This window comes from Xanthobacter sp. DMC47 (assembly GCF_056313845.1).
Map to the genome: position 1 here is coordinate 275,822 of NZ_JBQUZM010000005.1, position 55,924 is coordinate 331,745.

Consider the following 55,924-nt stretch of genomic DNA (forward strand, 5'->3'; position numbering starts at 1 on the left):
CATGTCGCTGCCGATGCGGCTCGGTCGGGGCCCCAGGTCATCGCCGCGGTGGAGGCCGCCCTGGCAGCTGGAACCGTCCCGGTGATGTTCCAGCCCAAATGCCGCGCGTCCGACCGCGCCTTCGCCGGGGCCGAGGCGCTGCTCGGGGACGACTGGCCCGGCCTCGGGCCCATCGTCCCGTCCGCGGTGATCGAGGTCCTTGGCACGACGCCCGATCTCCTGCGACGGCTCACCGTCCACGTGATCGAACGCGCGGCGCGAGGCGCTGCGACCTGGCAGGCCGCGGGCCTTCAGGGGCCGGTCGGCGTCAACATGCCCGTGGACATGCTGGCCGAACCCCACGCCTTTCCGATCCTCGACGGCGCGGTTGCCGCGGCCGGCGCCTCACCCTGCGATGTCATCCTCGAACTGACCGAGGATGCCGTCTACGATTCCTCCAGCGATGCGTTGATGGCGCTGGCGCAGGCGCGCATGGCGGGCTTCGGCGTCGCCCTCGATGACGTGGGGCAGCGCCAGAGCGGCCTGCTCCAGCTGGCGCGGCTGCCCATCACCGAGCTGAAGATCGATCGTGCGCTCGTGATCCGGTCCCGCGGCACGCAGAAGTCGCGCAGCATCCTCGAAGCGGTCATCCGGCTCGGCCACCAGCTGGGGTTGACGGTGGTCGCCGAGGGCATCGAGACAGAGGACGATTTGTCTCGCGTCAAGGCGATGGGTGTCGATCTGGTCCAAGGTTTCTTGATATCGCACAAGCTCGCCCTTGCCGAACTTGTCGCGATGTTCAAGGAATGGGAAAAACCGGACCCCGTACCCAAGAATGCGCAATGACCGCCCCAGCGAAGGACGAGGCGAGACCGCGACGGCTGAGCCGCAGGTCCTGCTGGTCGATGACGACCCGGACGTGCTGGAAGAGTTGCGCGACGGCCTCTCGATGCTCGGGATTCCCTCGCTCACCGCCACCACGGCCGTGGAAGCCCTGGACCTCGTGCAGCGCAACGATCCCCTCAGGGTGATCGTGACCGACCTGCAGATGCCGCGCATCGACGGCATCGAACTGCTCCAGAAGCTCTCGGTGCGGCGGCGCAAGCATCCCATGGCCGCCATCGTCATCACCGGCCATGCGTCCCTCGATCGCGCAGTGGGCGCGCTGCGCCTCCAGGCGGTGGACTTCCTGCAGAAGCCGCTCCTCGCCGAAGAGGTCGCCCATGCCATCCATCGCGCGCTGGCGCTGGTGGAGGATGAGGCGCTGGCCGCCAACGCCGAGGACGACCCGCCCGGCCATATCGCCCGGCCCAATTATCTGAAGGCCCTCGTCGCCGCTCGGGCGGACCGCGACGCCATTTTCCAGGCCGGCCTGTTTTCCGATCCGGCGTGGGAGATGATGCTCGACCTCGCCGTGGCCGAGGCGAGCGCCCGGCCCATCTCCGTCACCAGCCTGTGCATCGCCTCCGGCGCGCCCACCACCACGGCGCTGCGCCGCATCGACGATCTGGAAGAGGCCGGCCTCGTGAAGCGCGTGCCCGACGGCCGCGACCGGCGGCGCATCCTGGTGGTGCTGACCGATGAGGGCCGCGCCCGCATGGAGGCCTTCGTGCAGCGCCAGGCCGACCGCTTCGGCATCAAGCTCGACTGATATGGCCGCCATGGACCGGAAAGACGCTGACGCCGGACCGACGGGCGCGAACCGGGTCAGGCGACGGCGCAACGGCGGTAGTGGTCCCGGCCGCATGCCTTCGCCTGGTAGAGGGCCATATCCGCCGACGCGAACACGCCCCCAAGGTCCCTGCCCCGCGCGGTGGCCCCACCGATGCTCGCAGTGACGGCAATGCCGGAGGGGTGCGGGATACTGGCGTGGCGCAACGCCTTCAACAGTGAAGCGGCCAGCGCGTCGCAGCCGGCTTCGTCGGTCTCGGGCAGGATCAGCGCGAATTCTTCGCCGCCATAGCGTGCGACCATGTCCAGCGGCCGGCGCGGTTGCTGCGCCAGCACACCACCGACCGCCGCCAGCACCGCATCCCCGGCCTGATGCCCCCACACGTCATTCACCACCTTGAAGCGGTCGATGTCGACCACAAGCAGCGACAGCGGGCTGCAAAGGCGCTCCGCGCGGCGGACTGCGCGGTCCAAAGCCTCATCGAAACTGCGGCGGTTGGGAAGGCCGGTGAGCGCATCCACTTGCGACTTGCGCGCAAGATCCAGGTTGAGGCGCAAAAGTTCCACCTCATCCGCCGCAACGGCCGCCAGATCGAGCAGCGGTCCGAGGTCGACCGCCGCCACGTCCCTCGCCCCCCGCGCCATCACGCACAGCGACCCGATGACCAGATCAGGTGCGACCCGCAGCGGTACGCAGGCGCAGAAGCTCATATCCTCCTGGGGCACGACGGAATGGCCGGCAGGGCGCGCGGACGTCATGTCGCCGACCACCAGGGGTGCGCCACTTGCCACGACCGCGTTGCAGATCATTTCACGCTGCGCCCTGCTGAGCCTCACGTGGCTGGGCGTGAGCGAATTCTGGCACTGATGGCGCTCGTCCACGAGGCTGAGAATCGCCACGTCGGCCTCATAAAGCCGACACGCCAACCGAGTCAGCCGGTCGAAGCGCTCCTCAAGGTCACAATCCGGAACGCAGCTCGCCAGATGACCGCTCGCCGAAAGGACAGAACAGGAGATCTGCGTCTTGAACGTCCCGATAGGGAAGCTACGGGAAGAGAATATCTCGCCGGATAGAGCCGAAAGATCTCGATCTGAGACAGCTGGACGCTCATCGACGACAACGTACATCTCTGCCTCCATCATGTCACAGTTGGAGCTTGCCGTCGGCGTCAGTTATTTACCGATGTATTGTCGGCCCAGCGGCACGCAACCTTTATGTCGTGAAAGAGGTGTGGGCAATCTGAAGAGGAACTGGATTGAAAACGATTTGATTGCCAAATCGGAGTGACCTGCCCATCGCAGCCCTTGCAGACGGCAAGGTCCGGGCCTGCCGGCCCGTCGCGTGCGCAGCCTTGCGGCCTCAACGGATTGGATTTTTGGAGATATCCTTGCGGGCTCGCCGCGCGCGCGATCCATAAAACGCAAGAACCTGATCGCAGATCGCGCTCCAACTGCCAGAACGCGTTATCCGATCCGATGGCGATGCGCTCAGATCAGTGCGGCTCTAGAACGGACCGGGAGACACCATTTCTGGCTCCCCCGGTCCGCCACCCCGTGCCGGTCAGGGCTTGGCACGGGATATGGAAGGCTTCGCAACACCGGACGTGTAACCCGTAAGGCTGCGAGCCAAGTTGTGCGCCGTAACGCGAGTTGTGTAGCATGCACAACCTCGCGACTGCAGAACAATCCATTCCAATTTGGCGGCGATTATGAAGCCAACGCCGCCCAATAGCGAGGCTTGATCGCAGCAGGCCGCACAATCCTCCGCTCCCTACCACCGGGAAATGGGCAGAACCCGCGACTATAGCCGTCATGACCGGAATCAACTTACGGCTTGATGCTACCTTCATCGGCTTCATGGCTATGGGCCCGCACCCGAAAGTGGTGCGGCAGCTTCTCGTCATCGGTGGGATGGCCACATCAACCGTCACCCCGCCAACCCGCCCTCCATCGAAGACAAAGGCTCCGGCAGACATGCAGGCGAGCTGGTGCGCGACATGCGGCAGCAGCCGCGTCGAGCCGTTCAGCACGCCGATGGTCATGGGTACAATCGACGGTGTTCGAGAACCTCGGCGCCGAAGCCGCGGTTGACCGAGCCCTACCGACGTTCACGCCCGTCCGCCGGCGGCACCACGACGGTAGAGGTCGCGGCCGCCGGCCTTCGCCGCATAGAGCGCGGCATCGGCCGCCGCGAACAGGCCGGCCAGCCCATCGCCCCGCGCGGTGGCACCGCCGATGCTCGCCGTGAGGCGGCCGCCGGAGGGATGGGGAATGTTCTCCGCCCTGAGGGCCGCCAGCAGCGCCTCGGCCACCACGTCGCAGCCCGCCTCATCGGTATCCGGTAGAACCACCGCGAACTCCTCGCCGCCGTAGCGCGCGGCCAGATCCTGAGCCCGGCCGGGCAGCCGCGACAGCACGCCGCCGATGGCGGCCAGCACCGCATCCCCCGCCTGATGGCCCCACAGGTCGTTCACCACCTTGAAGTGATCGATGTCGATCACCAGCAGCGACAGCGGGGAGGCGATGCGCTGCGCCCGCCGCACCGCCCGCTCCATCGCCTCATCGAAGCTGCGCCGGTTGGGTAGGCCGGTGAGCGCATCCACCTGCGACTGGCGCGCGAGGTCGAGATTGAGGCGCAGCAATTCCACCTCGTCCGCCGCGACCGCCGCGAGATCAAGCAGCGGGCCGATGTCGAACGCCGCCCGGTCCCTTGGCTCGCGCGCCATCACGCACAGCGAGCCGATGACCAGCTCCGGCGCCACCACCAGCGGCGCCCCCGCATAAAAGCGCAGGGCCAGCTGCGGCACGATGGGATGGCCGGCGAGGCGCGAATCGCTCCGCATGTCACCGATCACCAGCGGCGCGCCGCTCTCCACGATCACGTTGCAGATGGTCTCGCGCCGGGGCACGCTCTCGGGAACGAGATCCGACGTGCGCGATTTCTGCCACTGGTGCGTCGCGTCGATGAAGCCGAGGAAGGCGACCTCCGCCCCGTAGAGCCGGCGCGCCAGCCGGGTGAGACGGTCGAATCGCTCGTCGGGCGCGGAATCCATGAGACCACACGTCGCAAGGACGCTGAGGCGCTCGGCCTCGTTGGCTGGGGCGGCGGGGGGCGTCCACACGGGCGGAACCTCGATCGATGGCGCTGGGCGGGCGGAACCGGTCGGCGGCGAAGGTGGGGATGACTTTCCGGCAGGCTGGCAGGCCGGCAATCGGGCCGCAACCGGCGTACGGGCGGCACGGCGGCAGCATCACAACCGGAGCGGGCACCACGATTGCAGCGCTGAAGATTGCTTCGTGCCCGGGGGATGGCCGGAAGATGACGTTCCAGGGAGGGAGGTGAATCGCGGCCGGGCGCCGGCGGAAGCGGGGACGACCTGGTGGTCCGTCAGGGACCCGGGGCCGACGCCGCGGCCGCGGCTGACCGATTCGAACCGAATCGCGCCTGAACCAACGGATTCTGGTGGTGAACCGCACCCGGCAACCTGGGTGGAATCACCCGGCGAAGTCGATTCGGTGGTTCATGCCGGGTGGAAATTTGGTGGAGCCAGGCGGAATCGAACCGCCGACCTCTTGAATGCCATTCAAGCGCTCTCCCAACTGAGCTATGGCCCCACCGGGCCGCGGGCTGCGCACTTTCCGCTCGAACACCAAGGTAGAAAAACCTCGGCAGGAGAGCCAGTTAGCGCGCCGGGAAGTCCCGCGGCGGGGTGCCCGGCGACTCACGTCCGCCGAGCGAGAGCGGCCTTAAAGCACAGGCCGCGTCGGGTATCAAGCCTCTTCGTCGTCTTCGAGGCCCTCACCGATCAGATCGGAGACGTCGTCCCCATCATCTTCGTCTTCTTCGAGGAACGTGTCGTCGTCACCGGCCTCGATGTCGTCATCCACATCCACGTCGTCGCCGACCGCCACCTTGGAGGGGGCCGCAGCTTCCTCGTCGGCTTCCTCGAGGCTGATGACCTCGGCCTCGGCCTCCTCGCCGTCCGCCTCTTCGACAGCGGCAGCGCGCGGCTCGGCGCGGCTGGCACCGCGGGCAGCGGGTTCAAAATAGGACCTCGGATAGGATTCCCCCGTGAACGGCGACACGATGGGGTCCTTGTTGAGGTCGTAAAACTTGCGCCCCGTAACCGGACAGATGCGCTTGGTGCCGAGTTCGGGCTTCGCCACGGCAAAGTTCCTCGGAGCTGTATAAGGAGCGTGCTCCATTGGCGTTTCGCCCGCCCCCTGTCAAGGGCAGATCATCATGGCCTCGCAACAGCGTGACGCCGCAAGCGACGGCGTGCTAGACGACGGCCGGCACAGAACATGCGGCGATCGCCCCGGCCGAGGCCGGCGGCAGACCGCCCGAGCGAGGCAGGAATGGCCCATCCCGAACCCGCAACCGCAGGCGCTCCCGAAGCTCACGGCCACGGCACGGGCGAGGCCCGCCCCGCCACCGGGCGTCGCTCTCCCGCCCTCTCCGGCCGGGTGCGGGTGCCGGGCGACAAGTCCGTCTCGCACCGCGCGCTGATCTTCGGCCTGTTCGCGGAAGGCACGACCCACATCACCGGCCTGCTCGAAGGCGAGGACGTGCTGAATACCGCCAAGGCCTGCGCCGCGCTGGGAGCCTGCGTCACCCGCACCGGCGAAGGCGCCTGGGAAGTGACGGGCACCGGCGGCCGGGGCCTTGCCTCCCCCGCCGCCCCACTCGATTTCGGCAATTCCGGCACCGGCGTTCGGCTCATGATGGGCGCCGTAGCCGGCCAGCACGTCATCGCCGGCTTCGACGGGGATGCGAGCCTGCGCCGCAGGCCCATGAAGCGCGTGCTCGACCCGCTCGGTGAGATGGGGGTCGAGGTGGTGTCCTCGGCCGAGGGCGGCCGCCTGCCGCTCACCCTGAAAGGCAGCAGCGCGACCAAGCCCATCAGCTACGAGACCCCGGTTCCCTCCGCGCAGGTGAAGTCCGCCGTGCTGCTGGCCGCCCTCGGCGCCGAGGGCGAGACGGTGGTGATCGAGCGCGAGGCCACCCGCGACCATACCGAGCGGATGCTGGCGCATTTCGGCGCGGACATCACCGTGGAGCCCCACGGCGCCCATGGCCGCCGCATCACGCTGAAGGGCCGGCCCCACCTCGTCGCCGCGCCGGTGGACGTGCCGGCGGATCCCTCCTCCGCCGCCTTCCCGCTGGTGGCGGCGCTGATCGTGCCCGGATCGGACATCATCCTCACCGACGTGATGATGAACCCGCTGCGCACCGGCCTCATCACCACCCTCCTCGAAATGGGCGCGGACATCACCATCGTTGCCGAGCGCACCGAGGGCGGCGAGCGGGTGGCGGACCTCCGGGTGCGGCACTCCCGCCTGAAGGGCGTGGAAGTGCCGCCGGAGCGGGCGCCGGCCATGATCGACGAATATCCCATCCTCGCCGTCGCCGCGGCTTTTGCCGAGGGCACCACGGCCATGCGCGGCCTCTCCGAGCTGCGCGTGAAGGAAAGCGACCGCCTTGCCGCCGTCGCGGCCGGCCTTGCCGCCTGCGGCATCGCCCATGAGGTGAAGGGCGACGACCTCCTCGTCACCGGCGCCACGACGGTCAAGGGGGGCGGTCCGGTGGAGACCCACATGGATCACCGCATCGCCATGTCCTTCCTGGTATTGGGGCTGGCCAGCGACGAGGGGGTGAGCGTGGACGACGTGGGCTTCATCGCCACCTCCTTCCCCACCTTCATGCCCATGATGCGCGGCCTCGGCGCCGTCATCGACTGACGGGGCGGCCATGGTCATCGCCATCGACGGGCCGGCCGCGTCCGGCAAGGGCACGCTGGCCCGGCGGCTCGCAGCGCATTACGGACTCCCGCATCTCGACACCGGCCTGCTCTACCGGGCGGTCGGGGCACGCTGCCTCGCGGACGGCCGCCTCGGCGATGAAGAGGCATCGGTGCAGGCCGCCCTCAAACTCGACGTGTCGGCACTGGACCCGGACGCGCTGCGCACGGCGGAGCTGGGCGAGGCCGCCTCCGTGGTGGCCGCACGGCCGGGCGTCCGGGCTGCGCTTCTGGACCTGCAACGCCGCTTCGCCGGCCAGACGGGCGGTGCGGTGCTGGACGGGCGCGACATCGGCACCGTCATTTGCCCGGACGCGGCGGCCAAACTGTTCGTCACCGCGCGGCCCGAGGTGCGGGCGGACCGGCGCTTCCGGGAATTGATCGGGCGGGGCGAAGAGATCGCCTATGACGCCGTGCTGGCCGACATACTGAAGCGCGACGAGCGCGATTCGGGCCGCTCCAGCGCACCCCTCCTCAAGGCCGACGACGCCGTACTGCTCGACACCTCCGACCTCGGCATCGAAGCCGCCTTCGCGGCGGCGCTTGCCATCGTCGAGGCGCGCCGGGCCTAGGCGGCGACGCGGAGCTGCGGGCGGATGCGGAGGGCGAACGCCTCCAGATCCCCCATGCGCTTGTCGAAGGCAGGCGCCAACGGCTTCAGGACCAGCGACCGCGGCGCCAGCTGACGCTCCAGCGCCGCCACCTGCTCCACCACGTCCCCTTCGGTGCCGATCAGCGAATCCGCAATCATCCGGTCGAGATCGAACCACGGCGCCCAGTCGGGACGTATCTTTTCCGTGGTCGCTTTCATGCGCTCGACGAACGGCGCGAGGAAGGCGCGCGCCTCCTCCTGCGCCCGCGGCCGGCTGTCGGCCAAATGGAGGAAGCGCAGCAGGGTGAGGCACCGTCCCGCCTCGGGGGCGACCGCGCGATACTGCCGGACGCTTTCCGCGGTGCCCGCGAAGGGAAAGGGCGGCGCCGCCATGATGCCGTAGCCGCGCCGGGCGGCGAGGGCGACCGTTTCTGGCGTCGCCGAAGCAATATGGATGGGCACCGGCGCCTGAACGGGACGCGGCACCAGTTCCAGATCGCTCACCTTGAAGAAGGCGCCCTCCCGGGTCACCGATTCGCCTGCGAGCAGGGCGGCGACGAGATCGAGCGCCTCCAGCATCCGGCCGCGGCTCTCCGCCTGCGCCACGCCGAAATGCATCTCGTGCAGGGGAAAGGGCCCCCCGCGGGCGACCCCGAGTTCCAGCCGTCCGCCGGAGAGGACGTCCACGGTGGCCGCGTCCTCCGCCACGCTCACGGGATGGTGCAGGGGCAGCAGCACGGCCGCCGTGCCGAGCCGGATGCGAGTGGTTCGGCCGGCGAGATACGCGAGGATGGCGAGGCAGGAGGGGCTCGCCGCCTGCGGATTGAAATGATGCTCGGCGATCCACGCTTCCTCGAAGCCGAGATCCTCCACCCGCTGCACAAGCGTGGTCTGCTCCGCATAGGCGGAGGCATAGTCCTGCCGGGGGTTTTCATAGGTGCAGAAGAGGCCCAGTCGCATGGCAATCCCCGGAGCGGAATGAGAGGGCGCCCGGCAGTGGCCGGCACCCGCGCGAGAAATAACGCTATATTAGTTTGAATATAGCTTTGGCGCCATGGCCCGGCCCCACCGATCCGCGCTGCGGCGTTTCGCCCTTCCCTCTCCGGCGGGGGCGCCCTATTCAGGACGCCGAACATCCGGAGCGCCCCATGGCCAGCTACGTCTTCCAGCCCCAGCCCCATCCGCATCTGCCCATCGTGGGCAGCGACGCGGTCTTCCCGGTGCACCGCATTTATTGCGTCGGCCGCAACTTCGCCGACCACGCGGTTGAGATGGGCCACGATCCCAACAAGGAGCCGCCGTTCTTCTTCCAGAAGAATCCGGACACGCTCGTGCGCTCGGGCTCGACCATCTCCTATCCCAAGCTCACCAAGGACCTGCACCACGAGGTGGAACTGGTGGTGGCGCTGAAGGAAGGCGGTGAGGACATCCCGGTGGAGCGCGCGCTCGACCATGTGTTCGGCTACGGCGTCGGCCTCGACCTGACGCGACGCGACCTCCAGGGCGAGGCGAAGAAGCTCGGCCGTCCGTGGGAAACCGGCAAGGCCTTCGAGGAGTCCGCTCCCTGCTCGGCCATCCTTCCGGTGGCGACCGCCGGGCACCCCGGCGCCGGCCGCATCTTCCTGAAGATCAACGACCGGATGAAGCAGGAAGGCAACCTCAACCAGATGATCTGGAAGGTGCCGGAGATGATCGCCACCCTCTCCACCCTGTTCCGCCTCGCCCCCGGCGACCTCATCTTCGCCGGCACTCCGGCGGGCGTCGGCCCCGTGCACAAGGGTGACGTGCTGGAGGGCGGCATCGAGGGCGTCGGCGAGATCCGCCTGACGGTGGACTGACCCCCTTCAGGCGGCCCTGAGCGCGAGCACCGCGTTCAGGCCGCCGAAGGCGAAGGCATTCACGAGGGCGATTTCCGCCGAGGCCGCCCGCGGCGCGTTGGGCACGCAGTCCACGTCGCACTCGGGATCGTGCTCGCGGAAATTCAGCGTGGGCGGCAGGAAGCCGTTGCGCATGCCGAGGAGCGCCGCCGTCACGCCAAGCGCCCCCGAGGCGCCGAAGCAGTGCCCGGTCATGGATTTGAGCGAGGAGACCGGCACCTTGGCGAGCCGGTCGCCCAGTACCGCGCGCAGCGAGGTCGTCTCGGTCTTGTCGTTCAGCACCGTTCCGGTGCCGTGGGCGGCAACATAGTCCACTGCGCCCGCATCGAGCCCGGCATCGTCCAGCGCCGAGGAAATGGCGCGGGCGGTGCTCGAGGCGTCCGGCGCGGTCAGGTCCGCGCCGTCGGCCGTCATGCCGAAGCCGAGCACTTCGCCGAGGATGGTGGCGCCGCGAGCCTTGGCCCGCTCCATCTCCTCCAGCACCAGCACCGCCGCGCCTTCGCCCAGCACCAGCCCGCTGCGGTCCTTGGAGAAGGGCCTGCAGGTGTCGGAAGCGAGCACGCGCAGCGCCTCCCAGCTCTTCACCATGCCCAGCGTCAGCGGGGCCTCGCAGCCGCCGGTGACGGCCATGTCCAGCATCCCGCCGCGGATCATCTGGAAGGCGAGGCCGATGGCGTGGGAGGCGGAGGAGCAGGCCGAGGCGGTGCTGAAGCTTGGCCCGGTGATGTGATAGGCCATGGAAATCTGGCTGGCCGCCGACGAGGGCATGACGCGCGGCACCGTGAAGGGCAGCGGGCGCGTGCCATCCCGCAGGATGCGCACATAGCCCTCTTCCAGAGTCTGGCAGCCCACCGCCGCGCCGAAGATGACGCCGGCCTTCTGCGGCGATACGCCCTCGGTGGCGCCGGCCGCTTCGGTCATCGCCTCGGCTGCCGCCAGGAGGGCGAACTGGCCGGACCGGTCCACCGTGGAAATCTGTCGCGGGGTGAAGTGCGCCTCGGCCGAATAGCCCGGCACCTCCCCCACCACCCGGGTCTTCACCTGCTCCTGCGGCACCAGCGTCAGCGGGCCGATACCGCCGCGCCCCTCCTGCAGGGCTGCGAGATGGGCGGGTATGCCGAGGCCGAGGGCGGAAACGGCACCGATGCCGGTGATGGCGACCCTGCGGCTCATCGCGCCGGCTGCGCCGTGGAAACCTTGGCGGCTCTGGCGTCGATGAGCTGCTCGACGGCTTCTAGCAAGGCGAAGACCTTCACGTCATTGCTTTCGAGCACACCCTGGGACGGCACCTCGATACCGAAGCGCTCCTCGATCTTGAAGATCAGCTCCACCATATCAAGCGACCCGATCCCGAGGTCCGCGACGCTGGTCTCGGCGTCGACGATGGCCGGATCGATGGATGCCTCTTCTGCGATGACCGCGAGGATTTCGGCCCTGCGTCCGCTGAATTCCGCCACGCAACTTCTCCGTACCCGGTCCACGGCGGCGGCGCCGCCGTCACCCCCTCCGGGAGGGGCTAAAATGCACAGCAGCACCGGGGCTGTCCACCTGTCGCGGCGTCCGGTGCCGGAACCCGCCCCCGCGCCGGGCCGTTGAGCGGGACACGCCCGCCGGTTGCGGGCGGCGAGGAGGCGCCATGACGCTCGAACCGCGACTCATTTCCGAGGCCGACGCCGGCCGCCTCGGCGTCATGCCGGGCTGGTGGGCGGTCGCCCCGGACGGCACGCCCGCGGCCGGCCCCTATCCGACCCGGGAGGCCGCCATCGTCGGCATCGGCAAGCGCGGGGCGGACCAACCCACGGGCAGGGCCGGCGAGAGCGCCCCGCCCCCGGAGGAATGAATGGGACAGGGACTGAGACGTGCCATCGGCCCCCGCGCGGTGCATCTGTGCGTGGATATGCAGCAACTGTTCGCCCCCGGCGGGCCGTGGCCGACGCCCTGGGCGCCGCGTATCCTTCCGTTCATCGTGGAGCTGGCGGCCCGGGCGCCCGAGCGCACGTTGTTCTCCCGCTTCATTCCGCCCCACGCCCCAGAGGCATTGCCGGGAACGTGGCGCCACCTCTACGGCAAGTGGCGCGAGGTGACGCGGCAGGAACTGGCGCCGGAGCTTCTGGAACTGGTACCAGAGCTGAGGCGGTTCACCCCGCCCGGGCGGCTGGTCGACAAGACGCGCTACTCCGCCTTTTCTTCCCCGACTCTTCTGCCGACGCTGGCCCATCTCGGTGCAGACACGCTGGTGCTGTCGGGCGCGGAGACGGATGTCTGCATCCTCGCCACCCTGTTCGATGCGGTGGACTACGGCTACCGCGTGGTGGTGGCGCGGGATGCCGTCTGCTCCTCGTCCGATGCCGGTCACGATGCGGTGCTGGCCATGCTGTCGCAGCGCCTCTCGATGCAGGTGGAAGTGGCTGACACGGAAGAGATTCTCTCCGCCTGGCACGCCGCAGACGCGGCCTAGGAGGAACCCCGGTGCCCCGACCCGGTTGTCCCTCTTTGCCTCAGAAGCTCACGGGAGCACCACGATGGATCATGCCGCCACGCCCCCGCTGCCGGCGCAGCAGCAGCCCATGCCGGGCCTCACCGAAGCCATGGACCCGCGCCCGGACCACGGCGAGACCAGCTATGTGGGCTCCGGAAAACTGAAAGGCCTCAAGGCTTTGGTGACCGGCGGCGACAGCGGGATCGGCCGCGCCGTGTGCCTCGCCTTCGCCCGTGAGGGGGCGGATATCTGCATCGCCTATCTGGAGGAGGACGAGGACGCAGAGGAGACTCGGCGGTTGGTCGAGGAGGCCGGACAGACGGCAATTCTGGCCGCCGGCGACATTTCAGACCCTGCTTTCTGCCGGCGGCTGGTGGATGATGCGGCGGAGGCGCTGGGCGGGCTCGACATCCTTGTGAACAACGCCGCCCACCAGGCAACGTTCGAGCGGGTGGAAGATATTCCGGATGCGGAATGGGCCCTCACCTTCGCAATCAACATTCATGCCATGTTCTATCTGAGCAAAGCCGCGCTCAGGCACATGAAGAATGGCGGCTCAATCATCAACACTGCCTCCATCAACTCGGACAACCCCAATCCAACCTTGCTTGCCTATGCCACGACCAAGGGCGCGATCCATAATTTCACGGCAGGACTTGCCCAATCGCTCGCCCCACGGGGCATCCGTGTCAATGCGGTGGCACCGGGGCCGATCTGGACGCCGCTGATCCCCTCCACCATGCCGGAGGAGGCCGTGAAAAACTTTGGAAAATCAGTGCCCATGGGCCGGCCGGGGCAGCCGGCGGAGCTGGCGACGGCCTATGTGATGCTGGCCGATCCGCGCTCCAGCTACGTCTCCGGCGCGACCATCGCCGTCACCGGGGGAAAGCCCTTCCTGTGACCTGACACCCCGGCTGACACCCCGATATCGGTGGGTTGCACCGGGTTGCCGGGAGGGAAATCGGTGGAGTTCGGCACCCCGTCCGTGCCGAACTCCGTCCCGACCGCATCTAATTACCTTTTAATCCCCAGCTTCAGTCCGTAGGATACGAGTGCCGCCTCGTGCCCGGAATCGGCCCTCAGGCCGATATGGCCGTCCGGCCGGACCACCAGCAGGGTGACGTCCTCGATTCCCAGCCGCGCGGCATCGTCGGGGGAGAGGCTGGCGACACCCGGCCCGCCGTCGCTCGCCACCGCCGCCGCGAAGCTGGCGCCATAGAGGGGGGCGGCGGCGCGCTCCACCAGAGCCCGGTAGAGGGCAGCGACCTTTTCGCCCCGCGCCCGCGCGCCGCCGAGCAGCAGGAGGGTGTGGCCGGTGCGGTTGACGAGATCATCCAGCATCAGCGCCTCGCCGTCCGCCGTGCCCATGGGGATGCGGTCGGGCAGGCGCTGGCCGGCTGCCAGACCCGCACCCGCCTGCCCCACCACGATGGGGGAGGCGCCATAGTCCACGTCCAGCTCGGCCTCGGCCACCGCCTCGTGGTGGCGCTTTTCCGGATCGGCGAACACTTCCGTGATGAAGGCGTTGCGCGCCTGCCGATCGGCGGCGTCCTTGAGCATCTGGGCGCTGTCGGCCTCATCGCCCGAGGCGGTGATACGCTGGGCGATGGGCCGGCGCTCGGCCTCATAGCTGTCGAGCAGGGTGTCGGCGCAATGGCCCTGCGCCACCAGAGCGAGCTTCCAGGCGAGATTGAAAGCGTCCTGGATGCCGCTGTTCATGCCATGGCCCTGAATGGGACTGCAGGTGTGGGCGGCATCGCCGGCGAGCAGGAGGCGGCCCGAGCGGTATTTCTGCGCCACCCGCGTATAGCACTGGAAGCGGACGGGATTGGCCACATCAGCGAAACGCGTGCCCGGAAGGTAGCGCGCAAGGGTGGCCGTTGCGTCCGCGACCAGATCGCTGTCCGGCCCGCTCGGCCGCACATAGGCGCGCCAGCGCTGGCCCGGCAGGGCGGTGAGGATGAGGGGGATGTCGTCCAGATAGGCGTAGTTCGCCTCGAACGGGTGGGGAAAATCGGGGATCGTGGCGTCGAACACCGCCCACGGTTCCTCGATGGGATGGCCGTCCTGGCCGATGCCGGCGAGGGTGCGCACGGCGCTGCGGTGGCCATCGCAGCCCACCACCCAGCGGGCACGCACGACCTTGGTCTCGCCGCCGTTCTCCAGCATGGCCACGACCCCGTCGCCGTGCGGCTCGAGGTCCACCAGCTTCGTGCCCCGCGTCACCCCGCCGCCGAGACGGCCGAGATAGTCGGTGAGGATCTGCTCCGTCACCTCCTCGGAGATGCCGATGTTGTAGGCGTAGCGGCTGCCGGCGAGGGTGAGGTCGATCTCGCCCAGCACCGCGCCGTCGGCATGGATGCGCGCGATGCGCTGCTTCACCCCTGCATCGAGGAGCGGGCCGGCGATGCCGAGGTGGTCGAACACCTCGATGGAGCGGGGATGCACCACGGTGGCCCGGTCCCACGCCAGGGGCGCGTCGTGGGCATCGATGATGAGGCTGTCGACGCCCCGGCGCCGCAGCTCGGCGCCCAGCAGCAGCCCGGTAGGGCCGGCCCCCACCACCAGGACGGTCACATCAGGAACCACGGCGTTCTCCCCTTTTCCGGCAATGGAGCACGGCCAAGCTGAAACGCCAACTGGGCCTGCCGCCCCCCATCGCCTGCCTTGCTGGCGAAGACTCACGCCGCGTCTCCCGCCGCCTTCTCTGCCGTCGTCCTCCGGCTTGACCGGAGGACCCATCCCGGCGCCCTTCCCGGCGCCGGGATATCGGGACAAAGGGTGCCACGGGTCCTCCGGTCAATCCGGAGGACGACGGTGGGCCTCAGCCGAGCGCGATCTCGTCGAACAGATCGCGCCACGTCGGGTTGTCTTTCTCTACGAGGTCGATCTTCCACTGGCGGAGCCATGTCTTGAGACGCTTCTCGCGGTGGATGGCTGCCGTCGCCGTCTCGTGCATCTCGAACCAGACGAGACGCTTGACCCCATAGCGGGCCGTGAAGCCGCCGCCTTCACCCAGCCGGTGCTCGAAAACCCGGCGCGTGAGATCGTTGGTGACACCGAGATACAGCGTCCACCGCGGCTGGCTCGCCAGCAGATAGACGAAATAGCGCCGCTCCATCGCGTCCCCCCGGTTTGCTGCATCCGGCCGCCTTCACTTTTCTCTGCCGTCGTCCTCCGGCTTGACCGGAGGACCCATCCCGCCACCCTCCCCGGCGCCGGAATACCCGGACAAAGGGTGCCATGGGTCCTCCGGTCAAGCCGGAGGACGACGGTGGGTCTCAGCCGAGCGCGATCGGGAAACCCCGCCCGCCTTGCGCGCGCCGCCCGGCTCTAGGATAAGGCGTCATGACCGAGAGCCCTTCCCCCGCCGAAGCCGATCCCTATCTCGAGCCCGGCCGCCTGCTGTTCGCGGGCGACTGGCAGTTCATCGCGGCGGCGCCCACCGTCGATGTGCTGCCGCCCATGCAGGGCATGGAGATCGCGCTGGCCGGCCGCTCCAATGTGGGCAAGTCGTCCCTCGTCAATGCGCTGACGGGCCGCAAGGCTCTGGCGCGCACCTCGGTGACGCCGGGGCGCACGCAGGAATTGATCTTTTTCCGGGTGGGGCCGGAGCTGTGTCTGGTGGACATGCCCGGCTACGGCTTCGCCAAGGCGCCGAAGGAGAAGGTCGACGCCTGGACGCGCACCATCAAGGACTATCTGCGCGGCCGGGTGAACCTCGCCCGCGTGTTCGTGCTGATCGACTCCCGCCACGGCATCAAGCCGGTGGACGAGGAGATTCTCGACCTCCTCGACAAGGCGGCCGTCTCCTACGCCATCATCCTCACCAAGGTGGATCAGGTGAAGCCGACCGCTTTGCCCTCGGTCATCGCCGGGGTGGAGGAGAAGATCCGCCGGCGGCCGGCGGCCTACCCGAAGATCTTCCCCACCTCCAGCAACACCGGCCAGGGCTTCCCCGAGCTGCGCGCGGCGGTGGCGCAGCTTCTCGCCGAGCAGGGCTAAAGCCCGCGCGGCGATTGAGCGTGAACGCACCCAAGCCCGCGCGGCGATTGAGCGAAGACCGCTTGCACTCCGCGCGGCGCGTGAGCGTGGCCCGTCCGCCCTCGGTTGAAGACCGAGGGCGACAGCATCAGGCCAGCAAATCGGCGACCGTCAGCGCGATCACCAGCGTCGCCTTGTCGAGGTCGGACAGGAGCAGGTTCTCGTCCGCGCGGTGGCCGTTCGCCTCCTCGATGGTGTGCGGGCCGGCCCCGTAGAGCACCACGGGCACGCCGGCCTCGGCGTAGAGCCGCGCGTCGGTGTAGAGCGGCACGCCGGTGGTCTTCACCTCCTCGCCGGTGACGGCGGAAGCATTGCGGCAGATGATGCCGGCGAGGTGCATGGCCTTGTCGTCCGGCACCAGCGGACGGGCGATGAGGATGCGCCGCACCTCCGCCTTCGCCTTCGAGCCCTCCAGCGCCTTGGCGATCACGCCCCGCACCTCGGCCTCCACCTTTTCCGGGTTCTCGCCGGGGACGATGCGGCGGTCGAGGCGGAAGGTGACGCGGTCGGGCACCACATTGGTGTTGATGCCACCCGAGATGAGGCCCACCGTGAGCTGCGGCGAGCCGATGCCCGGCACGTCAGAGACCTTCGCCTGCAGCGAGTCCCGATAGGCGTAGAGCGCGGTGAGGATGTGGGTCGCGCCCTCCAGCGCATCGATGCCGGTGAAGGGCAGCGCGGCGTGGGCCGACTTGCCGATCACCTCCACCTCCAGGTGCAGGCAGCCGTTGTGGGCCACCACGACGCCGTAGGAGAAGCCGGCCGAGACGGCATAGTCCGGCTTGGTGAGGCCGGTTTCCAAGATCCAGCCCGGACCGACCTCGCCGCCGATCTCCTCGTCATAGGTGAAGTGCAATTCCACCGTGCCCTTCAAGGGCAGGCCGGAGCTCTTCAGCGCGTCGAGGGCGAAGGCGTAGGTGGCGAAGTCGGACTTGGAGACGGCGACGCCGCGGCCATACATGCGCCCATCCACCACCTCGGCGCCGTAAGGGTTCTTGGTCCAGCCCTCGCCGGGGGGCACCACGTCGCCATGGGCGTTGAGCGCCACCACCGGGCCGTCCCCGAAGCGATGGCGGATGATGAGGTTGGTGGCCGTGACCATGCCCGCCGCCTTCACCCGGTCGGCCGGCACCGCGTGGCGCTCCACCGTGTAGCCGAGGGCTTCCAGCAGCTCGGCGGCGCGCGCCGCGTGGGGGGCGCAGTCGCCGGGGGGATTGTCGGAAGGCACCTTCACCAGCTCCGCCAGGAACTGGCGCTGGGCTTCCGCGCGCGCGGCGATCAGGCTGCGGAGGGTGTCGGCGTCGGCGGTGGACATGACGTCTTCCTTGTTCTGGGGCGGGCGAGGGCCCACCGGTTCTATCGTTCTACGGCCGAGGAGGGGTCCGGCCTATTTGCCGGAGGCCCAGGCCTTCAGCATGGCCCGGTCCTCGTCGGAGAGCTCGGTGATGTTGTTGGGCGGCATGGCATGGGTGAGGCCGGCCTGGACGAGGATGAGGCTGCGGTTCTTGTGGATCGCCTCCGCCGTGTCGAGCAGCACGCCGCGCGGGGCGATGGTGAAGCCCTCATACACCGGCTCGGCGGCGTGGCACATGGCGCAGCGGCCCATGACGATGTTCTGCACGTCCACCGGCACGTCCACCGCCGGCCCGCTCTTCGCATAAGCCGGGGTGACCAGCGGCGGCAGGCCCAGCGCCATGCGGCCGGCGGCGGTGGTGGTGGCCGAGATGAAGACCGCGAGGATCAGGCACAGGGCCGCCACCAGCCAGCACCACGCCTTGTCGCCGCGCCCGGCGTGCCGCTCGTTGTAGAAATAGCGGATCACCGTGCCCGCCACGAGCGCCAGCGCCACGATGACGAAGGCGTAGGGTGTGGAATAGGTGAGCGGGTAATGGTTGGAGATCATCAGGAAGACGACGGGCAAAGTGAAATAGTTGTTGTGCCCGGAGCGGAGCTTGGCGGTCTTGCCGTAATAGGGGTTCGGCACCTCGCCCGCCTTCAGCGCCGCCACCACCTTGTGCTGGTTGGGGATGATGACGAAGAAGACGTTGCCGCTCATGATGGTCGCCATCAACGCGCCGGTATGGATGAAGGCGGCGCGGGGCGAGAACACCTGCTGGTAGAGGAACGCCGCCAGAACCACGCCGGCGAACACGATGATGCCCACCACCATCGGCTTGTCGCCGAGTTTTGAGCGGCAGAGCTGGTCATAGGCGATCCACCCCGCCGCGAGGCCGCCGAGACCGATGACGAGGGCGGTGATGGGCTTCAAATTCATCACCGCCGGATCGATCAGGAAGATCGAGGACTGGTAGTAATAGACCCAGATGAGCAGGAAGAAGCCGGTGATCCAGGTGGCGTAGGACTGCCACTTGTGCCAGCCCAGCTCCTCGGGCAGGAAATCCGGCGCCACCAGATACTTCTTCACCTGGTAGAAGCCGCCGCCGTGCACCTCCCACGCCTCGCCGCCCTTGCCGGGGGGAATGTCGGCGCACGCCTTCAGGCTGGCGTCGAGGTGCATGAAGTAGAAGGACGAGCCGATCCACGCCATGCCGGCGATGATGTGCGTCCAGCGCAGCAGCAGGCTGCCGTACTCGTGGAGGATGGGTTCCATTGCCGTTTCAGATCCCGTGGCTGGAAGAGGATGGGGCGCTCGCGCCCGTCACGTCCGCCGGGCGGGACCATTGGCCCCGGCCCGCGGCGTAGGTATCGTTCGTGTGGCGTCGGTGGAGAGGTGACGAAGCGTGCTGGAGAACATGAAGGCCTTCGTCGCCTCGGTGGAGAGCGAGAGCTTCTCGGAGGCCGGGCGCCGCCTGCACCTGTCGGCCAACGTGGTCAGCCACCGCATCCAGATGCTGGAGAAGCACCTCGGCTGCCGGCTGTTCAACCGCACCACCCGCCGCATGAGCCTGACCGAGCAGGGGCGCGTCTATTACGAGGCCATCACCGAGGCGTTGCGTCTCATCGAGGCGGCGGAGAGCAATGTCTCGGAACTGGGCGCCCTGCCGCGCGGCGCGCTGCGCGTCACCGCCCCGCTCCATCTCGGCCGGCGGCTGGTGGCGCAGGTGGCGGCGCGCTACCAGGAGGCCCATCCCGAAATCGACGTGCGCTTGCGCCTGTCGGAACATACCCTCGACCTCATCGCCGAATCCATCGACGTGGCGCTGCGCCTCGCCACCTTCGAGGATTCCAGCATGATCATGCGCAAGGTCACGCAGGTCGAGCGCATTTTGTGCGCTGCACCCAGCTATCTCGAACGGGCCGGCGTGCCGCGGCGGCCGCAGGATCTGCTCACCCATCAATGCCTCCTTCTGCGGTTCGCGAGCCTTCGGGAATTGCGCTGGATGCTCACCGACGAGGGACGGGACCTCGCCGTTCCCGTCACCGGCCATCTGGAGGCCGACGACGGCGACGTGCTGACGGTGTGGGCCGTCGAGGGCCGCGGCATCGTGGTGAAGCCGCGGTTCGAGGTGGCGGAGGCCCTCGCGGACGGCCGCCTCGTGCCGCTGCTGGAGAAGAACCCGCCCAAGCCGGCGACGCTGGCGGTGCTCTACCCCGCCCGCCAACTGGTGCCGCTGAAGGTGAAGGCCTTCGCCGACATGCTGGTGGACGAGGGCCGGCGCTATATCGCCCGCGAGCTGGCCAAGATCGGGGAGCGGCTGCCGGCCTGAGCCGGTCCCGCGTCCGGGTAGTCCTTCCCCCAAGCCCGCGCGGCGCCTGAGCGAAGCAACGTACCCCCCGCGCGGCACGCCGGGCTCCGGCGGAAGCCGGAAACCGTCTTTGACCGGCTCAACTCGGGAACACCCGAGTTGAGTGCGTGGCCCACTCGACATCGGTCGCAGACCGATGTCGATGGCATCATCAATGCGCCTCGGCCTGCTTGGCGGCGGCGACGATCTCCTCCGTGGAGCCCTTCTTCACGCCGTTGAAGAAGACGTTGAGCACCACGGCGACGATGGCGCAGAGCAGGATGCCGCTCTCCAGGAGTGGGTGCAGCTCATGCGGCAGCGCCTTGAAGAAGTTGGGCGACACCAGCGGGATCATGCCGAAGCCCACCGAGATGGCCACGATGAAGAGGTTGTTGCGGTTGGTCTTGAAATCGACGCCGGTGAGGATGCGCGCGCCGGTGGCTGCCACCATGCCGAACATCACGAGACCCGCGCCGCCCAGCACCACCTGGGGCACCGCCTCCACCAGCGCGGCCATCTTCGGCAAAAGGCCGAGGCCGAGCATGATGATGCCGCCCGTCACCGTCACCCAGCGCGAGCGCACGCCGGTGACGCCGACGAGGCCCACGTTCTGCGAGAAGGAGGTGTAGGGAAAGGTGTTGAAGATGCCGCCCAGCAGCGTGCCGACGCCATCGGCGCGCAGGCCCCGGGCCAGCGCCTTCTCGTCCACCGGCTTGCCGGTCATGTCGGACAGGGCGAGGAACATGCCGAGGGATTCGATCATCACCACGATCATCACGATGCACATGGTGATGATGGGCACCAGGTGGAACGTGGGCATGCCGAAGTGGAACGGCAGGATGACGTCGAACCACGGGGCCGCCGCCACCTTCTCGAAATGCATGATGCCGAGCGCGGAGGCGAGCACGGCGCCGGCGACGATGCCCAGCAGCACCGCCACATTGGCGACGAAGCCCTTGCCGAAGCGGATGAGGGCAAGGATTACCAGCAGCACGAAGAAGGCGATGCCGAGCCCCTGCAACTGCCCGTAATTGGGGTTGGCGATCTGCACCACCTTGCCGTCGATGGTCTGGGTGAGGAAGGGAATGCCGCCGCCCGCCCAGTTGATGCCCACCCGCATGAGCGAGATGCCGATCACCATGATGATGGTGCCCGTCACCACCGGCGGGAACAGCGGCAGCAGCCGCGAGATGAAGGGGGCGACGATGATGCCGAAGATGCCGGCCGCGATCACCGAGCCATAGATGCCGAGGATGCCGATGGACGGGTCGTTCGCCATGGAGAGCATGGGGCCGACGGACGCGAAGGTGACGCCCATCATCACCGGCAGGCGGATGCCGACGCCGAGGAAGCCGAGGCATTGCGCGAGGGTCGCGAGGCCGCAGGCGAACAGGTCGGCGGAGATCAGGAACGCCACCTGCTCCGGCGGCAGCTTCAGCGCCCGGCCGATGATGAGCGGCACGGCCACCGCGCCCGCATACATGACGAGCACATGCTGGAGGCCGAGCACCGCAAGTTTCGGTGCCGGCAAAACTTCATCTACGGGATGAACGGCTTCAGACATCAGGTTCCCCCAACGGAAAGTCGGTTGAAAACGGAAGGGCGTTCTTCAAATTTTTTGGCGACGGCAACGCTCCGGCGCGGCAACCGAACGGGCATTGCCCAACTCATCGGCATGCCTCATTGGAGATCAATTCCTGCGCCGGGGAAATACGTTTGGTAATCGGAATATCTTCCGATTTTTTTGGAAAATGGATCGATCCGGCGCAGGTTATGCTGCCGCGCAGCGGAGCGTTCGCCCGGCCGCCGGCCCTGCCCCCGCAAGGCCTCGACGGGCATGACGCCAGAGATTCAGGAAAGACGAGGAAGCGATGGGGCGGCTGTCCACTCATGTGCTCGATACGGTGTCCGGTGGCCCGGCCGCCGATGTGGCGGTGGAACTCTATCGGCTGGCGGCGGACGGCGGGCGCAGCCTCGTCACCACCCGCCGCACCAATGCGGACGGACGCACCGACACGCCCCTGCTGGCGGGGGACGACTTCATCCCCGGCACCTATGAGCTGGTGTTCCACATCGGCGCCCACTTCCGCGCCACGGGCGCACCGGTGGCCGACCCGCCCTTCCTCGATGTGGTGCCCCTGCGCGTGACCCTGATCGAAGGCCACTATCACGTGCCGCTGCTGTGCTCCCCGTGGAGCTATTCCACCTATCGGGGGTCCTGAGCCCATGCCTGCCCCCTTCACCGGCCGCGACAATTCCGGCATCCCCACCGATCCCGTCACCGGCAAGCCCTATCCGCGCGATCTCGTGGGCTACGGCCGCACTCCGCCCCACCCCCACTGGCCGGGAGATGCGCGCATCGCGGTGCAGTTCGTGGTGAATTACGAGGAGGGCGGCGAGAATTCGGTGCTCCATGGCGACAACGCCTCGGAGGCCTTCCTGTCCGAGATCATCGGCGCCGTGCCCTGGCCCCGCCAGCGGCACATGAACATGGAATCCATCTACGAGTTCGGCGCCCGCGTCGGCATCTGGCGGCTGCTGCGGCTGTTCGGCGAACGCAACATGCCGGCGACCGTCTATGGCGTCGCCACTGCGCTCGCCCGCAATCCCGATGCCGTCGCGGCCATGCAGGAGGCCGGCTGGGAGCTGGCGAGCCACGGCTACAAGTGGATCGAATACAAGGACTTCACCCGCGACGCCGAGCGCGAGCACATCGAGGAGGCCGTGCGCCTGCACACGCAAGTGACGGGCGCCCGGCCGCTCGGCTTCTACCAGGGCCGCTCCGCCGAGCACACGGTGCCGCTGCTGATGGAGGAAGGCGGCTTCCTCTATGTGGCCGACAGCTATGCCGACGAACTGCCCTACTGGATCTACGGGCCGCGCGGGCCGCAGCTCGTGGTGCCCTACACGCTGGACGCCAACGACATGCGCTTCTCCGTGGCGGCGGGCTTTTCCAACGGCACGGAATTCTTCGACTATCTGAAGGACAGCTTCGACCTGCTCTATGCCGAGGGCGCCACCGCTCCGCGCATGATGTCCATCGGCCTCCATCCGCGCCTCGCCGGGCGGCCCGGCCGGGCTCAGGCGCTGGCCCGCTTCCTCGACTACATCGCCGGGCACGAGAAGGTGTGGGTGGCGCGCCGCCTCGACATCGCCCGCCACTGGATCGCCCATCACCCGCCGGCCGGCGGCTACCGACCCACCTACATGCCGCGCGGCCTGTTCGTGGAGCGGTTCGGCGGCGTGTACGAGCATTCGCCCTGGATCGCGGAAGGCGCCTATGATCGGGGGCTGACGGTGGCCGCCGACACGGCCGAGGGCCTCAACGCCGCCTTCGCCGCCGTGCTGCGCGCCGCGCCCCTCAAACAGCAGATGGGTGTCATCCACGCCCATCCCGACCTTGCCGGCAAGCTCGCGGAGGCGAAGCTCCTCACCGCCGATTCCGCCGCCGAGCAGGCCTCCGCCGGCCTCGATCAGCTCACGGCGGAGGAGAAGGCGCGCTTCACCGCGCTGAACGACGCCTACAAGGCAAAGTTCGGCTTCGTCTTCATCATGGCCATCCGCGGCCGCAGCAAGGCGGACATCCTCGCCGGCTTCGAGCGCCGCCTCGCCCACCACCGGGACACAGAGGTCGCCGAGGCGCTGGCGCAGATCGAGCGCATCGCGCTGCTGCGCCTCTCCCAGATGCTGCCGGCCGCCTCCTGAACAAGGTTCCTTCCGTGCCCCGATCTGCCCCCGGTTCCGCCCCGCTCCCCTCCCCCCTTGACGGCGAGATCATCGTCTCCCGTCTGAAGGAACTCGCCGCCTGCACCGACGTGCCCGGCGAGATGACCCGCCTGACGCTGACCCCCGCCCACAAAAGGGCCGCCGCGCAGGTGTCGTTCTGGATGCGGGAGGCGGGGCTGGCGCAGGTCCACATGGATGCCACCGGCTCCATCGTCGGCCGCTACGCCGCCGACCGGGCGAACGCCAAGACCCTCATCCTCGGCTCGCACATCGACACCGTGCGCAATGCCGGCATCTATGACGGCAATCTCGGCGTGCTGGTCGCCATCGCCGCTGTGGAGCGACTGAAGCAGCAGGGCCTGCGCCTGCCCTTCGCCATCGAGGTGGCCGCCTTCGCCGACGAGGAGGGCGTGCGCTTCCTATCCACCCTCACCTCCTCCAAGGCCATGGCCGGCCTCTTCGATCCCAAGAGCCTGGAAGACGTGGACGCGCAGGGCATCTCCCGCATGGAGGCGCTGCGCTCGTTCGGCGCGCCGGTGGATCGCGTCGCCGACTGCCGGCGCGATCCCGCCGAGACGCTGGGCTATGTGGAAGTGCACATCGAGCAGGGGCCGGTGCTGGAGGCGGCGGGCGCGCCGCTCGGCATCGTCACCGGCATCGCCGGGGCCTCGCGCGGGCATGTGCGCATTCGGGGCGAGGCCGGCCATTCCGGCACCCTGCCCATGGCCATGCGCCACGACGCCCTCACCGCCGCCGCCGAGATGATCCTCGCCGTCGAGGCGCGCGGCCGCGCCGATGGCAGGGAGCTGGTCGCCACGGTCGGCACCCTCCTCATCGCCGGCAGCGCGGTGAACGTGGTGCCCGGCGAGGTGCAATTCTCCCTCGACGTGCGCGCCCTCTCCGACGAATTGCGCACCGGCGCCGTGGCCGACATCCGCGCCGCCGTCGCCGACATCGCCGCCCGGCGTGGGGTGAAAGCCAGCGTGGACATTGGCCACGAGGTGCCAGCCGCCCCCTGCGCCGGCCCGCTCAAGGAGCGCATGGCCAGGGTGGTGGAGGGCCTTCAGCTGCCCGTGATGCGCCTGCCCTCGGGTGCCGGCCACGACGCCATGGTGTTTCGCGGCGTGATGCCCATGGCCATGCTGTTCGTCCGTTCCGAGAACGGCAGCCACAACCCCCGGGAATACGCCGCCCCCGCCGACATCGGCCTCGCGGCGGAAGCGCTCTATGCGTTTCTGCTGAAGACGGCCGAGGAGATGTGAGGGCGCCACTCGGCCGGCGCTCTCCGCGAGGCAGATAAACCGGCGAGGCAAGTGACAGCCGGGAGATGGGTGCTCCGGTCAAGCCGGAGCACGACGGCGAATAGCCCTCACCCGTCCGCCCGGCCGAGAACCTCCTCGGCGGTGAATTTGTAGGTGCGGCCGCAGAATTCGCAGGTCACGGTTACCTTGCCGTCGTCCTGGATCATCTCGCGCCGCTCCTCCGGCCCGAAGGAGGCGAGGACGCCGGAGACCTTCTCCCGCGAGCACGAGCAGCGCGCCGCGATGGGCAACGGGTCGAACACCCGCACCCCGCGCTCGTGGAACAGGCGGTAGAGCAGCTGCTCGGAGGAGAGATCGCGGTCGATCAGCTCCACGTCCTCCAGCGTGCCGACGAGGGAGCGGGCCTCAACCCACGCATCGTCCTCGTCCACCTTGTGCGCTTCCACCCCCTCCGGCGCGTCGCCGGGGGAGAGATCGGCCATGCGGGCGCGGGAGGCGTCCTGCGGCAGGAACTGGGCGAGCAGGCCGCCGGCCCGCCACGAGGAATCCGCGCCGCCCGCCTTCATCTCCTCGCCTACGGCGAGGCGCACGCGGGTGGGGATCTGCTCGGACTGGTGGAAATATTCGTGCGCCGCCGCCTCCAGCCCCGAGCCATCGAGGGCGACCACGCCCTGATAGCGGTTGGTGCTGATGCCCTGGTCGATGGTCATGGCGAGATGCCCGCGCCCCAGCAGCGCCGCCGGGGAGGTCTCGTTGCGCCGCTCGGCTTCGGCCAAGGCGTCGGCATCGTAGCGGGCATAGGCGCGGATCTTGTCCGGGCTCACGAAGTCGGCCACCACCATGTCCACCGGCCCGTCGGTCTGGGTCTGGAGGATGAAGCGGCCTTCGAACTTCAGCGAGGAGCCGAGCAGCACGGCGAGCGTCACCGCCTCACCCACCACCCGCTTCACGGCGGGGGGATAGGCGTGGTGCGCCAGCAGTGCGTCGAGGGTGGGACCGAGGCGCACGGTGCGGCCGCGGATGTCGAGGGCATCCACCTGGAAGGCGGTGACGATATCGTCCTGCGCGGCTTCGGATGCGGCGCGGGTGGCGGTGCGGGTGCGCTCGCCCTTCATGAAAGGTCTCCGGACATGCCGGACCCGCGTGCCCGCGCTCAATGCACAGCCAATGGGTCCCAAAGGTCTGGTCCCACACATATTCACGAGCCGGGCCGTTTCAACCCGGCTCGCGATGCCGTCTGGAAGAGGCTCAGCCGCCCACCGCGTCGAAGCACCAGGCGAGCACGCCCTTCTGGGCGTGCAGGCGGTTCTCCGCCTCGTCGAACACCACGGACTGCGGGCCGTCCATCACCACGTCCGTCACCTCCTCCCCGCGATGGGCGGGCAGGCAGTGCATGAAGATGGCGTCCTTGTCCGCCCGCGCCATCAGGGCCGAATTGACCTGATAGGGCTTGAGGATGTTGTGGCGGCGCTCGGCCTCCTTGTCGCCCATGGAGACCCAGGTGTCGGTGATGACGCAATCCACGCCCTCCACCGCCTCTTCCGGGTCGCGCATGAACTTCACCTTGGCCTTGGTGCGCTTCACGAAGTCCTTCAGCGCCTGGCGCGGCGACAATTCCTTGGGCGTCGCCACCTTCAGGGTGAAGTCGAAGCGCTGGGCGGCATGAACCCACGAGGCCAGCACGTTGTTGGCGTCGCCCGTCCAGGCCACCGAGCGGCCGGTGATGGGGCCGCGATGCTCCTCGAAGGTCATCACGTCCGCCATCACCTGGCAGGGATGGGAGATGCGGGTGAGGCCGTTGATGACCGGCACGGTGGCGTACTTCGCCAGCTCGGTCAGGTCGTCATGGTCCAGGATGCGGATCATGATCGCGTCGACGAAGCGCGAGAGCACGCGGGCCGTGTCGGCGATGGTCTCGCCGCGGCCGAGCTGCATCTCCTGGCCGGTGAGCATGATGGTCTCGCCGCCCAGCTGGCGCATGGCGAGGTCGAACGACACGCGCGTGCGGGTGGACGGCTTGTCGAACACCATGGCCAGCGACTTGCCGGCGAGCGGCTTTTCCACCGGCTCCCCCGCCTTCCGGCGGGCCTTCAGGTCCTTGGAGAAGTCCAGAACCCGGCGCAGCTCCTCGGCCGGGATCTCGGACAGGTCGAGAAAGTGACGCACCCCATTCCCCTTCATTCGGCCGCTCCCTTCACCGGATCCGAGGCGAGACGCGCCTCGATGCGCCGGCAGGCGGCTTCGATCTTGTCGGCTGCAATGCCCACCTCTTCCTCGCTCACATTGAGCGGCGGCAGCAGGCGGATGACGTTCTCGGCGGCGCCGGGCACCAGCATGCCCTCCTCGCGCAGCGCCGCGATCAGCTCGGGCGCCGGCACGGCGGCCTTGATGCCGAGCAGCAGGCCCTGCCCGCGCAGTTCGGCGATGACGGCGGGATGGCTGTCGCGCAGTTCGGCGAGGCGCTGCTGGAAGCGGCCGGCGACACGGTTCACGCGATCGAGGAAGCCATCCTCCAGCACCACGTCAAGCACCGCATTGCCCACCGCCATGGCCAGCGGATTGCCGCCATAGGTGGAGCCGTGGGTGCCCACCGTCATGCCCTTGGCCGCCTCTTCGGTGGCAAGGCATGCCCCCATGGGAAAGCCGCCGCCGATGCCCTTGGCCACCGACATGATGTCTGGAGTGATGCCGGTCCATTCGTGGGCGAACAGGCGGCCAGTACGACCGACGCCGCTCTGCACCTCGTCCAGCACCAAGAGCAGGCCGTTCTCGTCGCACAGCTCGCGCAGGCCCTGCAGGAAACCGGCGGGCGGCACGCGCACGCCGCCCTCCCCCTGCACCGGCTCCACCAGGATGGCGGCGGTTTCGGAGGTCACGGCGGCGCGGGCGGCGTCGAGATCGCCGAACGGCACCTGGTCGAAGCCCGGCAGGTCCGGGCCGAAGCCTTCGAGATACTTCGGATTGCCGCCGGCGGCGATGGTCGCCAGCGTGCGGCCGTGGAAGGCACCCTCGAAGGTGATGATGCGGTTCTTCTCCGGATGGCCGCTCACATATTGATAGCGGCGCGCCATCTTGATGGCGCACTCCAGCGCTTCCGCACCGGAATTGGTGAAGAACATGGTGTCCGCGAAGGTCGCCGCCTTCAGCCGGTCGGCCAGCTTCTCGGCGCCGGGAATGCGGAACAGGTTGGACACGTGCCACAGCTTCGTCGCCTGCTCGGAGAGCGCGGCGGCGAGAGTGGGATTGGCGTGGCCCAGCACGTTCACGGCGATGCCAGCGGTGAAGTCGAGGAAACGTCGCCCGTCCGTCGTGACGAGCCAGCAGCCCTCTCCCCTCTCGAACTGGAGGTCGATGCGTGCGTAGGTCGGCAGAACGGCGGTGATCACTTCATTCCTCCTGCAGCTTCCTGCTGGGCTTCCTTGAGGTTGCACGGGTTCACGAACACTGTGCGACAGCCCGGCTATGGCAGAGCGGCGCGCACAAACTAAAAAAGGCCGCCCATGCGGGGGGCGGCCCGACCTCCGGATTCTAATGAACATGTGCGCGAGGTCAACCGATGGTGGGCCGCAGAGAGAATCGCGCCCGCGACCGCCGGACGCACAAGGGTAAACGAAGCCTTAAGGAGCTGGGGAAAACGCCTCGGCACCCCTTGCCGACTCTGTTGCGAGGACCGGCCATATTGTAGGTTCTGGATCGTCAGCCACGAGATGTCGTGCGCAGGGCATCAGGAACCCTCTTCCAGGAACCGTCATCCGGGTCCATCCGGGCGCTTTGGCGCGTTCGGGAACAGGGAGGGAGTCCGCCTTGCGAAGTCACGGCCCGGGACGCGCTCGAACGGCGTGTTTTCAGATGGCGGGATGCGGCGCCGAGCGTTTCCGGCGCCCGCGGCGTTCTTGAAATGCTGCCGGTTGAAATGCGGCGAGTAGATGCGGCGAATGGAGAAGAGCGATGAGCTGGAATGACGAGCGCGTCGAACTCTTGAAGAAGCTCTGGAGCGAAGGCCTCTCCGCGAGCCAGATCGCGACCGAGCTTGGCGAGGTGACGCGCAATGCCGTCATCGGCAAGGTGCATCGCCTCGGTCTGTCCGGCCGGGCGAAGGCCGCCCCCGCCCCGGCGCGCCCCCGCGCCGGCGGAACGGCGCCGGCCAAGGCGGGTCCCATGGGCGGCCCGATGGGCACGCCCGCCGGGCGCCCCGACAACCAGGCGCGGCCCCAGCGGCCGACCACCATCGGCAACACCGCCCTCGCGGCCGATCTGGACGAGGCACCGGAAGAGGCACCGGCGCCCGCCCCCGTCATGAGCGACAACGTGGTGCCCATGACCCAGGGCTGCACCATCATGCAGCTCACCGAGAGCACTTGCCGCTGGCCGCTGGGCGAGCCCGGCACCGAGAGCTTCCACTTCTGCGGCGGCAAGGCCAATCCGGGCATGCCCTATTGCCAGACCCACGCCCGCATCGCCTACCAGCCGGTGCAGGACCGCCGCCGCGACCGCCGCCTCGCCTATCTCTGAGGCGGGACGCGATCAGCAAAAAAGGGCCGGTCTCCGGATGGAGGCCGGCCCTTCCTGTTTCAGGGGGGTGTCACCCACCGGCTCGTCCGGGGGGTCCACGCTTCCGCCGTCTCGCTTCAGGTATGGATGCGCCGGCCTCTCGGCCCGGTGGATGCCCCGGACAAGCCGGGGCATGACGGCTCTGGACGACGGGTTCCGATGTGATCGTGCGTCCATCACGCCATTGAAAAAGGGCCGGTCTCCGAGCGGAGACCGGCCCTTTTTGTTTCAGGCTGCGGAAACGTTCAGTCGTCCAGCCCCAGAGACGGCGCCGCGCGGCGTTCCAGCACATCGCGGATGGCGGCGACCATCTCGCTTTCCTTCACCGCGAACTGGGCGGGGCGGGCGGCGCGGTATTCCGCATTGTCGGCGATGCCGGCGGCGATCTTCGCGCCTTCCACCAGATCCTTGATCTGGACCTCGCCGGCGTCCTTCTCGTTGGAGCCCTGGATGATGACGGCCGGGGCGCCGCGGCGGTCGGCGTATTTCATCTGCGCCTTCATCCCGGCGCCGCCGAGATACATCTCGGCGCGGATGCCGTTGGAGCGCAGCTCGGACACCATCTTCATGTAGTCGGCGATGCGCGCCGGCTCCTTGTCCATGGCCAGCACGACAACGGGGCCGACCTCGGCGTCCGCGTCCATCTTGCCGAGGAAGGCGAGGGCCGCGAGCAGGCGGGAAACACCGATGGAGAAGCCGGTGGCCGGCACCTTCTCGCCCCGGAAGCGGGCGACGAGGCCGTCATATCGCCCGCCGCCGGCCACCGAGCCGAAGCGCACGGGGCGGCCGGTCTCGTCGGTGATCTCGAAGGTGAGTTCAGCCTCGTAGACGGGGCCGGTGTAATATTCGAGGCCGCGCACCACGCTGGGGTCGATCTTCACCCGGTCCTGATAGCCGCCGGCGGCGAGCAGGGTGCGGATGTCGTTCAGCTCCGCCATGCCCTCCTGGAAGGCGGCATTGCCGGCGAGGGCAGCGGCGAGCCCGACGTCGTCCAGCTCCACCTCGACGCCCACATCGGTGGCGCGCACGCCCTTGCCGGTGAGCATGGCGAGCACCACGGACGCCTGACGCTCATCGAGGCCCGCGCCCTTGGTGAAGTCGCCGCTCTCGTCCTTGCGGCCGGGACCGAGCAGGAGGGCGACGCCCTCGGTGCCGAACTTGTCGAACTTGTCGATGGCGCGTAGCACGGTGAGGCGGCGGCCGGCATTTTCGTCGCCGCCGAGGCCGATGGCCTCCATCACGCCGTCGAGCACCTTGCGGTTGTTCACCTTCACCACATAGGCGCCGCGCGGGATGCCCACTGCCTCCAGCGTGTCGGCGGCCATCATGCAGATCTCGGCATCGGCCGCGACGGAGGGCGCGCCCACCGTATCGGCATCGAACTGCATGAACTGGCGGAAGCGGCCGGGGCCGGGCTTCTCGTTGCGAAAGACGTAGCCGGCCCGGTAGGAGCGGTAGGGCTTGGGCAGCTGCTCGAAATGCTCGGCCACGTAGCGCGCCAGCGGCGCGGTGAGGTCGTAGCGCAGCGACAGCCACTGCTCGTCGTCGTCCTGGAAGGAGAAGACGCCCTCGTTGGGCCGGTCGAGGTCAGGCAGGAACTTGCCGAGCGCGTCCGTATATTCGATGGCCGGGGTCTCCAGCGCCTCGAAACCGTAGAGCGCGTAGACGGCGCGGATCTTCTCCAGCATGGCGCGGGTGGCGGAAAGCTCCGCGCCGGTGCGGTCGACGAGGCCGCGCGGGAGCCGCGCCTTCGGCTTGAATTCTTTGGCCATGATGCTTCGATGCTTCGGGACGTGGCGTCCCGCCCGGTAATGCAAGGTTCGGGGCGTCTTAGAGGACGGGACCGGTGACGGCAAGGTCGCGGACCCGGACCGGCCGGGCACCCGGCAAAAACATGCCGTAAAGGCACCTGTGCCATGACAGCGCCGTCTTCCGCGCGCATGATGGCAAACGGGTAGCGGCATCCGCCGGCTTCACCCTCATCCCAGACCTGCCGTCCTGCTGCGCCCTGGGGCGCGGGGCGGCGTCCATTGCCCCATGGAGGACACGCTTGCCCCACGACACGCCGCTCATTGCGACCCTCGTCGGGGCCTTCGTCCTCGCCTTCGTGCTCGGTGCCATCGCCCAGCGGCTCAAGCTGTCGCCGCTGGTGGGCTATCTCCTCGCCGGCGTGCTGGCCGGCCCCTTCACCCCCGGCTTCGTGGCCGACGAGCATCTGGCGCTGGAGCTGGCCGAGATCGGCGTGATCCTGCTCATGTTCGGCGTCGGCCTGCACTTTTCCCTGTCCGACCTCCTGTCGGTGAAGGCCATCGCCATTCCCGGCGCGGTGGTGCAGATCGCGGTGGCCACCCTCATGGGCATGGGCCTCGCCTGGGCGCTGGGCTGGGGCCTCGGGGCAGGCATCGTCTTCGGCATCGCCTTGTCGGTCGCTTCCACCGTCGTGCTTTTGCGCGCCCTGCAGGAGCGGCGCATGGTGGAGAGCGAGCAGGGGCGCATCGCGGTGGGCTGGCTCATCGTCGAGGACCTCGCCATGGTCCTCGCGCTGGTGCTCCTGCCGGCGCTGTCCGGCGCGCTCGGCGGACGGACGGTCACCACCGGCACCATCGACTGGCTGGGCCTCGGCGGCGACGTGTGGACGACACTCGCCGTCACGCTGGTGAAGGTCGCCGGCTTCGTGGTGCTGATGCTGGTGGTGGGCCGCCGCGTCATCCCCTGGGTGATGCACTGGGTGGCCCACATCGGCTCGCGCGAGCTGTTCCGCCTGGCGGTGCTGGCCATCGCGCTGGGCGTCGCGTTCGGCTCGGCCAAGCTGTTCGGCGTCTCGTTCGCGCTCGGCGCCTTCTTCGCCGGCATGGTGCTGAGCGAGAGCCCCCTCTCCCACCGCGCCGCCGAGGAGACGCTGCCCCTGCGCGACGCCTTCGCCGTGCTGTTCTTCGTCTCGGTGGGCATGCTGGTGGACCCCTCCATCGTGGTGAAAAGCCCGGTGCCCCTGCTGGTGACGGTGCTGATCGTGCTGTTCGGCAAGTCGCTCGCCGCCTTCCTCATCGTGCGGGCGTTCGGCTACGGCAATTCCACCGCCTTCACCATCTCCGCCTCGCTGGCGCAGATCGGCGAATTCTCCTTCATCCTCGTGGCGCTGGGGGTGGACCTGCAATTGCTGCCGGCAGAGGGACGCGACCTGATCCTCGCGGCGGCGATCATCTCCATCCTCGCCAACCCCTTCTTCTTCCTGGTGCTGGACCGCTACCGCGCCCGCCACGCGCCGCTGCGGCCGGAAAAAGCCGCTGCGCCTGCCCCCGCCCCCAAGCCCGTCCCGGCGCTGCCGGAGACCGCGCTCGCCAACCACACCGTGCTGGTCGGCTACGGCCGGGTGGGCCGCCTCGTCGCCGACGGGCTGAAGGCGGCCGGCACGCCCTTCCTCGTCATCGAGGACCAGGGCGACCGGCTGGAGGAGCTGAAGCGCCAGGGCCTTGAGGCGGTGAACGCCAACGCCGCCTCGGCCCCGGCCATCGCGGCGGCCAACGTCGCCGGCGCCCGGCGCATCATCCTCGCCATCCCGGACGGCTTCGAGGCCAGCAACGTTCTGAAGAAGGCGCGCCAGCTCAATCCCGGCATCGAGATCGTCGCCCGCGCCCATTCCGATGCGGAGGTGGAGCACCTGCGCCAGAGCGGGGCCGACTTCATCATCATGGGCGAGCGGGAGGTGGCGCGCGGCATGCTGGCGCATGTGCTGGAGACCTCCCAGAACGACATCGCCGCCGCGGCCGCCGCGGAGCAGGCGGTGGAAGGCGGAAACCGGGCCGTGCCTGCGGTTGCCATCGGCGCGGCACCCTCGGCCGAAGCTGCGCCGGGCCTTGCGGAGCCGGCTGCTGCGGCGCAAAAAGAGACGCTGTAGCTCGACCTTTATTGCGAATAAGTTGCAATTGCAGGAAGGGTGCGGTAGTTTTTGCGAATTGATCGCAACAAAGGCGGCCGCACCCGTCACGACCGCCGGACCGGAGCATTCCCGTGCCCGACGCTTTCGTCCTGTCCCGCCGACATTTTCCGGCGCTTGTCCTCGCCGCCGCGGCGGGGCTGCTCGCCCCCCTCCCGGCCCGCGCGGCCGCGCCGTTCAAGGTGGTCACCACCTTCACCGTCATCGCCGACATGGCGAAGAACGTGGCGGGCGACGCCGCGCAGGTGGAGAGCATCACCAAGCCGGGCGCCGAGATCCACAATTACCAGCCCACCCCCGGCGACCTCATCAAGGCGCAGGGCGCGAACCTGATCCTGTGGAACGGGCTGAACCTCGAACTCTGGTTCGAGAAATTCTTCTCCCGCCTCAAGAACGTGCCGAGCGTGGTGGTGTCGAAGGGCGTCGAGCCCATGGGCATCACGGAAGGCCCCTACAGCGGAAAGCCCAACCCGCACGCCTGGATGTCGCCCTCCGCCGCGCTGATCTACGTGGACAACATCCGCGACGCGCTGGTGAAGTATGATCCGGCCAACGCCGCGACCTACACGGCCAATGCCGCCGCCTACAAGGCGAAGATCACCGCCGCCATCGACCCCATCCGCGCCGAGTTGGACAAGGTGCCGGCCGAGCAGCGCTGGCTCGTCACCAGCGAGGGCGCCTTCTCCTACCTCGCCCGCGACTTCGGGCTGAAGGCGCTCTATCTCTGGCCCATCAACGCCGACCAGCAGGGCACCCCCCAGCAGGTGCGCCGCGTGGTGGACCTGATGAAGAAGGACCACATCCCCGTCATCTTCTCCGAAAGCACCATCTCCGCCGAACCGGCGAAGCAGGTGGCGCGGGAGACCGGCGCACGCTACGGCGGCGTGCTCTATGTGGATTCCCTCTCCGACCCCTCCGGCCCGGTGCCCACCTATCTCGATCTCCTGAAGGTGACGAGCGGCACCATCGCCGCCGGCCTCACCGGGAAGGCGGCACCATGAACGCGCCCCTCTCCCGCCAGAGCCTCGCGGAAGCCGGCGCCGGCATCCTCGTCGAGCACGTCACCGTCACCTATCGCAACGGCCACACGGCTTTGCGCGATGCGAGCTTCGCCATTCCCACCGGCACCATCACCGCGCTGGTGGGGGTGAACGGCTCGGGCAAGTCCACCTTGTTCAAGACCATCATGGGCTTCCTCAAGGCGGCGCGGGGCGAGGTGCGCATCCTCGGGATGAGCGTTCCCGAGGCGCTGAAGCGCAACGTGGTCGCCTATGTGCCGCAGGCCGAGGAGGTGGACTGGACCTTCCCCGTCCTCGTCGAGGACGTGGTGATGATGGGCCGCTACGGCCACATGAATTTCCTGCGCATGCCCGGCGCCGCCGACCGCGCGGCGGTGGAGGCGGCGCTCTCCCGCGTCAACATGCTGGACTTCCGCAAACGGCAGATCGGCGAGCTCTCCGGCGGGCAGCGCAAGCGCGTCTTCCTCGCCCGCGCATTGGCGCAGGACGCCCGCGTGATCCTGCTGGACGAGCCCTTCACCGGCGTCGACGTGAAGACCGAGGACGCCATCATCGCCCTGCTGCGCGCCCTGCGCGACGAGGGGCGGGTGATGCTGGTCTCCACCCACAATCTCGGCTCCGTGCCGGAATTCTGCGACCGCACCGTGCTGGTGAAGGGCACCGTGCTCGCCTACGGCCTCACCTCGGAAGTGTTCACGCAGGCCAACCTCGAAAAGGCGTTCGGTGGCGTGCTGCGCCATTTCGTGCTGGACGAGAGCCACGCGACGACGCCCGGGACGCTTGGCGTGCTTACCGACGACGAGCGCCCCCTCGTCCTCTACAAGGACCGCCCCGCCCAGAGCGGCACCGCGGGATCATCCGAGGGGATCGGGTGATGGGGGGGGAACAAGCCGCCTTCGCGAGGGCGACCGTCATCCCCCGGCTTGTCCGGGGGATCCACCGGGCAGCACCAAGGGTGCCCGAAAACCGCGTGCGGTCCAGCGGATGGGTGGATCCCCCGGAACCCGGCTGTTGCCGGGTTCCGCCCCTGCAAACGGAAGTCGGCAACAGCCGACTTCCGGACAAGCCGGGGGATGACAGCTCCGGGGAAAGGCGCGTCTGACCATGACCCCCACCCTCTCCCTCCTCCTCGAACCCTTCACCTATTCCTACATGGTCAACGCCATGTGGGTGTCCGCGCTCGTCGGCGCCGTCTGCGCCTTCCTCTCGGCCTTCCTCATGCTCAAGGGCTGGTCGCTGATCGGCGATGCGCTCTCCCATTCCATCGTGCCGGGCGTCGCGGGCGCCTACATGCTGGGGCTGCCCTTCTCGGTGGGCGCCTTCTTCGCGGGCGCGCTGGCGGCGGGGGCGATGCTGTTCTTGCAGGAGCGGACCAAGCTGAAGGAGGATGCGGTCATCGGCCTCATCTTCACCTCCTTCTTCGGGCTCGGCCTGTTCATGGTCTCGCTGTCGCCGACCTCGGTGAACGTGCAGACCATCGTGCTCGGCAACATCCTCGCCATCTCGCCCGGCGACACCTTGCAGCTCGCCATCATCGGCTTCGTCTCGCTCGCGCTGCTGCTCGTGTTCTGGAAGGACCTGATGGTGACCTTCTTCGACGAGAGCCACGCCCGCTCCATCGGCCTGAAACCCACCGCGCTCAAAGTGATGTTCTTCACCTTGCTCGCCGCCTCGACCGTCGCGGCCCTCCAGACGGTGGGCGCCTTCCTCGTCATCGCCATGGTGGTGACGCCGGGCGCCACCGCCTATCTCCTCACCGACCGCTTCCCCCGCCTCATCACCCTGTCGGTGGCCATCGGCGCGACGACCTGCTTCGTCGGCGCCTATGCCTCCTATTTCCTGGATGGGGCAACCGGCGGCATCATCGTGGTGCTGCAGACGCTGATCTTCCTTCTGGCCTTCGTCTTCGCCCCCAAGCACGGCGTGCTGGCGGCGCGGCGGCAGGCGGCTGAGGCGCTGAAGGAGGGCGCGGCATGAGCCTTCTCGCGCCCTTCCAGTTCGATTTCATGCAGACCGCCCTCGTCATCGCCGCGCTGGTGGCGGTGCCCATGGCGCTGCTCTCCTGCTTCCTGGTGCTGAAGGGCTGGTCGCTGATGGGGGATGCCGTCTCCCACGCGGTGCTGCCGGGCGTGGTGCTGGCCTACATGGCCGGCCTGCCGCTGGCCTTCGGCGCCTTCGTGGCCGGCATGATCTGCGCGCTCGGCACCGGCTATCTCAAGGCCAACAGCCGGGTGAAGGAAGACACTGTCATGGGCGTGGTCTTCTCCGGCATGTTCGGGCTGGGACTGGTGCTCTACACCAAGATCCAGACCGACGTGCACCTCGACCACATCCTCTTCGGCGACATGCTGGGCGTGAGCTGGGGCGACATCGCCGAGAGCGCGATCATCGCCGGGCTCGTGACTCTGGTGCTGCTCGCCAAATGGCGCGATCTGCTGCTGAACGCCTTCGACCCCGCGCAGGCGAAGGCGGTGGGCCTCCACACCGGCCTGTTGCATTACGGCCTGCTGGTGATGCTCTCGCTCACCATCGTCGCGGCGCTGAAAGCCGTGGGCATCATCCTCGCCGTTGCGCTGCTGATCGCGCCGGGGGCCATCGCGTTTCTCGTGACGAAGCGCTTCGGCTGGATGCTGGTGACGGCGGTTCTGGTGGCCGTCTCCTGCTCGCTGGCCGGCGTCTACCTCTCCTTCTTCCTCGACTCGGCCCCCGCCCCGACAATCGTGCTGCTGATGACGGGCGTGTTCATCGCGGCGTTTGTGGGCGTGCGGGTGAAGGCGCGGCGGGTGGAGGCGGCGAAGGGGGCGTCATGATGATCGCGGAACGGGTGCTGATGCTCACGCAGGACGGCACCGAAGTCCCCGTCCCCGTCCGCATCTTCGCGCCGGTGGAGGGCACGGTGGACTGGAGCTGCCGCTCCGAGATTCACTGGCCGGAGGGAGTCGCGGTGAACATTACCTACGGTCTTGATGCCGTACAGGCGCTCCATCTCACCCTGCAGGCAATCGGCTCCCGCCTCTACATGACCGACGCCCATAAGGAAGGCCGGCTGCGCTGGGGCGAGCCCCGCTCAGGCTATGGCTTCCCCATCATCAAGATGCTGCGGCATGAGCTGATCGGCGATGATGCGCGGTTTGATGGGAATGATTGAAGGCGGCCCTCCGCCAGCCTCGAAAGCGCACCGGCCCTCCTCGTGCCGCTGATGACGGGCGCGTTCATCGCGTCGTTTGTGGGGATGCGTGAAGGCGCGGGCGGAGGGGGAAGCATCAAAGCGTTAGGGAGCATTGGAAGTTCGGGATTGATAATAGGTAAAAAATCCTATACGGTCGGATCCGACTTGGTTGGGGGGATCCCTCAATGACCCGAGACGTTGATATAGAATTACTTCGCTTGCGGTCGGATTTGAGTTGGCTGCGCTTAAAGTGGCGAATAGCTCGGATTGCCATATCGGAAAAGGAATTTGATCCTAATCAACCTCGTGTGCCTGCCGGCAACCCGGATGGGGGTCGCTGGACGGGATCGGGTTCAACAAGCCGGCGCTTCAAGTGAAACCCCGCCCAAGGCGCGTACAATGCCTGGCCGCCTAACCGCGGCAAGTAAACAACGCCTTTCCGACTGCGAATTCCAGTTTCACCTCGATTCACTCCGTTGCAGCAAGGTAAAAATGGAATCATGCTAGAGTCAGGCGATGGTCAGAAAGGTGGCATGCGACAGAGGACATCCCATTCCGCCTCTTTATTATTAGGATAAATGAAATGATCATCGCCCAAAGAAAACTGATCGCACGCATTGATAATGAAGAAAAAGAAGTTATTATCAATATTTTTTTACCTGAACAAAACGATGGCGTCTGGGGGTGCAATATTGCAATAAATTGGCCGGACGGTCAATATAAATCAATTACATATGGCAGCGACTCAGCTCAAGCCCTTGATCTTGCATTTCAGAACGTTGGATCATTACTATATTTTAGTGATTATCACAATTCTGGAAATTTGAGATGGGGAGACAGCTATAAGGGATATGGTTTTCCCGTGCCCAAGAATGCGCGCGACCTTCTGTTCGGGGACGATGCGCGTTTCTATGGGCTCGATGATGCCGTGAGCTGAAAAGAGGGTGCGCACGGCGCCCTTGACGCCCCATCCCCTCAGGCGTAACCCCATCCGCGGGACACCTCCCCCCAACGGGAGGCGCCCATCTGTAAGGATGGACTGCATGACGACGAATCCCGCTCCGGCCACGCGTCCGGAGAACCCCAATTTTTCCTCCGGCCCCTGCGCCAAGCGTCCCGGCTGGACGCTGGAAGGCCTTTCCGACGCTCCCCTCGGCCGCTCGCACCGCGCCAAGGTCGGCAAGGTGAAGCTGAAGGAAGCCATCGACCTCACCCGTGAGGTGCTGGAAGTCCCGGCCGACTACCGCATCGGCATCGTCCCCGCCTCCGATACCGGCGCCGTGGAAATGGTGCTGTGGTCCGTGCTCGGCGCGCGCCCGGTGGACATGCTGGCCTGGGAAAGCTTCGGCGAGGGCTGGGTGACGGATGTCGTCAAGCAGCTCAAGCTCACCGATGCCCGCGCGCTGACCGCCCCCTATGGCGAGCTGCCGGACCTCAAGAGCGTCGATTTCACCCACGACGTGGTCTTCACCTGGAACGGCACCACCTCCGGCGTCATGGTGCCGGACGCGGACTGGATCCCGGCCGACCGCGAGGGCCTGACCATCTGCGACGCCACCTCGGCGGCGTTCGCGCAGAAGCTCGATTTCGCCAAGCTCGATGTGGTCACCTTCTCCTGGCAGAAGGTGCTCGGCGGCGAGGCGGCCCACGGCATGCTCATCCTCTCCCCCCGCGCGGTGGAGCGGCTGGAGACCTACAAGCCGGCCTGGCCCCTGCCCAAGATCTTCCGCATGACCAAGGGCGGCAAGCTCATCGAAGGCATCTTCGAGGGCGAGACCATCAACACCCCGTCCATGCTGTGCGTCGAGGACTATCTCGATGCGCTCAAGTGGTCGAAGAACATCGGCGGCCTCTCGGCGCTGCAGGAGCGGTCCAACCGCAACTTCGAGGCCATCGCCCAGTGGGTGCACCGCACCCCGTGGGTGGATTTCCTCGCCAAGGACCCGGTGACCCGCTCCAACACCTCGGTATGCCTGAAGGTGGTGGATGCGGACGTGACCGCGCTCCCCGCCGACGCGCAGGCGGCCTTCGCCAAGGCCATCGCCTCCGGCCTCGAGAAGGGCGGCATCGCCTACGACATCGGCGCCTATCGCGACGCCCCTCCCGGCCTGCGCATCTGGTGCGGCGCCACCGTCGAGCGTGCCGACGTGGAAGCGCTGACCCACTGGCTCGACTGGGCCTTCACCGAGGCGAAGTCCGCGCTGCCCAAGGCCGCGTGATTTCGGCCGGGTAAGGTCGGGCAAGCGGTTCGGCTGGGAGCACTGCGTCCCCTCTCCCCTTGCGGGAGAGGGCTAGGGTGAGGGGTAAAAACCTCACCGAAAGCACAGCTCCACGCGCCGCGAGCCCCCTCACCCCCAGCCCCTCTCCCGTCCGAACTCGCCTGTTGCCGAGTTCGGTTCGTGAAGGTCGAACTCGGCAACAGCCGAGTTCGAGGGGAGAGGGGAGAGCCCCAGGTGGCGCCCCATCCCATTTCACCTCCCCCGCAAGCGGGAGAGGGTCCACGCCGGTGACGCGCGAACGACCGCGCATGCCCGGCCCATCCCATTCGCGAAACGGAGCCCATCCCATGGCACCCCGCGTTCTCATCTCCGACAAGCTCTCCCCGGCCGCCATCCAGATCTTCAAGGACCGCGGCGTCGAGGTGGATTTCCAGCCCGACCTCGGCAAGGACAAGGACAAGCTGGCCGAGATCATCGGCAATTATGACGGCCTGGCCATCCGCTCGGCCACCAAGGTGACGCCGAAGATCCTGGAGAAGGCCAACCGCCTCAAGGTCATCGGCCGCGCCGGCATCGGCGTCGACAACGTGGACCTGCCGGCCGCGACCGCCAAGGGCGTGATCGTGATGAACACGCCGTTCGGCAATTCCATCACCACCGCCGAGCATGCCATCGCCATGATGTTCGCGCTCGCCCGCGAGATCCCGGCGGCGGACGCCTCCACCCAGGCCGGCAAGTGGGAGAAGAACCGCTTCATGGGCGTCGAGGTCACGGGCAAGACCCTCGGCATCATCGGCTGCGGCAACATCGGCTCCATCGTCGCCGAGCGCGGCGTGGGGCTGCGGATGAAGGTCATCGCCTTCGATCCCTTCCTCTCGCCCGAGCGCGCCCTCGACCTCGGCGTGGAGAAGGTGGAGCTGGACGACCTCCTCGCCCGCGCCGATTTCATCACCCTGCACACGCCCCTCACCGAGAAGACCAAGAACATCCTCTCGGCCGAGAACCTCGCCAAGACCAAGAAGGGCGTGCGCATCATCAACTGCGCCCGCGGCGGCCTGGTGGACGAGGAGGCGCTGCGCGCCGCCCTCGATAGCAAGCATGTCGCCGGCGCCGCCTTCGACGTGTTCACCGTCGAGCCGGCGGAGACCAACCCGCTGTTCGGCCATCCCAACGTGGTCTGCACGCCCCACCTCGGCGCCGCCACCACCGAGGCGCAGGAGAATGTCGCCCTGCAGGTGGCCGAGCAGATGAGCGACTATCTCCTCACCGGCGCCATCTCCAATGCGGTGAACTTCCCCTCCATCACCGCGGAAGAGGCGCCGAAGCTGAAGCCCTTCATCGAGCTTTCCGAAAAGCTCGGCTCCTTCGCCGGCCAGCTGACCGACACGGACATCAAGACCGTGCGCATCATCTATGAGGGCGCGGTGGCGGACCTCAAGGTGAAGGCGCTGACCTCGGCGGCGGTGGCGGGCCTGCTGCGCCCGGCCCTCGCCGACATCAACGTCGTCTCCGCCCCCTCGGTGGCCAAGGAGCGCGGCGTGGTGATCGAGGAAACCACCCGCGCCGCCACCGGCGATTACGAAAGCCTCATCACGGTGACGGTGGTGACGGACAAGTTCGAGCGCTCGGTCTCCGGCACGGTGTTCGCGGACGGGCATCCGCGCATCGTCAACATCAAGGGCATCAAGGTGGATGCCGAGTTCGCCCCCGCCATGGTCTATGTGACCAACGAGGACAAGCCCGGCTTCATCGGCCGCTTCGCGGGCCTGCTCGGTGACGCGGGCATCAACATCGCCACCTTCGCCCTCGGCCGCGACCATGCGGGCGGCGATGCCATCGCCCTCGTGGCGGTGGACGGCGCGGTGCCGCCCGAGCTGCTGGCCAAGGTGCAGGCCCTGCCGCAGGTGAAGGCGGCCAAGGCGCTCGCTTTCTGAGGCTCTCGCGGCTCAAGTCAAAAAGCCCCGTCCGGCCGGACGGGGCTTTTTCGTTTTCAGGCCGGTTAGGCCGCGTGCTTCACATCCGTCCCGCCGCCGGTGCGCCAGAGCGAGAAGAGGATGCCGGCGGCGATCATGGCCACCGTGACGCCCAGCGAGATGGCCGGGTCCACCTTGCCGAAGAAGTGGCTCCAGAAGATCTTGCCGCCGATGAAGACGAGCACGCCGGCCAGCGCATACTTCAGGTGCGAGAAGCGGTGGACCATGGCGGCCAGCGCGAAGTAGAGCGCGCGCAGGCCGAGGATGGCCATGATGTTGGCGGTGAACACGATGTAGGTGTCCGTGGTGATGGCGAAGATGGCCGGCACCGAATCCACCGCGAATACGAAGTCCGCGATATTGATCACCACGAGGGCGAGGAAGAGCGGCGTCGCCCACAGCACGGCCTTGCCGGTGACCGGATGGGGCTGGCGCACGAAGAAGCGCTCGCCGTGCAGCTCGGGCGTCACCCGCATCCTTTTGGTGAGGAAGCGCAGGGCCGCGTTCTGCGAGATGTCCGCCTCGCCTTCGCTGGCGAACAGCATCTTGATGCCGGTGACGACAAGGAACGCGCCGAACAGCAGCAGCACCCAGTCGTAGGACTGCACCAGCGCCGCGCCCACACCGATCATCAGCCCGCGCAGCACCAGCACGGCAATGATGCCCCACACCAGCGCCCGGTATTGATAGGCGCGGGGAATGGCGAAGTAGCTGAAGATCAGCGAGATGACGAAGACGTTGTCGATGGAGAGCGCCTTCTCGATGGCGTAGCCGGTGAAGTATTGCATGCCGGCCTGCGGCCCCATGGAGGCCCAGATCCAGCCGCCGAACACGGCCGCCACGGCGATATAGAAGACGGAGAGCCTGAGGCTTTCGGCGATGCCGATTTCGCGCGAGTCGCGGTGCAGCACGCCGAGGTCGAAGGCAAGCAGCGCGAAGACGATGGCGAGGAAGCCAAGCCAGAGCCAGAGCGGCTTGCCGGCGACGTCGAGGAAGAGAAGAGCGATCAGCTGGTCCATGGGTCGGTCCTTAGGGGCCTGCGCCATCGGCGGCCGCCCGCGGAACGCGGGGCGCCGGGCCGAAAGGCCGGATGGAGGACCGACATGGCGGGCTTGCGGGCACGGACCCGGCCTGCCCCGGGCAGTTGGGACAGGCCGGGCCGCATCCGCGCCCGTCAGAGGGGCCCGGACCTCGGGTGTTGAGGGAAGGGGTCCGGGCGCCAAGGGCGCACGGGAGTTACGCGCACGGGAGTTACGCGCGCGGCAGTTATGCGCACGCAGCTGTGCCGGCTATCGCGCCGGGCTCAGGGAGACCTCGGCCCACCTCTTGCGGCGGACCACCACGACGCGGGCCACGTCGGCCCCCTCCCGGCGCAGATATTCGATCTGATCGCGCAGGCGGAGCTTCATCTTCTTCAGCGCGAGCACGCGGGTGCGGTCGGGCTCGGGCCGCGTCTGCTCGGCGGAGATCTCCGCCTCGATCAGGCTGTGGCGCGTCGTCAGCGATTTCATGAACTGGTCCACGACAACCTCCTTTCGATGGAGAGAGGATGGGGCCGGACGCTTGATAGCTCCAATCCATAGTCGCTATATTGGTAATAGCTGTACACTATGGACCCGCAATGCCCTTCCGGCCGCGCCATCGCCAGCTCGAATATGTGGTCGCCCTTGCCGAGACCGGGCATTTCGGCGCGGCGGCCAAGCGCTGCCATGTCTCGCAGCCGACCCTCTCGGTGCAGGTGGCGCTGCTGGAGGAGCAGCTCGGCACGCCGCTGTTCGACCGCACGCGCGGCCGGGTCATCCCCACCGCCATCGGCGAGCGGGTCATCGCCTCGGCCCGCGCCGTGTTGCAGGCGCTGGACGATATCGTCGCCACCGCCGCCACCGGGGCGGACAACCTCGGCGGGCTCATCCGGCTCGGCGTCGCACCCACCTTCGGGCCCTATTTCCTGCCCCACCTGCTGCCGGTGCTGCACCGGCGCTATCCGGGGCTGCAGATCTACATTCGCGAGGAACGCCCCTCGGTGATCGAGCGGGAGGTGACCGCCGGCAATCTCGATTGCGGGCTCGGCCCGCAGCCCGTCTCGGGCTCCGTCCTCACGTTCCGGCGCCTGTGCCGGGAAGCCATCTATCTGGGCGCGGCCAAGGACCACCGCCTCGGCGAAGGCGAGAGCGTGGAGATCGGCCAGCTCAAGGGCGAGCGGCTGCTGACGCTCGGGCGCGGCCACCAGCTGTTCGAGAGCGCGCGGGCGCTCGCGGCGGCCTCCGGCGCCCAGGTGCGGGAGGATTACGAGGGCACGAGCCTCGATGCCCTACGCCAGATGGTCATCATGGGCATGGGCCTGTCACTGTTCCCGGAGCTTTACGCCCGCTCGGAATTCCGGGTGCAGGACCACATCGCCCTGCTCAAGGTGGAGGGCTGGCCGGCGACGCGGGACATGGGCTTCTTCTGGCGCGCGGGCAACAACCGCGCCGCCCATTTCGACCAGCTGGCGCGCGAGAGCGAGGGCACCTGCCGGGAGCTGGGTCTGGAGCCCGGCTGAGGCCGCAAACCTACCCTCCGCGGCGAACTTTCACATTTGTGCGATGCACATGGCGCCCCGGGTGTGGCCCATGCGCCACCCTGTGAAGGCCGGAAGATGCTAGATCAGGACATGGCTGGGCGGCCCCGCCCAAGGTTGGGTTCCAACCTCCGGGCGTTAACCTTAACGCCACCTTATCCGGCTTCAATGCACTGGCGCGCAGACAGGAAACTGAAGCGCGGCGTCGTGCGTTGTGTGCGTCGTAGGGTCTCGCATCGTCTGAGTGGTCCAAGCATGCCTTCGTTTCTGCCCCGGTTGTTCCCGAAGGTCCTGGCCAAGGCTTCCCGCGCCGCGGCCGAAATGGTGAAGGGGGAGGACGCGCCCGTGCTCGGCCGCCGCCTTTTCGTGCTGGGCGCGCCGCTGGCGCTGGCCGCGTGCGTCACCAATCCGCCGCCCGCCCCGCTCAGCCGCGCCGGCATGATGTACGGCCCGGTGGACGGCGAGCCTTTCCCGGTGGACGCGGTGGACCTCTCCGAGGTGGACCCCAAGTGGCTGCGGCAGGAGGTTCCGGCCCCCGCCGGCTACGCCCCCGGCACCATCGTGGTCGATATCAACGAGCGCTTCCTCTACCTCATCGGCCGCAACGGCACGGCGATCCGCTACGGCGTAGGCGTCGGCAAGCAGGGCTATTCGTTCAAGGGCTGGGCCACCATCAAGCGCAAGGAGAAGTGGCCCCACTGGACGCCCACCGCCAACATGGTGCGCCTCCAGCCCGCGCGCTACGGGCCGTACCAGTCCGGCCTGCCGGGCGGCGAGACCAACCCCCTCGGCCCGCGCGCGCTCTATCTCTATGATGGCGACCGCGACACCATGTTCCGCATCCACGGCACCATCGAGCCGTGGAGCATCGGGCAGCAGGTGTCCTCGGGCTGCATCCGCCTGCTCAACCAGGACATCATCGACCTCTACGAGCGCGTCCCGCTCGGCACCCGGGTCTATGTGAAGGGCTGAAGTCGCAGCACACGCGCCTCTCATTCCCCCTGCCCCTTGCCGTCATCGCCCGCCTTGTGCGGGCGATCCACCGTTAGGCAAGAAGGGTGTCGGATCACGGACAGGTGGACGAGCGGATGGGTGGATCCCCCGGACGAGCCGGGGGACGACAGCCGTGAATGCTGGCGCGGGGCCGGCGCTGGCCTGCGAGGATCGTTTGCCGCCCTACCCTCCCCCCGCCTTCGGCAGCAGGCGATAGAGCTGGGCGGCGCCGTCGATGACCTGGAAGCGGTTGCGAGCCTGCGAGAATTCCAGGTTCTCGCGGGTGCCGATGCACAGGAAGCCGCCGCGCACCAGGCTCTGGGCGAAGCGCCCCAGCACCCTGTCCTGCAGTGGCGTGGTGAAATAGATCAGCACGTTGCGGCACAGGATGAGGTGCGCCTCGCAGAACACCCCGTCGGTGACGAGGTTGTGCTCGGCGAAGGTGACGTTGGCGGTGAGGCGCTGGTCGAGCTTCATCAGCTCGTAGCGGGCATGGAAATAGTCCGAGAAGCTCGCCGCCCCGCCGGCCGCGCGATAGCGGCGCGCCGCGTCGGACGCCTCCTGAAGGGGAAAGATGCCCTCCGCGGCGCGGTCGAGGGCCGCCTTCGAGATGTCGGTGGCGAAGATGCGCGTGCGCTCGTAGAGCCCGGCCTCGATGAGCAGGATGGCGAGGGAATAGACCTCCTCGCCATGGGCGCAGCCGGCCTGCCAGATGTTGATCTCCGGATAGGAGGCAAGCACCGGGAACACCCGCTCCTTCAGCGCCAGGAAGACGTGCGGGTCGCGGAAGAATTCCGAGACCGGCACCGACAGGCCGGCGATGATGTCGGGCAGCCGGTCGGGGGCGTGCAGCACCCGGGCGGTGAGATCGGCGATGGAGGTGGCCCCGAAGCCGGATGCAAGGTTGCGCACCCGCCGCGTGAGGGAGGCCCGTCCGTAATCGCGGAAATCATAGCCGTAGCGGCGGAACAGGGCCTCCACGAAGAGGTCCACCTCGATGGTCTCCAGCGCCAGCGCGTCGCGCGCGCCCCCGGCCGGCGACGCATCCGGCGGGTCGGTCTGGTCGTCGGTGTCCACCGGCTCCGTCATCGCGCGGCCAGCCAGGTGCGGATCATGGACAAGAGCTTGGGCACGTCCACCGGCTTCGACAGATAGTCGCTGGCGCCGGCGGCGAGGCATTTCTCGCGGTCGTCCTTCATGGCCTTGGCGGTGAGGGCGATGACCGGCAGCTTGGCGAACCGCGGCTGGGCGCGGATCTGCGTCATCGCCTCGTAGCCGTCCATCACCGGCATCATCACGTCCATGAGCACGATCTCGATGTCCGGCTGCTCGTCGAGCTGCGCCAGCGCCTTGGCGCCGTCCTGCGCCAGCACCACGTTGACGCCGCGCGCGCGCAGCACCTTGGCGAGAGCGTAGATGTTGCGCATGTCGTCGTCGACCAGCAGCAGCTTGCGGCCTTCGAGGTCGCCGTCCGGATTGGCGGCGAGCTGTTCCGGCTCGCGCTGCACCGAGTGGAGGAACAGGGACACCTCGTCCAGGAGCCGCTCGGGCGAGAGCGCGCCCTTCACCACGATGGCGTCGGTGAAGGCGCGCAGCTTCATGCGCTCCTCGGTGGTGAGGTCGCGGCCCGAATAGACCACCACCGGCACGTGCCGCTCACCCCCGGCAAGCCGCTCGATCAGCTCGAAGCCGGACATGCCGGGCAGGCCGAGGTCGAGCACGATACAGTCGAGATCGCCCTGCGCCACCACCTCCAGCGCCTCCTCGGCACTGGCCGCCTCGACGATCTGCGCCTTCTCGCGGGCGAGCAGGGTGCGCACGGCGTGACGGGCGGCGGCATCGTCGTCCACCACCAGCACGCGGCGGGGACGATCAGCGGAATAATGGGTGAGGAGGCCGAGCGCCTCTGACAGCTGGTCCGCGCTCACCGGCTTGGTGAGGAAGCCCACGGCACCGAGGTCGCGGCCGCGGCGGCTCTCGTCCAGCGCCGAGACGAAATGCACCGGGATGTGGCGGGTGGCGGCATCCGCCTTCAGCCGCTCGATCACCGTCCAGCCGTCGAGGCCGGGCAGCATCACGTCGAGCAGGATGCCGGTGGGCTTGTAGGTCCGGGCGAGGGCAAGGCCGCTCTCGCCGTCGCCGGCGGCGAGCGCCAGATAGCCCTTGCGTCGCACCAGCCCCACCAGCGTGCGGGCGAACACCGGGTCGTCCTCCACCACGAGGATGACGGTGGCGCCGGGGGTGAGCCGGTCGCGATCGTCTTCCACGCTCACCGCCGGGACGGGCGGCAGGCCGGAGAGGCCGGCCGCCTCGCGCTCCTGCCGGGTCGTGGCGAAAGCCGCCTGCCGGGCATCCGGCGTCACCGCCGGGATCGGCGCGGCCGCGGCCGGCGCGTCCTCCTCGGGCAACGGCTCGCCCACCGGGATCTCCAGGATGAAGGTGGAGCCCTGGCCGAGCGCGCTCTCCACGGTGACCTTGCCGCCGAGCAGGCGGGCGAGGCGCTGGGTGATGGCGAGGCCGAGGCCGGTGCCGCCGAACTGGCGGCGGGTGGAGGCGTCCACCTGCTCGAACGCCTCGAAGATGGCGTCGAGCTTGTCCTCGGGAATGCCGATGCCGCTGTCCGCCACCGCCACCTTGAGCGTCTTTCCCGCCTCGTCCTGCGAGAAGGTGACGGAGACCCGGCCCTGCATGGTGAACTTGAGCGCGTTGCCGACGAGGTTGGTGAGGATCTGGTCGAGCTTGCCGGGATCGGTGAAGACGAGGTCGGGCGCGTCGGCGACGGAGACCGCAAGGCGCAGCTTGCGCTCCTGGGCAAGGCGCCGGAAGTTCCGCTCGAGGCGCTGCGCCACGCTCGCGACCTTCACGGGTTCACGCACCACTTCCATCTTGCCGGCCTCGACCTTGGAGAGGTCGAGGATGTCGTTGATGAGCCGCAGGAGGTTGGAGCCGGAGGAGTGGATGATGCTGGCCGCCTCCACCTGGTCGGCGTCGAGGTTGCCGGTGCGGTTCTCGGCCAGGTCCTGGGAGAGGATGAGCAGGCTGTTCAGCGGCGTGCGCAGCTCGTGGGACATGTTGGCGAGGAACTGGGACTTGTACTCGTTGGCCCGCAGCAGTTCCTCGGCGCGCGCCTCCATCTGCTGGTTCAGGGCCTCCAGCAGTTCCTTCTGTTCCGTCATCTCCTGCGAGGACCGGCGCAGCACGTCGTTGGAGGCCTGCAACTCCTCCGCCTGCACCCTCAGTTCCTCCTCGGAGGCGGCGAGGCGCGCGGACCGTTCGTGCAGTTGCTCGTTGGTGGCGCGCAGCTCCTCCTGCTGGGTGCGCAGTTCCTCCTCCACCACGCGCAGCTCCTGCGCCTGCTTCTGGCTCTGCTCCAGCAGCTCGCGGGTGCGGGCGGCGCGGACGAGATTGTCCAGTGACAGGGCGACGAGGGGAGCCGCCTCGTTGAGCAGGCGACGGGCCCGCTCGTCCAGGGGCGCGAGCAGCGCCAGCTCGATGACGCCGAGCAGACGCTTCTTCAGCACCAGCGGCACGGCGATGACGGCATGAGCCGCCGCCTCTCCGGTGCCGGTGCGGATGCGCAGATGATCGGCCGGCACGGGGGAGAGCACGATGGGCTTCTTTTCCCGCGCGCACTGGCCGATCAGCCCCTCGCCGAGATTGACGCGGGTGGACAGGTGCCGGCGCTCCGCGAAGGCATAGCTGCCGACCAGCTCCAGCGCCGCCGTCTCCGGTCCGGCCGCCTCGTCGCTGGCGTAGAATACGCCGACCCCCGCGCCGACCAGTGGCGCAAGCTCCGTCAGCAGCGCATCCGCGAAGTCGCGCGGATCCTCCTGCGCCTGGAGCCGGGTGGCGATGGTATTGAGCCCACTCTTCACCCAGTCGGTGTCGTGGGCTTCGATGGAGGTCGCCTTGAACACCTTGAGCGCACGGGCCAGCGTGCCCACCTCGTCCTTGCGCACGGTATAGGGCACCTCGATGGTGCGGTCGTTCTCCGCGAGGCGGGTCATCAGTTCGGCGAGCCGGCGCAGCGGCTGCGCCATGAAGACCGCGCCGAGGAACACGCCCGCCGCGGCGACGCAGAGGGTCGCGATGAGCGCGATGATGTCGATGGTGCTGACGATGGCATCGGCGCGGTCGAGATCGGCCTGGGCCCCGACGATCTCGGCGGACGCGGCGGCGCTCAGCTCGTCGAGGGCGCCGATGATGCCGCGATAGCCCTCCTCGCTCGATTCGGCCGCGAGAAAGACGCGCAGCGCAGCATCGATGGCCGCGGCGTCCCCGCTCTCGGCGGCGGTCAGGACCGGGGCCGCCACCGCGTCGTTCCAGCGCGCGGCAATGCGGCCGGCGCGCTCGGCGAAAGGCAGGAGCGAGGGCTCGGCCACGACCGCCGCCCGCAGCGCCCCGAGCTTCTCGGCGGTGAGCGCATTCGCGGCCGAAAGCCTGGTCCTGAGGTTGCGTGGGTCGGCGAGCGCGCCGCGCATCAGCTCAAGCTGGCGGCGGTTGAAGACGCGCGTGGCGTCGGCGGCGAGCACGCCGATCTGGCGGATCTGCTCCACCCGGTGCTCCTGCTCCTGCGCCATGCGGGCCGTGACCCAGTTGGCGCCGAGCAGCAGCATGAACATGGCCATGAGGAGCCCGACGATCAGCCCCGCCTTGGTCTGCATCCTGAGATCGGCAAACCACGACCGCTCGGTGATCTTCTGCAGCATCCCCAACCCCTTCCGACCCAGCCGCAGAATGCATAGGCGGGGGTGAAGAAGGATTGAAGAGGAAATTCCGCCGGCGTCAGCGCGGCGCCACCCGGCGGCGCGCCGAAAGGGTGGCCAGCGCGATGCCGGAAATGACCAGCGCGTATCCGGCGAAGTGATACCAGGCCATGGTCTCGCCGAGGAAGGCGATGGCGAGCGCCGTGCCGAACACCGGCATGAGGTGCAGGAAAGGCGCGGCCGCGTTCGCGCCCACCAGCTCGATGCCCCGGTTGAAGAACAGGTAGGCGATCAGCGACGGCCCGGTCATCACATAGGCGAGGGTGAAGAAGGTCACGTGATCGAGGGGCAGCACCTGGCCGTGGAGATATTCCCAGAGCGCGAAGGGCGCGAGCAGCAGCGAGCCCAGCGCCATGATGGTGGCGAGAAAGGAGAGCGGGCCGAGGGGCGGGCGCTTGCGCAGGATGGCGGCATAGAAGGCGTAGATCACCAGCGCCACGATGATGACCAGGTCGCCGATATTGGGCTTGAGATGGAGGAAGGTGTCGAGGTCGCCGTGGCTGATGATGACCATCACGCCCACGAGGGAGGTGATGACCCCCGCCGCCTGGCCGAGGCTGAGCTTTTCCCGGAACAGCACGAAGGTCCACACCGCCACCAGAAGCGGCGCCGTGGACTGCACCAGCAGGCCGTTCACGGCCTGGGTATATTGCAGGCCGTAGTAGCTCATGGCGTTGTAGCAGGCGATGCCGGTGGCCGAGAGCAGCACGAGGAACGGCAGGTTCCGGCGGATGATCGGCGCGTCGCGCACGATCTGCTTCCAGGCGAACGGCAGCAGGATGAGCGTCGCGCCCATCCAGCGCACCATGGCGAGCGTGATGGGCGGAATGTGCCCGGCGATATAGCGCCCCACCACCAGGTTGATGGCCCACAGGAGGGCCACCAGGGTCAGGAGCACGTAAGGGGCGTCATAGAGGGCAAAGCGGCTGGGGCGGACCGGGGTGGCGGACATGTCTTCTCCCGAGGCGCACCTGTGCGATGCGCCATGTGATGACCTGTTGGCCGGGAGTGCCGTCCGTCCCCTGTTATTGCGACGGCCTGCGGGCCCCCTCCTCTAACCCGTGGGAAGGCGCGAGGGAAATCGAATTTCACAGCGCAAATCATCACAATAAGTGATGACGCAGGCATCGCCGTGAGATGTTTCCGGCGCCGCCGAAGCTTCAGCGCCCCAGCAGGCGGTTGATGGTGCCGTCCTGGATCAGCTGGTAGCTGGTCGGGTTGTCGGCGCACAGGCCGGAGCCGCATTCCAGCACGGTGGAGACGCCGTTCGCCAGTGCCAGCAGCAGCACCAGCACGATCGACGCCGTGCCGAGCAGCGGGCGATGGGGCCGCGCGTCGGCCGACTGCCGCTCGAACTGCCCGTCGAACAGCAGGAGCACGGCGGAGCCGAGGACGCAGGCGCCGAACAGCACCAGCGCCCACGCATAGAAATGCAGGCCGAAGAAGGCGTCGCCATAGGCGCCCTCGCCGGGGATGATGTGCAGCAGCGTCTGGCGGGTGGAGACCGCGCCGCCGGCGAGCGCCGACAGGATCATGATGGCGTAGTGCGAGGGGCGCGGGCCGAACTTCACGTTCAGCGCGAGCCCGGCGGCGACGCAGACGAAGCCGGCGCGCTGCAACAGGCAGAGCGGGCACGGCAGATCATTGAACACGAGCTGGTCGAAGAAGGCGGCAATCAGCACTGCCGACACGGCGAGAAGGCCGAGCGCGTTCAGAACCCGGAAGCGGTCCGCGAGGGTGAGGCCGGTGTCCATGACGCCCCTCACAGCGCGATGTTGAGCGGATCGGTGACATGCAGGCGGAACAGCACCAGCATCGTCGCCACCGAGAGCACCCAGAGCGCGAGCGCGGCCATGCGCTGGCCCATGAGCGTCGCCGCGAGGGCGAGGAACACGCCGAAGAACGGCAGCGACATCATGGCTTCGGCCCCCCGGCCCGCACCGGCGCGGATGTGCGATTCGATGCCTGCCGAGGGTAGCGAAGGCCGGCGCAGGCGTCACGCTGCGGCGCGGAACACCACGGCATTGCCGGAGGGATCGGTGACCCGCAGCGCGCCGTCGTTCGACGGCTGCGTTGCCACGCCCGCTGCCGAGAGGCGGGCGGCAAGGGCGGCGAAGGCGTCGGCCGCCAGCGTCACGGTGAAATGGTCCAGCCCCACCGTGCCCGCCGCCGGCACCGGCGCCCCGCCGGACTGCCAGACGTTCAGCCCCACATGGTGGTGATAGCCGTCGGCGCTCACGAACAGCGCGCCGGGATAGCGGGCCATGATGGTGAGGCCCACGGTATCCACCCAGAAGCGCTTGGCCGCCTCGAGGTCGTTCACCTTGAGGTGGACGTGGCCCATGTCGGTCGCCGCGGGAGCCGGGCCGCCCGCCGCCTTCGCCTCGCGGGCGAGGGCCTGGAGATCGAGCGGCAGGGTCTGCATGGCGATGGAGCCGTCCGGCTGGACGGGCCATTCCGCGCGCGGCAAATCGCGGTAGATCTCGACACCGTTGCCGTCCGGGTCGTCCACATAGAGCGCCTCGCTCACCAGATGATCGGAGGCGCCGAGGCGCAGACCCGCGCCGTGCAGCGCGAGGAGCCGCGTGGCGAGGCTCGCCCGGTCCGGCACGCGGATGGCCATGTGGAACAGCCCGGGCGCCCGGCGCGGGGCCGGCGGAGCCGCGGGGCGGGCGAGGATTTCCACCAGCGGCTTGCCGCCGGCGCCGAGCACGGTCGCTTCACCCTCGGCGAGAACATCGAGGCCGAGGAGATCGCGATAGAAGGCCACGAGCCGGTGCGGGTCGGGGCTGGCGAGGCTGACGGCGCCCAGCACGAGGTCGTGGGGCGCGATCCGGGCGGACAGGTCGGTGGCGGGGATGGACTGCGGGCCGGTCGAGCCGGCGGGGGCGGCGGTGGTCATGTGAGGCTCCTTGGCGCCGGGAGGTCTTGAGCCCTGCCCGGCTGGGCGTTGTCCCAAATATGGACACGGCCCGCGCAAGGCGCCATTGCGCCGTTGCAAGCAAAAGCTGGCGCCTCAGCCCTCGAACCACTCTTCCGAAATCTTGCGCAGCCTGCCGCGCCGCCATTCGTAGACCTGGGTGCAGCGCATGAAGCGCTGCGGGTTCGGCCGCGTGCAATAGGCCGCGTGGGAGAAGACGACGATCTTCGGACGCAACCCATCCTTCGGCTCGGTGATCTCGAAGCCCCGCGCGCCCCGGTCGAAGGCCCGCGTCCAGCGGCCCGGGCCGGTGGAGACGAAGAGGATGTGGCGGAAGCCGTCGGAGCCGATCCAGGGCGTGATGCCGCCCTCGCATTCGATGGCGTGGGTGTCGATGAGATAGTCCGGCCGGCCATCCGGCGAGACGTTGACCACCTCGAAGACGGTTTTGGGCTTCCAGCCCGGCGTGCCGCCTTCCGCCCGGCAGGCTGCCTCCAGTTCCTTCACCGCCTTGGCCACCACCTTGGGCAGGCCGGCATAGGGATTTGCGGCGGGTGCTGTCACCGCGGGCGCGGCAGCCTCGGCCGGAGCGGGTGGGGCAGGCGTCGGAGATGCGGCGGCCGGGGAAGGCGGCGCCTCGGCCGCCCGCGCAATGCCGCAAGCGCCCACCGCGATGGCCACGCAGAACATCCCGACGAAAGCCGTCCTCATGCCCGCCCCCGCACCGGGACGCAACGCCCGGACCGGGGACACTCTAGAGGCCGTTAGAGACCCTCTCCTCATAGGCCTTTGCAATCTCTTGCGCCGTCATGCCCCGGCTTGTCCGGGGCATCCACTTTGCCGCTCGTCCGGCGCGACATAATGGGGCGCCAGCTTGGCCCAAAAGTGGATCCCCCGGACAAGCCGGGGGATGACGGTTGATCTCAACCCTTAGAGCCGGGCGCGGCCGGATTGAACAGGCCACGCCCTGCCCCGGGTAGCGATCACGCCGCCTTCTGGGCCTCGCGGTCCACGATGGTCACGATGTCCGCCATGATGCGGTTCAGCTCGAAATTCTTCGGCGTGTAGACGGCGGCGACGCCGAAGCCCTTGAGCTGGGCCTCGTCCTCCGGCGGGATGATGCCGCCCACCACCACCGGCACGTCGGAGAGGCCTTCCGCCCGCATCCGCTCCATCACGTCGCGCACCAGCGGCACGTGGGAGCCGGAGAGGATGGAGAGGCCCACCACGTGGACGCTCTCCTCCAGCGCGGCGTTGACGATCTCGGCCGGGGTAAGGCGGATGCCCTCGTAGACCACTTCCATGCCGCAGTCGCGGGCGCGCACGGCGATCTGCTCGGCACCGTTGGAATGGCCGTCGAGACCCGGCTTGCCGACGAGGAACTTGATGCGGCGGCCGAGCTTCTCGGAAACCGCATCCACATTCTTGCGCACCTCTTCCAGGCCCTGCGTATCCACACGGGCGGCGCGGCCGACGCCGGTGGGCGCGCGGTATTCGCCGAACACCTCGCGCAGGCAGGTGCCCCACTCGCCCGTGGTCACGCCCGCCTTGGCGCAGACGATGGAGGGCTCCATGATGTTGCGGCCTTCCTGCGCCGCGCTCTTGAGCGCCGCCAGCGCGGCATCCACCGCCTTGGCGTCGCGCGCCTCGCGCCAGGCCTGAAGCCGCGCGATCTGCTCGGCCTCGACGCCCTCCGGCACGGTGAGGATGGCACCTTCTCCCGTCGTCAGCGGCGAGGGCTCGCTCTCGGTCCAGCGGTTGACGCCCACCACCACCTGGTCGCCGCGCTCGATAGCCTCGAGGCGCCGGGTGTTGGACTCCACCAGCTGCTGCTTCATGTAGGAATTCTCGATGGCCGCGACGGCGCCGCCCATGGCATCGATCTGCGCGAGCTCCGCGCGCGCCTCTTCCTTCAGCTCCTCCACCTTCTTGGCGATCTCGGTGGAGCCGTCGAAGATGTCGCCGTATTCGAGCAGGTCGGTCTCGTAGGCCACCACCTGCTGCATGCGCAGCGACCATTGCTGGTCGAACGAGCGCGGCAGGCCCAGCGCCTCGTTCCAGGCGGGCAGCTGCACGGCGCGGGCGCGGGCCTTCTTGGAGAGGGTGACGGCCAGCATCTCCAAGAGGATGCGGTAGACGTTGTTTTCCGGCTGCTGCTCGGTGAGGCCGAGGGAGTTCACCTGCACGCCGTAGCGGAACAGCTTCTGCTTGGCGTCGGTGATGCCGTAGCGGTTGACGCAGATCTCGTCCCAGAGGTCCACGAACGCGCGCATCTTGCACATCTCGGTGATGAACCGCATGCCCGCGTTCACGAAGAAGGAGATGCGCCCCACCACCTCGCCGAACACCGCGCCTTCCGCCTCGCCGGACTTCTTCACCGTGTCGAGGATGGCGATGGCGTTGGCGAGCGCGAAAGCCAGCTCCTGCACCGGCGTCGCTCCGGCTTCCTGCAGGTGGTACGAGCACACGTTCATCGGGTTCCACCGGGGCAGATGCTCGGTGGTGAAGATGATGGTGTCCTTGGTGAGCCGCATGGAGGGCGCAGGCGGGAACACGTAGGTGCCGCGCGAGAGATATTCCTTGATGATGTCGTTCTGCGTCGTGCCCTGCAGCTTCGAGCGGTCCGCGCCCTGCTCGTCGGCGGTGGCGATGTAGAGCGAGAGCAGCCACGCCGCGCAGGCGTTGATGGTCATGGAGGTGTTC

Annotated in this window: 50 protein-coding genes and 1 tRNA gene (2 of these 51 cut by a window edge); 25 read left to right on the top strand and 26 right to left on the bottom strand. The window is 68.3% G+C overall.

From position 1 onward, the window contains the following. Both ACT54R_RS21455 and ACT54R_RS21460 read left to right on the top strand, forming a co-directional pair. Positions 1–825: the 3' portion of an EAL domain-containing response regulator gene (locus tag ACT54R_RS21455; protein ID WP_476329787.1), read on the top strand. Its footprint begins 426 nt before the window's first position; 825 of the gene's 1,251 nt are visible here — the last part of the coding sequence; the start codon falls outside the window, past its left edge; it ends in the stop codon at positions 823–825. Further along, entirely contained in the window at positions 815–1,630 is an 816-nt protein-coding gene (locus tag ACT54R_RS21460; RefSeq protein ID WP_476329790.1) for a response regulator, read from the top strand. Before ACT54R_RS21455 ends, ACT54R_RS21460 begins: the two co-directional genes overlap by 11 nt. A gap of 56 nt (positions 1,631–1,686) precedes the next feature. Here the strand turns inward: ACT54R_RS21460 and ACT54R_RS21465 are convergent, their stop codons facing one another. The 4 genes from ACT54R_RS21465 to ACT54R_RS21480 all read right to left on the bottom strand — a co-directional run bounded on the left by ACT54R_RS21465 (position 1,687) and on the right by ACT54R_RS21480 (position 5,817). Further along, positions 1,687–2,778 carry a sensor domain-containing diguanylate cyclase gene (locus tag ACT54R_RS21465; RefSeq protein WP_476329793.1) on the bottom strand — a complete coding sequence of 364 codons (1,092 nt, stop codon included), beginning with the start codon at positions 2,776–2,778 and terminating at the stop codon, positions 1,687–1,689. 980 nt (positions 2,779–3,758) lie between these two features. Then, the gene (locus tag ACT54R_RS21470; RefSeq protein ID WP_476329796.1) at positions 3,759–4,703 is read right to left on the bottom strand and encodes a GGDEF domain-containing protein; all 945 of its coding nucleotides are present in this window, start codon (positions 4,701–4,703) and stop codon (positions 3,759–3,761) included. Between the two features lie 486 nt (positions 4,704–5,189). After that, positions 5,190–5,265: transfer RNA gene (locus ACT54R_RS21475), tRNA-Ala, on the bottom strand. A gap of 156 nt (positions 5,266–5,421) precedes the next feature. Beyond that, on the bottom strand, positions 5,422–5,817 hold the full coding sequence (locus tag ACT54R_RS21480; protein ID WP_168457403.1) for a TIGR02300 family protein: 396 nt from the start codon (positions 5,815–5,817) through the stop codon (positions 5,422–5,424). Between the two features lie 192 nt (positions 5,818–6,009). Between ACT54R_RS21480 and aroA the strand changes: the two genes are divergently transcribed. Beyond that, entirely contained in the window at positions 6,010–7,392 is a 1,383-nt protein-coding gene (aroA, locus tag ACT54R_RS21485; protein ID WP_476329800.1) for a 3-phosphoshikimate 1-carboxyvinyltransferase, read from the top strand. Between the two features lie 10 nt (positions 7,393–7,402). After that, the gene (gene cmk / locus ACT54R_RS21490; protein ID WP_476329803.1) at positions 7,403–8,023 is read left to right on the top strand and encodes a (d)CMP kinase; all 621 of its coding nucleotides are present in this window, start codon (positions 7,403–7,405) and stop codon (positions 8,021–8,023) included. On the opposite strand, the gene ACT54R_RS21495 is transcribed toward cmk, so the two are convergent. After that, on the bottom strand, positions 8,020–9,003 hold the full coding sequence (locus ACT54R_RS21495; protein WP_476329806.1) for an LLM class flavin-dependent oxidoreductase: 984 nt from the start codon (positions 9,001–9,003) through the stop codon (positions 8,020–8,022). The two genes, cmk and ACT54R_RS21495, sit on opposite strands and share 4 nt — an antisense overlap. A gap of 188 nt (positions 9,004–9,191) precedes the next feature. On the opposite strand from ACT54R_RS21495, the gene ACT54R_RS21500 reads away from it, so the two are divergent. Further along, the gene (locus ACT54R_RS21500) at positions 9,192–9,881 is read left to right on the top strand and encodes a fumarylacetoacetate hydrolase family protein (protein ID WP_168457399.1); all 690 of its coding nucleotides are present in this window, start codon (positions 9,192–9,194) and stop codon (positions 9,879–9,881) included. A gap of 6 nt (positions 9,882–9,887) precedes the next feature. Here ACT54R_RS21500 and ACT54R_RS21505 read toward each other — a convergent pair whose 3' ends face one another. Continuing rightward, complete coding sequence (locus ACT54R_RS21505; RefSeq protein WP_476329810.1) at positions 9,888–11,093, bottom strand: beta-ketoacyl-[acyl-carrier-protein] synthase family protein; 1,206 nt, start codon at positions 11,091–11,093, stop codon at positions 9,888–9,890. Next, positions 11,090–11,377 (bottom strand): phosphopantetheine-binding protein, encoded by a 288-nt coding sequence (locus tag ACT54R_RS21510; RefSeq protein WP_210254318.1) that lies wholly within the window; start codon positions 11,375–11,377, stop codon positions 11,090–11,092. The genes ACT54R_RS21505 and ACT54R_RS21510 overlap by 4 nt, the downstream gene beginning before the upstream one ends. A 179-nt stretch (positions 11,378–11,556) precedes the next feature. Between ACT54R_RS21510 and ACT54R_RS21515 the strand changes: the two genes are divergently transcribed. From ACT54R_RS21515 to ACT54R_RS21525, 3 genes are all read left to right on the top strand, one after another. Next, positions 11,557–11,760, top strand: coding sequence for a hypothetical protein (locus ACT54R_RS21515; protein WP_476329815.1), 204 nt, complete (start codon positions 11,557–11,559; stop codon positions 11,758–11,760). Then, positions 11,761–12,378, top strand: coding sequence for a cysteine hydrolase family protein (locus ACT54R_RS21520; protein ID WP_476329818.1), 618 nt, complete (start codon positions 11,761–11,763; stop codon positions 12,376–12,378). It abuts the gene before it with no gap. Positions 12,379–12,442: 64 nt separating this feature from the next. Next, the gene (locus ACT54R_RS21525) at positions 12,443–13,300 is read left to right on the top strand and encodes an SDR family oxidoreductase (protein ID WP_476329821.1); all 858 of its coding nucleotides are present in this window, start codon (positions 12,443–12,445) and stop codon (positions 13,298–13,300) included. Positions 13,301–13,413: 113 nt separating this feature from the next. On the opposite strand, the gene ACT54R_RS21530 is transcribed toward ACT54R_RS21525, so the two are convergent. Continuing rightward, entirely contained in the window at positions 13,414–14,988 is a 1,575-nt protein-coding gene (locus tag ACT54R_RS21530; protein WP_476329824.1) for an FAD-dependent monooxygenase, read from the bottom strand. A gap of 235 nt (positions 14,989–15,223) precedes the next feature. Continuing rightward, positions 15,224–15,520 carry a GIY-YIG nuclease family protein gene (locus ACT54R_RS21535; protein WP_476329827.1) on the bottom strand — a complete coding sequence of 99 codons (297 nt, stop codon included), beginning with the start codon at positions 15,518–15,520 and terminating at the stop codon, positions 15,224–15,226. A 227-nt stretch (positions 15,521–15,747) separates the two neighbouring features. Between ACT54R_RS21535 and yihA the strand changes: the two genes are divergently transcribed. Beyond that, complete coding sequence (yihA, locus tag ACT54R_RS21540; protein ID WP_476329830.1) at positions 15,748–16,404, top strand: ribosome biogenesis GTP-binding protein YihA/YsxC; 657 nt, start codon at positions 15,748–15,750, stop codon at positions 16,402–16,404. Between the two features lie 127 nt (positions 16,405–16,531). Here the strand turns inward: yihA and ACT54R_RS21545 are convergent, their stop codons facing one another. Together ACT54R_RS21545 and ACT54R_RS21550 are read right to left on the bottom strand one after the other, a co-directional pair. Continuing rightward, positions 16,532–17,758 (bottom strand): ArgE/DapE family deacylase, encoded by a 1,227-nt coding sequence (locus ACT54R_RS21545; RefSeq protein WP_476329833.1) that lies wholly within the window; start codon positions 17,756–17,758, stop codon positions 16,532–16,534. A gap of 72 nt (positions 17,759–17,830) precedes the next feature. Continuing rightward, positions 17,831–19,054, bottom strand: coding sequence for a urate hydroxylase PuuD (locus ACT54R_RS21550; RefSeq protein ID WP_476329837.1), 1,224 nt, complete (start codon positions 19,052–19,054; stop codon positions 17,831–17,833). Between the two features lie 130 nt (positions 19,055–19,184). On the opposite strand from ACT54R_RS21550, the gene ACT54R_RS21555 reads away from it, so the two are divergent. After that, positions 19,185–20,111, top strand: a complete 927-nt coding sequence (locus tag ACT54R_RS21555; RefSeq protein ID WP_476329840.1) for a LysR family transcriptional regulator — start codon at positions 19,185–19,187, stop codon at positions 20,109–20,111. Positions 20,112–20,301: 190 nt separating this feature from the next. On the opposite strand, the gene ACT54R_RS21560 is transcribed toward ACT54R_RS21555, so the two are convergent. Beyond that, a complete protein-coding gene (locus tag ACT54R_RS21560; RefSeq protein WP_476329843.1) occupies positions 20,302–21,693 on the bottom strand; it encodes a nucleobase:cation symporter-2 family protein in 1,392 nt (463 codons plus the stop codon). A 307-nt stretch (positions 21,694–22,000) separates the two neighbouring features. On the opposite strand from ACT54R_RS21560, the gene uraH reads away from it, so the two are divergent. The 3 genes from uraH to ACT54R_RS21575 are packed head-to-tail and all read left to right on the top strand — an operon-like array spanning position 22,001 to position 25,117. Then, the gene (gene uraH, locus ACT54R_RS21565) at positions 22,001–22,351 is read left to right on the top strand and encodes a hydroxyisourate hydrolase (RefSeq protein WP_168457389.1); all 351 of its coding nucleotides are present in this window, start codon (positions 22,001–22,003) and stop codon (positions 22,349–22,351) included. Positions 22,352–22,355: 4 nt separating this feature from the next. Then, entirely contained in the window at positions 22,356–23,834 is a 1,479-nt protein-coding gene (gene puuE, locus ACT54R_RS21570) for an allantoinase PuuE (RefSeq protein ID WP_476329847.1), read from the top strand. A gap of 14 nt (positions 23,835–23,848) precedes the next feature. Next, positions 23,849–25,117, top strand: coding sequence for an allantoate amidohydrolase (locus ACT54R_RS21575; RefSeq protein ID WP_476329850.1), 1,269 nt, complete (start codon positions 23,849–23,851; stop codon positions 25,115–25,117). Positions 25,118–25,224: 107 nt separating this feature from the next. On the opposite strand, the gene ACT54R_RS21580 is transcribed toward ACT54R_RS21575, so the two are convergent. The 3 genes from ACT54R_RS21580 to ACT54R_RS21590 form a co-directional block, all read right to left on the bottom strand. After that, positions 25,225–26,232 carry an Hsp33 family molecular chaperone gene (locus tag ACT54R_RS21580; RefSeq protein ID WP_476329853.1) on the bottom strand — a complete coding sequence of 336 codons (1,008 nt, stop codon included), beginning with the start codon at positions 26,230–26,232 and terminating at the stop codon, positions 25,225–25,227. Positions 26,233–26,365: 133 nt separating this feature from the next. Then, positions 26,366–27,298, bottom strand: a complete 933-nt coding sequence (gene argF / locus ACT54R_RS21585) for an ornithine carbamoyltransferase (RefSeq protein ID WP_168457386.1) — start codon at positions 27,296–27,298, stop codon at positions 26,366–26,368. Continuing rightward, positions 27,295–28,503, bottom strand: coding sequence for an acetylornithine transaminase (locus ACT54R_RS21590; RefSeq protein ID WP_476329857.1), 1,209 nt, complete (start codon positions 28,501–28,503; stop codon positions 27,295–27,297). Before ACT54R_RS21590 ends, argF begins: the two co-directional genes overlap by 4 nt. Before the next feature lie 562 nt (positions 28,504–29,065). Here ACT54R_RS21590 and ACT54R_RS21595 point away from each other — a divergent pair. Next, a complete protein-coding gene (locus ACT54R_RS21595) occupies positions 29,066–29,629 on the top strand; it encodes a GcrA family cell cycle regulator (RefSeq protein WP_476329860.1) in 564 nt (187 codons plus the stop codon). Positions 29,630–29,913: 284 nt separating this feature from the next. Here the strand turns inward: ACT54R_RS21595 and hisS are convergent, their stop codons facing one another. After that, a complete protein-coding gene (gene hisS, locus ACT54R_RS21600) occupies positions 29,914–31,443 on the bottom strand; it encodes a histidine--tRNA ligase (protein WP_476330124.1) in 1,530 nt (509 codons plus the stop codon). A gap of 275 nt (positions 31,444–31,718) precedes the next feature. Here hisS and ybaL point away from each other — a divergent pair, with 275 nt between their 5' ends. From ybaL to serA, 9 genes are all read left to right on the top strand, one after another. After that, complete coding sequence (gene ybaL, locus ACT54R_RS21605) at positions 31,719–33,563, top strand: YbaL family putative K(+) efflux transporter (RefSeq protein WP_476329863.1); 1,845 nt, start codon at positions 31,719–31,721, stop codon at positions 33,561–33,563. Between the two features lie 131 nt (positions 33,564–33,694). After that, the gene (locus ACT54R_RS21610) at positions 33,695–34,603 is read left to right on the top strand and encodes a metal ABC transporter substrate-binding protein (RefSeq protein WP_476330127.1); all 909 of its coding nucleotides are present in this window, start codon (positions 33,695–33,697) and stop codon (positions 34,601–34,603) included. Further along, on the top strand, positions 34,600–35,496 hold the full coding sequence (locus ACT54R_RS21615) for a manganese/iron ABC transporter ATP-binding protein (protein ID WP_476329866.1): 897 nt from the start codon (positions 34,600–34,602) through the stop codon (positions 35,494–35,496). Before ACT54R_RS21610 ends, ACT54R_RS21615 begins: the two co-directional genes overlap by 4 nt. Positions 35,497–35,725: 229 nt before the next feature. Then, positions 35,726–36,598: a metal ABC transporter permease gene (locus ACT54R_RS21620; RefSeq protein ID WP_476329869.1), complete on the top strand. Its 873-nt coding sequence runs from the start codon at positions 35,726–35,728 to the stop codon at positions 36,596–36,598. Next, the gene (locus ACT54R_RS21625) at positions 36,595–37,431 is read left to right on the top strand and encodes a metal ABC transporter permease (RefSeq protein WP_476329872.1); all 837 of its coding nucleotides are present in this window, start codon (positions 36,595–36,597) and stop codon (positions 37,429–37,431) included. Before ACT54R_RS21620 ends, ACT54R_RS21625 begins: the two co-directional genes overlap by 4 nt. Beyond that, positions 37,428–37,769 (top strand): DUF6968 family protein, encoded by a 342-nt coding sequence (locus ACT54R_RS21630; RefSeq protein ID WP_476329875.1) that lies wholly within the window; start codon positions 37,428–37,430, stop codon positions 37,767–37,769. The genes ACT54R_RS21625 and ACT54R_RS21630 overlap by 4 nt, the downstream gene beginning before the upstream one ends. Positions 37,770–38,373: 604 nt before the next feature. Continuing rightward, the gene (locus tag ACT54R_RS21635; protein WP_476329878.1) at positions 38,374–38,727 is read left to right on the top strand and encodes a DUF6968 family protein; all 354 of its coding nucleotides are present in this window, start codon (positions 38,374–38,376) and stop codon (positions 38,725–38,727) included. Between the two features lie 106 nt (positions 38,728–38,833). Further along, positions 38,834–40,009, top strand: a complete 1,176-nt coding sequence (locus tag ACT54R_RS21640) for a phosphoserine transaminase (protein ID WP_476329880.1) — start codon at positions 38,834–38,836, stop codon at positions 40,007–40,009. A 347-nt stretch (positions 40,010–40,356) separates the two neighbouring features. After that, the gene (serA, locus tag ACT54R_RS21645; protein ID WP_476329883.1) at positions 40,357–41,943 is read left to right on the top strand and encodes a phosphoglycerate dehydrogenase; all 1,587 of its coding nucleotides are present in this window, start codon (positions 40,357–40,359) and stop codon (positions 41,941–41,943) included. 65 nt (positions 41,944–42,008) lie between these two features. Here the strand turns inward: serA and ACT54R_RS21650 are convergent, their stop codons facing one another. Both ACT54R_RS21650 and ACT54R_RS21655 read right to left on the bottom strand, forming a co-directional pair. Continuing rightward, positions 42,009–43,001 (bottom strand): TerC family protein, encoded by a 993-nt coding sequence (locus tag ACT54R_RS21650; RefSeq protein ID WP_168457374.1) that lies wholly within the window; start codon positions 42,999–43,001, stop codon positions 42,009–42,011. A 270-nt stretch (positions 43,002–43,271) separates the two neighbouring features. Beyond that, positions 43,272–43,505, bottom strand: coding sequence for a YdcH family protein (locus ACT54R_RS21655; protein ID WP_476329888.1), 234 nt, complete (start codon positions 43,503–43,505; stop codon positions 43,272–43,274). A gap of 98 nt (positions 43,506–43,603) precedes the next feature. Between ACT54R_RS21655 and ACT54R_RS21660 the strand changes: the two genes are divergently transcribed. Both ACT54R_RS21660 and ACT54R_RS21665 read left to right on the top strand, forming a co-directional pair. Then, complete coding sequence (locus ACT54R_RS21660; RefSeq protein ID WP_476329893.1) at positions 43,604–44,524, top strand: hydrogen peroxide-inducible genes activator; 921 nt, start codon at positions 43,604–43,606, stop codon at positions 44,522–44,524. A 273-nt stretch (positions 44,525–44,797) separates the two neighbouring features. Beyond that, entirely contained in the window at positions 44,798–45,514 is a 717-nt protein-coding gene (locus tag ACT54R_RS21665; RefSeq protein ID WP_476329896.1) for a L,D-transpeptidase, read from the top strand. A gap of 204 nt (positions 45,515–45,718) precedes the next feature. On the opposite strand, the gene ACT54R_RS21670 is transcribed toward ACT54R_RS21665, so the two are convergent. The 8 genes from ACT54R_RS21670 to ACT54R_RS21705 all read right to left on the bottom strand — a co-directional run. Beyond that, complete coding sequence (locus ACT54R_RS21670) at positions 45,719–46,624, bottom strand: CheR family methyltransferase (RefSeq protein WP_476329898.1); 906 nt, start codon at positions 46,622–46,624, stop codon at positions 45,719–45,721. Next, on the bottom strand, positions 46,621–50,244 hold the full coding sequence (locus ACT54R_RS21675) for a response regulator (RefSeq protein ID WP_476329901.1): 3,624 nt from the start codon (positions 50,242–50,244) through the stop codon (positions 46,621–46,623). The genes ACT54R_RS21670 and ACT54R_RS21675 overlap by 4 nt, the downstream gene beginning before the upstream one ends. Positions 50,245–50,320: 76 nt before the next feature. After that, the gene (locus ACT54R_RS21680) at positions 50,321–51,253 is read right to left on the bottom strand and encodes a DMT family transporter (protein WP_476329904.1); all 933 of its coding nucleotides are present in this window, start codon (positions 51,251–51,253) and stop codon (positions 50,321–50,323) included. 208 nt (positions 51,254–51,461) lie between these two features. Further along, positions 51,462–52,055 carry a disulfide bond formation protein B gene (locus ACT54R_RS21685; protein ID WP_476329907.1) on the bottom strand — a complete coding sequence of 198 codons (594 nt, stop codon included), beginning with the start codon at positions 52,053–52,055 and terminating at the stop codon, positions 51,462–51,464. Positions 52,056–52,063: 8 nt separating this feature from the next. Beyond that, positions 52,064–52,219 carry a DUF5993 family protein gene (locus tag ACT54R_RS21690; RefSeq protein WP_029556801.1) on the bottom strand — a complete coding sequence of 52 codons (156 nt, stop codon included), beginning with the start codon at positions 52,217–52,219 and terminating at the stop codon, positions 52,064–52,066. A 78-nt stretch (positions 52,220–52,297) separates the two neighbouring features. After that, on the bottom strand, positions 52,298–53,203 hold the full coding sequence (locus tag ACT54R_RS21695) for a VOC family protein (RefSeq protein WP_476329910.1): 906 nt from the start codon (positions 53,201–53,203) through the stop codon (positions 52,298–52,300). 114 nt (positions 53,204–53,317) lie between these two features. Beyond that, positions 53,318–53,932, bottom strand: coding sequence for a hypothetical protein (locus tag ACT54R_RS21700; RefSeq protein ID WP_476329913.1), 615 nt, complete (start codon positions 53,930–53,932; stop codon positions 53,318–53,320). A gap of 272 nt (positions 53,933–54,204) precedes the next feature. After that, positions 54,205–55,924: the 3' portion of a methylmalonyl-CoA mutase family protein gene (locus tag ACT54R_RS21705; RefSeq protein WP_476329915.1), read on the bottom strand. The gene runs 254 nt beyond the window's last position; the window shows 1,720 of its 1,974 coding nt (coding positions 255–1,974); its start codon lies off the right edge, out of view; it ends in the stop codon at positions 54,205–54,207.

What these genes read in the sequence shown, in the direction of transcription:
- ACT54R_RS21460 (WP_476329790.1), top strand. Translation starts at nt 815, where the DNA reads ATGCGCAATGACCGCCCCAGCGAAGGACGAGGCGAGACCGCGACGGCT.
- ACT54R_RS21465 (WP_476329793.1), bottom strand. Translation starts at nt 2,778, where the DNA reads ATGTACGTTGTCGTCGATGAGCGTCCAGCTGTCTCAGATCGAGATCTT.
- ACT54R_RS21470 (WP_476329796.1), bottom strand. Translation starts at nt 4,703, where the DNA reads ATGGATTCCGCGCCCGACGAGCGATTCGACCGTCTCACCCGGCTGGCG.
- aroA (WP_476329800.1), top strand. Translation starts at nt 6,010, where the DNA reads ATGGCCCATCCCGAACCCGCAACCGCAGGCGCTCCCGAAGCTCACGGC.
- cmk (WP_476329803.1), top strand. Translation starts at nt 7,403, where the DNA reads ATGGTCATCGCCATCGACGGGCCGGCCGCGTCCGGCAAGGGCACGCTG.
- ACT54R_RS21495 (WP_476329806.1), bottom strand. Translation starts at nt 9,003, where the DNA reads ATGCGACTGGGCCTCTTCTGCACCTATGAAAACCCCCGGCAGGACTAT.
- ACT54R_RS21500 (WP_168457399.1), top strand. Translation starts at nt 9,192, where the DNA reads ATGGCCAGCTACGTCTTCCAGCCCCAGCCCCATCCGCATCTGCCCATC.
- ACT54R_RS21505 (WP_476329810.1), bottom strand. Translation starts at nt 11,093, where the DNA reads ATGAGCCGCAGGGTCGCCATCACCGGCATCGGTGCCGTTTCCGCCCTC.
- ACT54R_RS21515 (WP_476329815.1), top strand. Translation starts at nt 11,557, where the DNA reads ATGACGCTCGAACCGCGACTCATTTCCGAGGCCGACGCCGGCCGCCTC.
- ACT54R_RS21520 (WP_476329818.1), top strand. Translation starts at nt 11,761, where the DNA reads ATGGGACAGGGACTGAGACGTGCCATCGGCCCCCGCGCGGTGCATCTG.
- ACT54R_RS21525 (WP_476329821.1), top strand. Translation starts at nt 12,443, where the DNA reads ATGGATCATGCCGCCACGCCCCCGCTGCCGGCGCAGCAGCAGCCCATG.
- ACT54R_RS21535 (WP_476329827.1), bottom strand. Translation starts at nt 15,520, where the DNA reads ATGGAGCGGCGCTATTTCGTCTATCTGCTGGCGAGCCAGCCGCGGTGG.
- yihA (WP_476329830.1), top strand. Translation starts at nt 15,748, where the DNA reads ATGACCGAGAGCCCTTCCCCCGCCGAAGCCGATCCCTATCTCGAGCCC.
- ACT54R_RS21545 (WP_476329833.1), bottom strand. Translation starts at nt 17,758, where the DNA reads ATGTCCACCGCCGACGCCGACACCCTCCGCAGCCTGATCGCCGCGCGC.
- ACT54R_RS21550 (WP_476329837.1), bottom strand. Translation starts at nt 19,054, where the DNA reads ATGGAACCCATCCTCCACGAGTACGGCAGCCTGCTGCTGCGCTGGACG.
- ACT54R_RS21560 (WP_476329843.1), bottom strand. Translation starts at nt 21,693, where the DNA reads ATGTCTGAAGCCGTTCATCCCGTAGATGAAGTTTTGCCGGCACCGAAA.
- uraH (WP_168457389.1), top strand. Translation starts at nt 22,001, where the DNA reads ATGGGGCGGCTGTCCACTCATGTGCTCGATACGGTGTCCGGTGGCCCG.
- puuE (WP_476329847.1), top strand. Translation starts at nt 22,356, where the DNA reads ATGCCTGCCCCCTTCACCGGCCGCGACAATTCCGGCATCCCCACCGAT.
- ACT54R_RS21580 (WP_476329853.1), bottom strand. Translation starts at nt 26,232, where the DNA reads ATGAAGGGCGAGCGCACCCGCACCGCCACCCGCGCCGCATCCGAAGCC.
- argF (WP_168457386.1), bottom strand. Translation starts at nt 27,298, where the DNA reads ATGAAGGGGAATGGGGTGCGTCACTTTCTCGACCTGTCCGAGATCCCG.
- ACT54R_RS21595 (WP_476329860.1), top strand. Translation starts at nt 29,066, where the DNA reads ATGAGCTGGAATGACGAGCGCGTCGAACTCTTGAAGAAGCTCTGGAGC.
- ACT54R_RS21615 (WP_476329866.1), top strand. Translation starts at nt 34,600, where the DNA reads ATGAACGCGCCCCTCTCCCGCCAGAGCCTCGCGGAAGCCGGCGCCGGC.
- ACT54R_RS21620 (WP_476329869.1), top strand. Translation starts at nt 35,726, where the DNA reads ATGACCCCCACCCTCTCCCTCCTCCTCGAACCCTTCACCTATTCCTAC.
- ACT54R_RS21625 (WP_476329872.1), top strand. Translation starts at nt 36,595, where the DNA reads ATGAGCCTTCTCGCGCCCTTCCAGTTCGATTTCATGCAGACCGCCCTC.
- ACT54R_RS21630 (WP_476329875.1), top strand. Translation starts at nt 37,428, where the DNA reads ATGATGATCGCGGAACGGGTGCTGATGCTCACGCAGGACGGCACCGAA.
- ACT54R_RS21635 (WP_476329878.1), top strand. Translation starts at nt 38,374, where the DNA reads ATGATCATCGCCCAAAGAAAACTGATCGCACGCATTGATAATGAAGAA.
- ACT54R_RS21640 (WP_476329880.1), top strand. Translation starts at nt 38,834, where the DNA reads ATGACGACGAATCCCGCTCCGGCCACGCGTCCGGAGAACCCCAATTTT.
- serA (WP_476329883.1), top strand. Translation starts at nt 40,357, where the DNA reads ATGGCACCCCGCGTTCTCATCTCCGACAAGCTCTCCCCGGCCGCCATC.
- ACT54R_RS21650 (WP_168457374.1), bottom strand. Translation starts at nt 43,001, where the DNA reads ATGGACCAGCTGATCGCTCTTCTCTTCCTCGACGTCGCCGGCAAGCCG.
- ACT54R_RS21660 (WP_476329893.1), top strand. Translation starts at nt 43,604, where the DNA reads ATGCCCTTCCGGCCGCGCCATCGCCAGCTCGAATATGTGGTCGCCCTT.
- ACT54R_RS21665 (WP_476329896.1), top strand. Translation starts at nt 44,798, where the DNA reads ATGCCTTCGTTTCTGCCCCGGTTGTTCCCGAAGGTCCTGGCCAAGGCT.
- ACT54R_RS21670 (WP_476329898.1), bottom strand. Translation starts at nt 46,624, where the DNA reads ATGACGGAGCCGGTGGACACCGACGACCAGACCGACCCGCCGGATGCG.
- ACT54R_RS21675 (WP_476329901.1), bottom strand. Translation starts at nt 50,244, where the DNA reads ATGCTGCAGAAGATCACCGAGCGGTCGTGGTTTGCCGATCTCAGGATG.
- ACT54R_RS21680 (WP_476329904.1), bottom strand. Translation starts at nt 51,253, where the DNA reads ATGTCCGCCACCCCGGTCCGCCCCAGCCGCTTTGCCCTCTATGACGCC.
- ACT54R_RS21685 (WP_476329907.1), bottom strand. Translation starts at nt 52,055, where the DNA reads ATGGACACCGGCCTCACCCTCGCGGACCGCTTCCGGGTTCTGAACGCG.
- ACT54R_RS21690 (WP_029556801.1), bottom strand. Translation starts at nt 52,219, where the DNA reads ATGATGTCGCTGCCGTTCTTCGGCGTGTTCCTCGCCCTCGCGGCGACG.
- ACT54R_RS21695 (WP_476329910.1), bottom strand. Translation starts at nt 53,203, where the DNA reads ATGACCACCGCCGCCCCCGCCGGCTCGACCGGCCCGCAGTCCATCCCC.
- ACT54R_RS21700 (WP_476329913.1), bottom strand. Translation starts at nt 53,932, where the DNA reads ATGAGGACGGCTTTCGTCGGGATGTTCTGCGTGGCCATCGCGGTGGGC.